Annotated in this window: 56 protein-coding genes and 2 pseudogenes (1 of these 58 only partly in view); 32 read left to right on the top strand and 26 right to left on the bottom strand. The window is 73.9% G+C overall.

What is annotated here, in order from left to right:
* On the top strand, positions 1–384 hold the 3' portion of the coding sequence (locus ABT238_RS05600; protein WP_350755619.1) for a transglycosylase family protein. 345 nt of this gene lie to the left of the window's left edge; the window shows 384 of its 729 coding nt (coding positions 346–729); the start codon falls outside the window, past its left edge; it ends in the stop codon at positions 382–384.
* A gap of 43 nt (positions 385–427) precedes the next feature.
* Here the strand turns inward: ABT238_RS05600 and ABT238_RS05595 are convergent, their stop codons facing one another.
* Positions 428–844 carry a cupin domain-containing protein gene (locus ABT238_RS05595; RefSeq protein ID WP_350571332.1) on the bottom strand — a complete coding sequence of 139 codons (417 nt, stop codon included), beginning with the start codon at positions 842–844 and terminating at the stop codon, positions 428–430.
* A complete protein-coding gene (locus ABT238_RS05590) occupies positions 837–1163 on the bottom strand; it encodes an SgcJ/EcaC family oxidoreductase (RefSeq protein WP_350755804.1) in 327 nt (108 codons plus the stop codon). Before ABT238_RS05590 ends, ABT238_RS05595 begins: the two co-directional genes overlap by 8 nt.
* Before the next feature lie 3 nt (positions 1164–1166).
* Between ABT238_RS05590 and ABT238_RS05585 the strand changes: the two genes are divergently transcribed.
* A complete protein-coding gene (locus ABT238_RS05585) occupies positions 1167–1430 on the top strand; it encodes a MarR family transcriptional regulator (protein WP_350755618.1) in 264 nt (87 codons plus the stop codon).
* Here the strand turns inward: ABT238_RS05585 and ABT238_RS05580 are convergent.
* The gene (locus tag ABT238_RS05580) at positions 1420–2460 is read right to left on the bottom strand and encodes an MBL fold metallo-hydrolase (RefSeq protein WP_350755617.1); all 1041 of its coding nucleotides are present in this window, start codon (positions 2458–2460) and stop codon (positions 1420–1422) included. The genes ABT238_RS05585 and ABT238_RS05580 overlap by 11 nt on opposite strands.
* A gap of 278 nt (positions 2461–2738) precedes the next feature.
* Between ABT238_RS05580 and ABT238_RS05575 the strand changes: the two genes are divergently transcribed.
* Genes ABT238_RS05575 through ABT238_RS05565 form a run of 3 tightly spaced genes read left to right on the top strand, consistent with a single transcriptional unit; the run spans position 2739 to position 5566 of the window.
* A complete protein-coding gene (locus tag ABT238_RS05575; protein WP_350755616.1) occupies positions 2739–3842 on the top strand; it encodes an ABC transporter substrate-binding protein in 1104 nt (367 codons plus the stop codon).
* Between the two features lie 20 nt (positions 3843–3862).
* Positions 3863–4708, top strand: coding sequence for a helix-turn-helix domain-containing protein (locus ABT238_RS05570; protein ID WP_350755615.1), 846 nt, complete (start codon positions 3863–3865; stop codon positions 4706–4708).
* Between the two features lie 9 nt (positions 4709–4717).
* Positions 4718–5566: a GNAT family N-acetyltransferase gene (locus ABT238_RS05565; protein ID WP_350571325.1), complete on the top strand. Its 849-nt coding sequence runs from the start codon at positions 4718–4720 to the stop codon at positions 5564–5566.
* A gap of 802 nt (positions 5567–6368) precedes the next feature.
* Here the strand turns inward: ABT238_RS05565 and ABT238_RS05560 are convergent.
* From ABT238_RS05560 to ABT238_RS05545, 4 genes are all read right to left on the bottom strand, one after another.
* Positions 6369–7712, bottom strand: a complete 1344-nt coding sequence (locus ABT238_RS05560) for a M64 family metallopeptidase (RefSeq protein ID WP_350755614.1) — start codon at positions 7710–7712, stop codon at positions 6369–6371.
* 75 nt (positions 7713–7787) lie between these two features.
* The gene (locus ABT238_RS05555; protein ID WP_350755802.1) at positions 7788–9689 is read right to left on the bottom strand and encodes an APC family permease; all 1902 of its coding nucleotides are present in this window, start codon (positions 9687–9689) and stop codon (positions 7788–7790) included.
* Between the two features lie 365 nt (positions 9690–10054).
* Positions 10055–12304 carry a heavy metal translocating P-type ATPase gene (locus tag ABT238_RS05550; RefSeq protein ID WP_350755613.1) on the bottom strand — a complete coding sequence of 750 codons (2250 nt, stop codon included), beginning with the start codon at positions 12302–12304 and terminating at the stop codon, positions 10055–10057.
* A gap of 131 nt (positions 12305–12435) precedes the next feature.
* A complete protein-coding gene (locus tag ABT238_RS05545) occupies positions 12436–12711 on the bottom strand; it encodes a heavy-metal-associated domain-containing protein (RefSeq protein WP_350572283.1) in 276 nt (91 codons plus the stop codon).
* Positions 12712–12912: 201 nt separating this feature from the next.
* On the opposite strand from ABT238_RS05545, the pseudogene ABT238_RS05540 reads away from it, so the two are divergent.
* Positions 12913–13188, top strand: a pseudogene (locus ABT238_RS05540) (metal-sensitive transcriptional regulator); the annotation flags it as partial.
* Positions 13189–13292: 104 nt separating this feature from the next.
* Positions 13293–14294: a DUF8832 domain-containing protein gene (locus tag ABT238_RS05535; RefSeq protein WP_350755612.1), complete on the top strand. Its 1002-nt coding sequence runs from the start codon at positions 13293–13295 to the stop codon at positions 14292–14294.
* 109 nt (positions 14295–14403) lie between these two features.
* Here the strand turns inward: ABT238_RS05535 and ABT238_RS05530 are convergent, their stop codons facing one another.
* A complete protein-coding gene (locus ABT238_RS05530; protein ID WP_350572281.1) occupies positions 14404–15198 on the bottom strand; it encodes a metal-dependent hydrolase in 795 nt (264 codons plus the stop codon).
* A gap of 378 nt (positions 15199–15576) precedes the next feature.
* Here ABT238_RS05530 and ABT238_RS05525 point away from each other — a divergent pair, with 378 nt between their 5' ends.
* On the top strand, positions 15577–16182 hold the full coding sequence (locus tag ABT238_RS05525; protein WP_350572280.1) for a mycothiol-dependent nitroreductase Rv2466c family protein: 606 nt from the start codon (positions 15577–15579) through the stop codon (positions 16180–16182).
* Here ABT238_RS05525 and ABT238_RS05520 read toward each other — a convergent pair.
* On the bottom strand, positions 16175–17491 hold the full coding sequence (locus ABT238_RS05520) for a DUF418 domain-containing protein (RefSeq protein ID WP_350755611.1): 1317 nt from the start codon (positions 17489–17491) through the stop codon (positions 16175–16177). The two genes, ABT238_RS05525 and ABT238_RS05520, sit on opposite strands and share 8 nt — an antisense overlap.
* Positions 17492–17596: 105 nt before the next feature.
* Between ABT238_RS05520 and ABT238_RS05515 the strand changes: the two genes are divergently transcribed.
* The 3 genes from ABT238_RS05515 to ABT238_RS05505 all read left to right on the top strand — a co-directional run bounded on the left by ABT238_RS05515 (position 17597) and on the right by ABT238_RS05505 (position 23478).
* Positions 17597–18220 carry a GNAT family N-acetyltransferase gene (locus ABT238_RS05515; RefSeq protein ID WP_350572278.1) on the top strand — a complete coding sequence of 208 codons (624 nt, stop codon included), beginning with the start codon at positions 17597–17599 and terminating at the stop codon, positions 18218–18220.
* Between the two features lie 219 nt (positions 18221–18439).
* Positions 18440–18970 (top strand): effector-associated constant component EACC1, encoded by a 531-nt coding sequence (locus ABT238_RS05510; RefSeq protein ID WP_350572277.1) that lies wholly within the window; start codon positions 18440–18442, stop codon positions 18968–18970.
* Entirely contained in the window at positions 18967–23478 is a 4512-nt protein-coding gene (locus tag ABT238_RS05505; RefSeq protein ID WP_350755610.1) for a caspase, EACC1-associated type, read from the top strand. Before ABT238_RS05510 ends, ABT238_RS05505 begins: the two co-directional genes overlap by 4 nt.
* A gap of 42 nt (positions 23479–23520) precedes the next feature.
* On the opposite strand, the gene ABT238_RS05500 is transcribed toward ABT238_RS05505, so the two are convergent.
* The 5 genes and pseudogenes from ABT238_RS05500 to ABT238_RS05480 form a co-directional block, all read right to left on the bottom strand.
* Positions 23521–23949, bottom strand: a complete 429-nt coding sequence (locus tag ABT238_RS05500; protein ID WP_350755609.1) for a PPOX class F420-dependent oxidoreductase — start codon at positions 23947–23949, stop codon at positions 23521–23523.
* Between the two features lie 101 nt (positions 23950–24050).
* Positions 24051–24239, bottom strand: a pseudogene (locus ABT238_RS38760) (NAD(P)-binding domain-containing protein); the annotation flags it as partial.
* 162 nt (positions 24240–24401) lie between these two features.
* A complete protein-coding gene (locus ABT238_RS05490) occupies positions 24402–25046 on the bottom strand; it encodes a response regulator transcription factor (RefSeq protein WP_350572285.1) in 645 nt (214 codons plus the stop codon).
* A complete protein-coding gene (locus ABT238_RS05485; RefSeq protein WP_350755607.1) occupies positions 24998–26368 on the bottom strand; it encodes a sensor histidine kinase in 1371 nt (456 codons plus the stop codon). Before ABT238_RS05485 ends, ABT238_RS05490 begins: the two co-directional genes overlap by 49 nt.
* A gap of 1 nt (position 26369) precedes the next feature.
* Complete coding sequence (locus ABT238_RS05480) at positions 26370–27209, bottom strand: CPBP family intramembrane glutamic endopeptidase (protein WP_350755606.1); 840 nt, start codon at positions 27207–27209, stop codon at positions 26370–26372.
* Positions 27210–27439: 230 nt separating this feature from the next.
* Here ABT238_RS05480 and ABT238_RS05475 point away from each other — a divergent pair, with 230 nt between their 5' ends.
* The gene (locus ABT238_RS05475) at positions 27440–28312 is read left to right on the top strand and encodes a GNAT family N-acetyltransferase (protein ID WP_350755605.1); all 873 of its coding nucleotides are present in this window, start codon (positions 27440–27442) and stop codon (positions 28310–28312) included.
* Positions 28313–28330: 18 nt separating this feature from the next.
* Here the strand turns inward: ABT238_RS05475 and ABT238_RS05470 are convergent, their stop codons facing one another.
* The 5 genes from ABT238_RS05470 to ABT238_RS05450 all read right to left on the bottom strand — a co-directional run bounded on the left by ABT238_RS05470 (position 28331) and on the right by ABT238_RS05450 (position 32502).
* The gene (locus ABT238_RS05470; RefSeq protein ID WP_350572027.1) at positions 28331–28633 is read right to left on the bottom strand and encodes a DUF1905 domain-containing protein; all 303 of its coding nucleotides are present in this window, start codon (positions 28631–28633) and stop codon (positions 28331–28333) included.
* A gap of 99 nt (positions 28634–28732) precedes the next feature.
* Complete coding sequence (locus tag ABT238_RS05465; RefSeq protein ID WP_350755604.1) at positions 28733–29251, bottom strand: GNAT family N-acetyltransferase; 519 nt, start codon at positions 29249–29251, stop codon at positions 28733–28735.
* Between the two features lie 82 nt (positions 29252–29333).
* Positions 29334–29906: a dihydrofolate reductase family protein gene (locus tag ABT238_RS05460; RefSeq protein ID WP_350572025.1), complete on the bottom strand. Its 573-nt coding sequence runs from the start codon at positions 29904–29906 to the stop codon at positions 29334–29336.
* 303 nt (positions 29907–30209) lie between these two features.
* Positions 30210–30422: a cold-shock protein gene (locus ABT238_RS05455; RefSeq protein ID WP_350572024.1), complete on the bottom strand. Its 213-nt coding sequence runs from the start codon at positions 30420–30422 to the stop codon at positions 30210–30212.
* 85 nt (positions 30423–30507) lie between these two features.
* The gene (locus tag ABT238_RS05450) at positions 30508–32502 is read right to left on the bottom strand and encodes a polymer-forming cytoskeletal protein (RefSeq protein WP_350755603.1); all 1995 of its coding nucleotides are present in this window, start codon (positions 32500–32502) and stop codon (positions 30508–30510) included.
* Positions 32503–32909: 407 nt separating this feature from the next.
* On the opposite strand from ABT238_RS05450, the gene ABT238_RS05445 reads away from it, so the two are divergent.
* Positions 32910–34448 carry a S8 family serine peptidase gene (locus ABT238_RS05445; protein ID WP_350572022.1) on the top strand — a complete coding sequence of 513 codons (1539 nt, stop codon included), beginning with the start codon at positions 32910–32912 and terminating at the stop codon, positions 34446–34448.
* Positions 34449–34658: 210 nt separating this feature from the next.
* Positions 34659–34994 carry a hypothetical protein gene (locus ABT238_RS05440; RefSeq protein WP_350755602.1) on the top strand — a complete coding sequence of 112 codons (336 nt, stop codon included), beginning with the start codon at positions 34659–34661 and terminating at the stop codon, positions 34992–34994.
* 3 nt (positions 34995–34997) lie between these two features.
* On the opposite strand, the gene ABT238_RS05435 is transcribed toward ABT238_RS05440, so the two are convergent.
* From ABT238_RS05435 to ABT238_RS38755, 3 genes are all read right to left on the bottom strand, one after another.
* Positions 34998–35315: a hypothetical protein gene (locus ABT238_RS05435; RefSeq protein WP_350572021.1), complete on the bottom strand. Its 318-nt coding sequence runs from the start codon at positions 35313–35315 to the stop codon at positions 34998–35000.
* Positions 35316–35419: 104 nt separating this feature from the next.
* On the bottom strand, positions 35420–35752 hold the full coding sequence (locus ABT238_RS05430; RefSeq protein ID WP_350572020.1) for a cupin domain-containing protein: 333 nt from the start codon (positions 35750–35752) through the stop codon (positions 35420–35422).
* Between the two features lie 63 nt (positions 35753–35815).
* The gene (locus ABT238_RS38755; protein ID WP_502891399.1) at positions 35816–36205 is read right to left on the bottom strand and encodes a hypothetical protein; all 390 of its coding nucleotides are present in this window, start codon (positions 36203–36205) and stop codon (positions 35816–35818) included.
* Here ABT238_RS38755 and ABT238_RS38750 point away from each other — a divergent pair.
* From ABT238_RS38750 to ABT238_RS05400, 6 genes are all read left to right on the top strand, one after another.
* Positions 36192–36569 carry a hypothetical protein gene (locus ABT238_RS38750; protein ID WP_502891398.1) on the top strand — a complete coding sequence of 126 codons (378 nt, stop codon included), beginning with the start codon at positions 36192–36194 and terminating at the stop codon, positions 36567–36569. The two genes, ABT238_RS38755 and ABT238_RS38750, sit on opposite strands and share 14 nt — an antisense overlap.
* A 194-nt stretch (positions 36570–36763) precedes the next feature.
* The gene (locus ABT238_RS05420) at positions 36764–37411 is read left to right on the top strand and encodes a GNAT family N-acetyltransferase (protein WP_350755600.1); all 648 of its coding nucleotides are present in this window, start codon (positions 36764–36766) and stop codon (positions 37409–37411) included.
* Between the two features lie 291 nt (positions 37412–37702).
* The gene (locus ABT238_RS05415; RefSeq protein ID WP_502891397.1) at positions 37703–37927 is read left to right on the top strand and encodes an e9imm peptide; all 225 of its coding nucleotides are present in this window, start codon (positions 37703–37705) and stop codon (positions 37925–37927) included.
* A gap of 93 nt (positions 37928–38020) precedes the next feature.
* The gene (locus tag ABT238_RS05410; RefSeq protein ID WP_350572015.1) at positions 38021–38545 is read left to right on the top strand and encodes a hypothetical protein; all 525 of its coding nucleotides are present in this window, start codon (positions 38021–38023) and stop codon (positions 38543–38545) included.
* Between the two features lie 149 nt (positions 38546–38694).
* A complete protein-coding gene (locus ABT238_RS05405; RefSeq protein ID WP_350755599.1) occupies positions 38695–39228 on the top strand; it encodes a GNAT family N-acetyltransferase in 534 nt (177 codons plus the stop codon).
* A gap of 282 nt (positions 39229–39510) precedes the next feature.
* Positions 39511–40842 (top strand): hypothetical protein, encoded by a 1332-nt coding sequence (locus ABT238_RS05400; protein ID WP_350755598.1) that lies wholly within the window; start codon positions 39511–39513, stop codon positions 40840–40842.
* Between the two features lie 94 nt (positions 40843–40936).
* Here the strand turns inward: ABT238_RS05400 and ABT238_RS05395 are convergent, their stop codons facing one another.
* Positions 40937–41392, bottom strand: a complete 456-nt coding sequence (locus ABT238_RS05395) for a DUF8189 domain-containing protein (RefSeq protein ID WP_350572012.1) — start codon at positions 41390–41392, stop codon at positions 40937–40939.
* Between the two features lie 921 nt (positions 41393–42313).
* Here ABT238_RS05395 and ABT238_RS05390 point away from each other — a divergent pair.
* A complete protein-coding gene (locus ABT238_RS05390) occupies positions 42314–42841 on the top strand; it encodes a hypothetical protein (protein ID WP_350755597.1) in 528 nt (175 codons plus the stop codon).
* Positions 42842–43498: 657 nt separating this feature from the next.
* Positions 43499–44038 carry a DUF6817 domain-containing protein gene (locus ABT238_RS05385; RefSeq protein ID WP_350755596.1) on the top strand — a complete coding sequence of 180 codons (540 nt, stop codon included), beginning with the start codon at positions 43499–43501 and terminating at the stop codon, positions 44036–44038.
* A 109-nt stretch (positions 44039–44147) separates the two neighbouring features.
* Here ABT238_RS05385 and ABT238_RS05380 read toward each other — a convergent pair whose 3' ends face one another.
* Both ABT238_RS05380 and ABT238_RS05375 read right to left on the bottom strand, forming a co-directional pair.
* Positions 44148–44354 (bottom strand): DUF397 domain-containing protein, encoded by a 207-nt coding sequence (locus ABT238_RS05380; protein ID WP_350755595.1) that lies wholly within the window; start codon positions 44352–44354, stop codon positions 44148–44150.
* Positions 44351–45181 carry a helix-turn-helix domain-containing protein gene (locus ABT238_RS05375; RefSeq protein ID WP_350572004.1) on the bottom strand — a complete coding sequence of 277 codons (831 nt, stop codon included), beginning with the start codon at positions 45179–45181 and terminating at the stop codon, positions 44351–44353. Before ABT238_RS05375 ends, ABT238_RS05380 begins: the two co-directional genes overlap by 4 nt.
* A 165-nt stretch (positions 45182–45346) precedes the next feature.
* On the opposite strand from ABT238_RS05375, the gene ABT238_RS05370 reads away from it, so the two are divergent.
* The 8 genes from ABT238_RS05370 to ABT238_RS05335 all read left to right on the top strand — a co-directional run bounded on the left by ABT238_RS05370 (position 45347) and on the right by ABT238_RS05335 (position 53211).
* Complete coding sequence (locus ABT238_RS05370; RefSeq protein ID WP_350755594.1) at positions 45347–45562, top strand: hypothetical protein; 216 nt, start codon at positions 45347–45349, stop codon at positions 45560–45562.
* Positions 45559–45765: a hypothetical protein gene (locus ABT238_RS05365; RefSeq protein WP_350755593.1), complete on the top strand. Its 207-nt coding sequence runs from the start codon at positions 45559–45561 to the stop codon at positions 45763–45765. Before ABT238_RS05370 ends, ABT238_RS05365 begins: the two co-directional genes overlap by 4 nt.
* A 22-nt stretch (positions 45766–45787) precedes the next feature.
* A complete protein-coding gene (locus ABT238_RS05360; RefSeq protein WP_350755592.1) occupies positions 45788–46276 on the top strand; it encodes an NUDIX domain-containing protein in 489 nt (162 codons plus the stop codon).
* A 171-nt stretch (positions 46277–46447) separates the two neighbouring features.
* Positions 46448–47683, top strand: coding sequence for a methyltransferase, FxLD system (fxlM, locus tag ABT238_RS05355; RefSeq protein ID WP_350755591.1), 1236 nt, complete (start codon positions 46448–46450; stop codon positions 47681–47683).
* 51 nt (positions 47684–47734) lie between these two features.
* Positions 47735–47914 carry an FxLD family lanthipeptide gene (locus ABT238_RS05350; protein ID WP_350755590.1) on the top strand — a complete coding sequence of 60 codons (180 nt, stop codon included), beginning with the start codon at positions 47735–47737 and terminating at the stop codon, positions 47912–47914.
* 112 nt (positions 47915–48026) lie between these two features.
* Positions 48027–51065, top strand: a complete 3039-nt coding sequence (locus ABT238_RS05345) for a lantibiotic dehydratase (protein WP_350755589.1) — start codon at positions 48027–48029, stop codon at positions 51063–51065.
* Positions 51062–52234: a lanthionine synthetase C family protein gene (locus ABT238_RS05340; RefSeq protein ID WP_350755588.1), complete on the top strand. Its 1173-nt coding sequence runs from the start codon at positions 51062–51064 to the stop codon at positions 52232–52234. Before ABT238_RS05345 ends, ABT238_RS05340 begins: the two co-directional genes overlap by 4 nt.
* Positions 52216–53211 (top strand): thiopeptide-type bacteriocin biosynthesis protein, encoded by a 996-nt coding sequence (locus tag ABT238_RS05335; RefSeq protein WP_350755587.1) that lies wholly within the window; start codon positions 52216–52218, stop codon positions 53209–53211. Before ABT238_RS05340 ends, ABT238_RS05335 begins: the two co-directional genes overlap by 19 nt.
* Positions 53212–53339: 128 nt before the next feature.
* Here the strand turns inward: ABT238_RS05335 and ABT238_RS05330 are convergent, their stop codons facing one another.
* The gene (locus tag ABT238_RS05330) at positions 53340–53675 is read right to left on the bottom strand and encodes a winged helix-turn-helix transcriptional regulator (protein WP_350755586.1); all 336 of its coding nucleotides are present in this window, start codon (positions 53673–53675) and stop codon (positions 53340–53342) included.
* Positions 53676–53739: 64 nt separating this feature from the next.
* Between ABT238_RS05330 and ABT238_RS05325 the strand changes: the two genes are divergently transcribed.
* Positions 53740–54582 carry an NmrA family NAD(P)-binding protein gene (locus ABT238_RS05325; RefSeq protein WP_350755585.1) on the top strand — a complete coding sequence of 281 codons (843 nt, stop codon included), beginning with the start codon at positions 53740–53742 and terminating at the stop codon, positions 54580–54582.
* Positions 54583–54773: 191 nt separating this feature from the next.
* Complete coding sequence (locus ABT238_RS05320; protein WP_350571998.1) at positions 54774–55286, top strand: DinB family protein; 513 nt, start codon at positions 54774–54776, stop codon at positions 55284–55286.
* Positions 55287–55347: the final 61 nt, after the last annotated feature.

Raw genomic sequence — 55347 nt, 5'->3', positions numbered from 1 at the left:
TGGCCGGTCTGCGGCTCCCGCGCCGCCCGCACCAGCGAGCGGCCGCCGGTCGGCAAGCGGCCGGTCGCCAAGGAGACCGGCAAGGAGACCGGCCGGGAGAACACCGACCGGGAGCAGCCGCCCGTCGACGAGGAGGAGGAGACCACCGGCGGGGCCCCGGCCGCCGCCCCGCCCCCGGCCGACACGACCGAAACAGGCACCGGTACGGAAACCGGAACCGGGAGCGGGATCTGGACGGTGCGCCCGGGCGACAGCCTGGACAGCATCGCCGAGCTGGCCCGGATCCCCGGCGGCTGGCCCGCGCTGTACGAGCGGAACCGCGCCGTGCTCGGCGAGGACCCCGACCTCATCCAGCCCGGTCAGGAGCTGGTCCTGCCGCTCTGACGCCCCCCGTGCAGCCCCCGCCCGCCCCGGGCGCGGTCACCGCTCAGCCCACCGTGGGCTGCCAGGGACCGCGCTCGGGGCGGGCCTCCGTGGTCGAGCCCTCCGGCCAGGGCGGCATGGTGACGGCGACGATCCGCAGCGGGCCGGGGCTGTCCTCGTCGGCGCGGAACTGGAAGGCCGTCCCCAGCGGCACCGAGACCGCCGTCCCCACCCGCAGCGCGTCCACGCTCTCCCGGCCGGCCTGCCGCCGCCAGATCCGCCCGCTGCCGCCCGTGACGTGCCAGAGCTCCTGCACGGTGGTGTGCGACACCGCGCGCGTGACGGCTCCGGGGGCGAGCTCGAAAACCGCCTGGCTGCCGAGGCCGTCCAGGGCCAGCAGCGGCCGGACGACGGCGCCGTCCGGTGCGAGGACGACCGGGGCGTCCCCGGCCTCCGTGGTACGGAACGGCTGCTCACCCATGCGAACCCGGCCCCTCTCGGCTCCGGCGGGCCCCCGCCCACCCTCGCCGCCGATGGGACCACACCCCCGGCCGGCCCGCCAGGCCGACCGTCGTCACCACGGCCGTGTCGGGGCCGGGGAAGCGGATGCCGGTGACCTCCAGGACCAGCCGGGCGTCCCACGGGAAGCTCGTGAAGAGCGCCTGGTGGGCCCGGCCGATCTCCGGCCCGCCTCGGTGGACGGTCCCGACGTGGGTGACGTCGGTCGCGTCGACCGTGAACAGTGCGCCGTACGCCGTTCCGTCCCCCCGGTCCCAGGCCTCGCAGGCGCTCGTCGGCAGGGCGTGGACGGCCTCGGTGTCGGCGCCACCGACCTCTGTGCGCTCCCGGCGAGCCGGGCTCCCGGACGGGCCTCACCACCGGCCCGACGGCCCGACGGCCCGACGGCCCGGCCGATCGACCGGCTGGAGCGGGCCGGCTACGTCCGCCGCCCGCCGCCCCCCGAGGACCGCCGCAAGGTGATCGTCGAACCGGTCGGGTGCCTCACCCGCGCCACGACCGCCTGCCGGCGGGCCGCCGAGAGCCTCCGGGGCGGCGTCAGCGGGTGAGTTCCGCCACCGACCAAGGCCCCACGAAGGGCCGGTTGAGGTGCGCGGTGGCGAGGACGGCGCCGGTGCGGCGGGCGTCGTCGAGCAGCTGCTCGCGGCTGCGGCGGGCCGTCGCGGGATCGGCCTCGTGGGCGTAGCGCACGGCGGGTGAGGCCAGTTGGACGGCGTGGACCAGCACGTCCCCGGTGACCAGCAGCCGCTCGCCGCCTCCCTCGACCAGCACCGACTGGTGGCCCGGCGTGTGCCCGGGGGTCGGCAGCAGGGTGACCGCGCCGCCGGGGCGGGCCCGGCCGGAGAGCACCGTCCGGCCGTCGGCCTCGTACAACCGCCCGGCGCGGAGCAGCGGTTCGACGACGTACGTGCGCGCCGTCCTGGTCGGCCCGAGCGCGGCGACCTCGGCGCGCTGCACCAGGTAGCGGGCGTTCGGGAACACCGGCACGCCCTCGGGGGTGACCGACCAGCCGTAGTGGTCCTCGTGCAGGTGGGTCAGGACCACCGCCTCGACGTCCCCCGGGGCGATCCCGGCCCGTGCGAGCACCGCGGGCAGCCGGCCGGGGACGGGCGCCCAGCCGGAGGCCGGGCTGCCGACCGGGCCGATGCCGGTGTCCACCAGGGTGACCCGGCCGCCGGGGCGGCGCACGGCGTAGCAGCGGAAGTCCAGTTCCCAGGTGTCGCCGGTGCCGAACGCCGCCGGGTCCAGGCGCCGGGCGCGCTCCCAGTCGGCGGCGGTGGCGTCGGGGAAGGCCGCCTGACGGGTCGCCGGGAAGGTGCCGTGCGCGTCGAGCAGGGCGAGCACCTCGTACCGGCCGAACCGCCGCACGGCGACGGCGGCCGGGGCGGACGGCGCCTCGCCGGTGGGCGTCCCGGCGGCGGGCGCGGCGGCGGCGGCGAGCGGCCGGAGCGCCACCGCGCCGGCGAGGGCGAGCGCCCCGCGCAGCACCCGGCGGCGGCCGGGCGCGGAAGAGCCGGCGGTGGCGGCGGTGCCGGCGGTGCCGGCGGGCATGGCGGCGGAAATGGTCGGATCGTTCACCGGGACTCCTCGGGCAGAACGCTGGACAGCACGGGGGCCGACGGACCGGGCCGGCGCCCCGACCCCCGTACGGGGCGCCGGCCACCTCCACCCTCCCGCCGTACCCGCCCCCGCGGCTTGTCGTTTCTTGCGCGATCCGCTCCCCTCCCGGCAAGCCGCCGATAATCGCTTGCCTTCCGGCGGCGGCCGTGGTTGCAATGTCCGGCATGATCACGGGCCTCGGCACCCTGCGGTCGGGGCCCGTCGCCACCGCTACGCCACCCGGGAGACGCCGACCCATGAGCACGCCATCATCGCGACCCGCCACAGCACCGAGCGCGGAACCGACCGCGGGACCGTCCGTCCGGATCGGCGCCCTCGTCCCGCTGACCCGCCCCGGCTGGGTCGAGGCCGGCCGGCACCTGCTCGCCGGACTCCGGCTCGCCGTCGACGAGGTGAACGCGGCCGGCGGAATCGCCGGACAACCGCTCGACCTGCTGGTGCGGGACACCGCGGCCGACCCCCAGCGGGCCGCGGCGGCCGTCGACGAACTGGCCGGCCTGGGCGTCGCCGCGCTGGCCGGGGAGTACCACAGCGTCGTCGCCCGCACCGCCGCCGCCCGGGCCGACGCCCTCGGCCTGCCGTTCCTCTGCTCCTCGGCCGTCCTCGACGCCCTCACCGACCAGCCGACGGAGCGGGTCGCGCGCCTGGCGCCCGCGCAGTCCCACGGCTGGCGGGTCTACGCGGACTTCCTGCTCGGCGCGGGCCACCGCCGGATCGCCGTGGCGGCCGAGCCCAGCGTCTACTGGGCGTCCGGGGCCCGCATCCTGCGCGAGCGGCTGGCCCCGCGCGGCGGCACCGTCGTCGAGCTGGACGCGCGGGCCCTGGCACCCGACGCGCTGTGCGAGGCACTCGTCGAGAGTCGTGCGACGGCCCTGCTCCTGCTGGTCGGCCACCCGGAGCCGGCCGTGCCGGTCGTCCGGGCGGTGCGCCGCGATCCCCGCCTCGCCGGTCTCCTGGTCGGCGCCCCGGCCGGGCAGCCCGAGTTCGCCGAGTGGCGGACGCTGCTGGGCGGCGACGGCGCCGCGGTCCCGTTCCTGCGCTACCTGCCCGAGCGGCTCGGACCGCTCGGCGCGCGCGTCGGGGCGGCGCTGCGGGAACGGCTGGCCGAGGCGCCGTCCTTCGTCGCCTTCGAGGGCTACGACACGGTCGCCGTGCTCGCCGAGGTGCTGCGCTCCCCGGGCACGGGCTGGGAGGACGTCGAGGTGGAGGGCACCCGGGGGCGGATCCGGTTCTCCCGGGTGCCGGGCATCGGCGTCCGGCAGTGGGCCTGGCCGCCGGTTCAGGTCGTCGACCGGGATCCGGACCGCCTCGACAACTTCCGTGTGCTGCATACCGGTTGAGGGGCCGGTAGGGTTCGGCCATGGGGGTGGAGCGCACGAGCCTGCTGAACGGGGACGACCTGTACGTCGCCGACGTGTCCTGCCAGGACCCGCCGCGCGGCTGGACGGAACTGCGGCCGGCGCCGGTGTTCGGACTGGTGCTGGTGCGGAGCGGGATGTTCCGGGGGCGGGCCGACGGGGTCGATCAGGTACTGGACCCGGCCTGCGTCTACGTCGAACGGGTCGGCTGCGAGCAGCAGTTCGCCCATCCGTGCGGCGGTGACCGCTACACCGAGCTGGTGCTCTCCGAGCCCCGGGTGGCCGAACTGCTGGGCGGCGACCCGGAGGTGCCGCCGGGGCTGGTGTTCACCGCACCCCGGACGGCGGTGGCACACCGGCTGCTGATCGCCCGGGCGCGCGCCGGCGCGGACTCCTTCGAACTCGCCGAGCAGGCCCTGGCGTTGGCGGGCGAGGTGCTGTCCTCCTTGGCCCCGGCCCGGGTCCGCAGCGGCCGGCCGGCCCGGGACGCCGAGCGCCGGCGGCTGGTGGACGCCGCCCGGGCGGCCCTGGCGGCCGACCTCGGACTCGGCCTGGACCAGCTCGGGCGGTCGGTCGGCTGCTCGCCGCACCACCTGAGCCGGATCTTCCGGGCCGCGACCGGCGAGGGCATCGCCCGCTACCGCAACCGGCTGCGGGTCGCCCTCGCCCTGGAGCGGCTGACCGAGGGCGAGACACGGCTCGCCCTCCTGGCCCACGAGTTGGGGTTCAGCGACCAGGCGCATCTGACCCGGGTGGTGCACCGGACCGCCGGCCTGCCACCCGGCCGCCTGCGCGCGCTCCTCGGCCCGGGCGGCCCGGGCGGCCGGGGGCCCGGCGGGCGGGCGTAGGCTCGGCGGGTGCCCTCGACCTCCGCGCCCGTTGTCCCTTCCGCACCCTCCTCCGTCCCTTCCGTCCCGCTGACCAGCCTGCACGACCGGGCGGAGCTCGCCGGCCGCTTCGGCCGCGACCCGGAGCTGCACCTCTTCGAACTCGGCGACCTCGACGAGCCGTTCTGGTCGCACACCGCCTGGTACACCACCTCGTCGGACGGCCCGGTGGCACTGCTGTACACGGTCGGGGAGGTGCCCACCCTGCTCGGCCTGGCCCGGCCCGAACGCACCGGCGAGCTGGCCGGGTTGCTGCGGGCGATGCGGCCGGTCCTGCCCCGCCGCCTGCTCGCCCACCTCACCGACGGCGGGCTGGACGCCCTCGCACCGGACTTCCGCGCCGAGCACCGGACGGCGATGCTGCGGATGGCGCTCACCGACCGCACCGCCCTCGCGCCCCACCTCGGGCGCGGCACCGGCCCGGTCACCCCCCTCGGAGCGGCGGACCTGCCGGACCTGCTCGCCCTCTTCGCCGCCGGGTACCCGGGCAACTGGTTCGACGAGCGGATGCTGACCACCGGCCCCTACGTCGGAGTCCGCGACGACGCGGGCCGGCTGATCGCCACGGCCGGCGTGCACGTGTCCTCCCCCGAACGGCGGGTGGCGGTGATCGGCAACATCACCACCCACCCGGAAGCCCGCCGCCGCGGCCTCGCCGCCGCCTGCACGGCCCACCTCTGCCACCTCCTCACCCAGCGCGGCACCGCCCACATCGGCCTGAACGTCCGCGCCGACCACCCCACCGCCCTCCCCCTCTACCGCCGCCTCGGCTTCACCACCGTCGCCCCGTACGACGAAGTCGCACTCACGGCCCCCTGACCCGGAAGTTCGGCCCCGGGTAGCGGCAGCCATGCGAGCGCAGGAAGTCGGCCCCACCGACTTCCTGCGCCGAGGCAGGTCAGCACGTAACGGCCGGACGGGGGAGAGACGAGGCCAACAACCAAAAGCCGCCACTGCAGGCCGCAACACCCCGGCGGACACGGAAAGTCGAACCCGCCGACTTCCTGTGCCTCCCACGCCGGGCACCGGGGCCGATGCAGCGGCCGGTCACCACATGGCAAGCCAGGAACCGGCGGCGAGGACGGCAAGTGGGGCAACAACCACGGCCGCCAGAAAGGACAGCAACACCCCGGCGGGCATGGGAAGTCGGGCCCGCCGACTTCCCACTCCGACAACCGGCGCCTCCCACACAGGCGCCGGGGCCGGAGCGCTGGCGAGCCAGGCAGGACGGGGGGTGAGGCCCACGACTGCGGCTGTCGAGGCCAGCGGGATTGGCCTGGCCTGCCTAGGACGCCGAAACCGCCGACTTCCCACACCGGCAGACCAGCAGGCAGCAGCCCGGCAGGGACGAAGGGTGAAGCCATCGACCATGGACGTCGAGACGAGCGGGGATGCTCGGGCCGACGTTGGGAGTCGAAGACCGCCGACCTCCCATGCCGGAGTGATGCCAGGTCAGCACGTTGGGCGGGAAGTGACGGCAACGACCGTGGTGGGCGGGCCGGCACGGGAAGCCGGAAGCACCGACTTCCCGTGCCGGAGCAGTGGCGGGCCAGGCCAGGGTGGGGGAGTGGCACCGGTGGTGGGAGAGGTCGGAGGCGTCGGCTTTCGCCTGCCGGGTGGGTCAGCGGGTGGTGGGCCAGGAGAGGGTGGCGGTGAGGTGGGGGCGGAGGGTGGGGTCGAGGACGGCGGGGGTGGGGTCGGTGGCGGTGGCGGTGAGGGTGTGCACGCGGCCGGGCGGGCCGGGCAGCGGGACGGTGGCCAGGTTGACCACCGTACGGCCGCGCAGCTGCGGGAGTTCGCGGCCGTCCACCGACCAGGTGAGCACGGTGCCGGCGACCGGGAGGTCCACGGTGAGCCGGTCGGCGCGGGTGAGCGGGGTACCGGCCGGCGTGGGGCTGGTGAGCGGGACGGCGTGCCGGTAGAACCCGGCGATCATCGCCTCCCGCCCGGGCAGGTTGAACGCACGCCCCAGCGAGCGCATGATCGAGTTCTCGGTGGGCCGGTACAGCCCCTTCGGGTAGTAGCCGCCGCCCTCGTAGCTGCCGACCACTCCCCCGTCGGGCGAGGTCAGGCCGAGCCAGCGGTACCACTTGGCGTGGTCGCGGGCCAGCCGGTCGGCGGTGGACATGCTGATGTTGGACTCGTCCGGCTCGCCCAGCTCGGCCGGGTAGACGTCCTCGCCCTCGTAGAAGTACTCGTCGGCGAGCTTGCCGAGCGAGTGGCCGGTCTCGTGCACGGCGATCTGCCCGGCCCGCGGGTTGCCGCCCGCCACGGTGGCGATGCCGTCGTAGCCGAGCGGGGAGGCGACGTTGTAGCCGGCGCCGCCGTACTTGGCGGTGTTGGCGACGACCAGGACCAGGTCCGCCTGCGGGGCCCTGGCCGCGTACGTCCCGACGGCGTCGGTGTCGACGCAGAGCAGTCGCTCGATGTCCTCGCACCAGAAGTAGGAGCCGAGGGCGGTGTTGCGGACGGTGGAGCGGTCCGGGTCGCCGGTGATGCCGGACTCGGCGGAGACGGTGGCGACCGCCCAGACGTTGAACAGCCCGCGGTAGGCGGCGTAGGGCTCGACGGCGCTCAGCTCCTGCCACTTGGCGGCGGCGTCGGTGCGGAACTTCTCCTGCTCGGCGGCGGTGTAGCCGTCCCCGATGACGACCACGTCGACCTTGCCGGCCGGCTCGCCGCTGCGCAGGAGCGACGTGACCTCGCCGTCCCCGGCGGCGGGTGCGAGTGCGGGCCGGCCGGCCAGGTACGGGGAGGCGGCGGGCGCGTCGGCCCGGCCGATCGAGCCGTCCTCCCCGAACACCTCGACGTGGTGCCGCGCACCGGTCGACGGCGCGACGACAGCGGTAGCGACAGGGGCAGCGGCAGGGGCAGCGGCAAGAGCGGAGGCGGCCGGGGCGCCGCCGAGGGCGGCGAGCGCGAGGGCACCGGCCAGGGCGATCGAACCCAAGCTGCGATGGCGCACGGATGTTGCTCCTCTGCGGGGCGGGGCCGATGGGTCCGCCATGTTAGGCACCTGACGACCCGTCGGCACAACCCCTCAGCCGACGTGCACCCGGGGCCTCCGGGCCGGGTCCGGTTCGGCCTCCCGCAGCACCTCGCGGGTGACCGGAGCGACCTCGCCCTGGCCGAACAGGAGGAACCGCAGGAACTGGGCGAACGGGTTGCCCTCGGTCCACTCGAAGTAGATGTGCGGCTGCTGCCCGGTGCGGTCGCGGACGGTGAGCAGCAGCGCGGCGAGGGCGTTGGGCACGCTGGAGCTCTCCAGGCTGAGCACCCGGTAGCGGTCGTGCATCACCTCGCCGTGCACGGTGAGCACCGCCTCGAACTCCGACGGGTCACGGACCGTCACCTCGACGAAGACCAGGTCGTCCTCGGCGGGGATGTCGTTGTGGGCGCGGATCTGGTGCTTCTTCTCCTGGTACTCGGCGAGGTCGCGGCCCTTCGGCTCGTTGGCGATCAGCCGCAGCGGCCGGTGGGTGTAGTCGCGCACGAAGCGCTCGGCGGCCTGGTCGAGGACGATGTCGGTGACCCGCAGTTCGAAGGCGCGCTTGAGCCGGGAGAGGAAGGAGACGAGCATGATGGCCGCGATGAAGCAGGCGCCGATCTTCACGCCGTCCGGGCGTTCGGCGATGTTGAGGGCGGTGGTGTAGAGGAAGACGGCCGCGATGACCGCGAAGCCGATCGTCCAGCCGTGCTGGCGGGCGGCGCGGGCCGCGATGGTGACGGCGATGGCGGCGGAGCTGATCAGCACCAGGACGCCGGTGGCGTAGGCGCCGCCCTGGGCGTCCACGCTGGCGTCGAAGATCCAGGTGACCAGGAAGGCGATCAGGGTGAGCACGATGACCATCGGCCGCACCGCCTTCGCCCAGTGCGGGGCCATGCCGTAGCGGGGCAGGTAGCGCGGCAGCAGGTTGAGCATGCCGGCCATCGCGGAGGCGCCGGCGAACCAGAGGATGGCGATGGTGGAGAGGTCGTAGACGCTGCCGAAGGTGTTGCCGAGGTACTCGTGGGCCAGGTAGGCGAGCGCCCGGCCGTTGGCCTCGCCGCCCTTCTCGAAGGCCGCCTCGGGGATCAGCAGGGTGGTGATCAGGCTGGTGGTGATCAGGAAGACGCTCATGATCAGGGCGGCGGTGGTGAGCAGCTTGCGGGCGCCGCGGATCCGGCCGGTCGGCTTCTCCTCGGTGTCGTCCGGGTCGCCCTCGATGTGCGGCATGACGGCGACGCCGGTCTCGAAGCCGGACAGGCCGAGCGCCAGTTTGGGGAAGGTCACCAGGGCGACGCCGACCATCGCGACGACGTTGCCGTGCTCGGCGGTGAGGGCGTCGGCCCAGTCGGTGACCACGTGCGGGGACTCCAGGACGTGGTAGAAGCCGGTGACGACGACCACCACGTTGAGCGAGAGGTAGATCGCGACCAGGACGACCGCCAGTCCGATCGCCTCGCTGAAGCCCTTGAGGAAGACGCCGCCGAGCAGGGCGATCAGCACCAGTGTGATCAGCACCTGTTTGCCCGTCAGGGCGTCGTGCAGATGGGGGTTCTCGACCAGGTGGGCGGTGGCGTCCGCGGCGGACAGGGTGATGGTGATCATGAAGTCGGTGGCGGCGAAGCCGAGCAGGGCGAGGACGAAGAGCTTGCCCTGCCAGAACGACAGCAGGCGTTCCAGCATCGCGATCGAGCCCTCGCCGTGCGGGCTCTCCTTCGCCACCCGGCGGTAGACGGGCAGGGCGCCGCAGAGGGTGACGACGACGAGCACGACGGTGGCCACCGGGGAGAGCAGGCCGGCCGCGAGGGCGGCGATGCCGGGCTGGTAGCCGAGGGTGGAGAAGTAGTCGAGGCCGGTCAGGCACATCACCCGCCACCAGGGGCGGCTCTGTTCGGCGGGGGCCTGGGCGTGCGGGCCCGGGTGCTGCTTGGCCCGGTCGGAGAGGCCCTCCAGCAGCCAGGCGCGGAACCGGCCGCGGCCCGGGGCGCTGCGGCCGACCGATCCGGGGACCGGCGTCCCACGGCCCGGGCCGTGGGAGCCATGGGAGCGGTGGGAGCCGTGGGAGCCGTGGGAGCCGTGGGAGCCGTCCGCGCCGTCCGTACCCGAGGAAGCCACCCTGCACCCCTTGTCCACGGCCCCGAAGCCGTCCGGCGTCAGGCCGACGGCAGGGCGACAGGCTATGCGACCGGGCCGCCGACCTGCGGGAACGCCTCGGTGGTGTCCCCTCATCGGGCCAGTGCGGACGGTGGCGGGAGCGTCCGGACGCGCGGGAGCACCCGGAACCGGGTGGTTCCGGGTGCTCCCCCGCCTCTGGTGCGGGGTCAGCGGAAGGTGCGCAGCCGCAGGCTGTTGCCGACCACGAAGACCGAGGAGAAGGCCATCGCCGCTCCGGCGATCATCGGGTTGAGCAGTCCGGCGGCGGCCAGCGGCAGGGCGGCGACGTTGTAGCCGAAGGCCCAGAACAGGTTGCTCTTGATGGTGCCGAGGGTCCGGCGGGAGAGCCGGATGGCGTCGGCGGCCGAGCGCAGGTCGCCGCGGACGAGGGTGAGGTCGGCGGCCTCGATGGCGGCGTCGGTGCCGGTGCCCATGGCGAGGCCGAGGTCGGCCTGGGCGAGCGCGGCGGCGTCGTTGACGCCGTCGCCGACCATCGCGACGACCTTGCCCTCGCCCTGCAGCCGCTGGACGACCGCGACCTTGTCCTGCGGCAGCACCTCGGCGATCACGTCCTCGGCCGGGATGCCGACCTCGGCGGCGACGGCCTCGGCGACCAGCCGGTTGTCCCCGGTGAGCAGCACCGGCCGCAGGCCGAGTCCGCGCAGTTCGGCGATCGCCTCGGCGCTGGTGGGCTTGACGGCGTCGGCGACCTCCAGCACGGCCCGGGCCTCGCCGTCCCAGCCGACCGCGACGGCGGTGCGTCCGGCGGCCTCCGCGGCGCGCTTGGCCCCGGCGAGGACGGCCGGCAGGTGCTGCGACCACTCGGCGAGCAGGGCCTCGCGGCCGGCGACCACCGCGTGGCCGTCCACCACGCCCTGGACGCCGAGGCCGGGGACGTTCTCGAAGCCCTCGACGGCGGGCAGGGTGCCGAGCCTCTCGGCGGCGGCGGTCGCGACGGCGGCGGCGATCGGGTGTTCGGAGGCGTGCTCGACGGCGCCGGCCAGGCGCAGCGCCTCCTCCTCGGTGACGCCCTCGGCGGTGCGCACGGCGAGCAGGGTCATCCGGCCGGTGGTGACGGTGCCGGTCTTGTCGAGGACGACGGTGTCCACCCGGCGGGTGTTCTCCAGGACCTCGGGACCCTTGATCAGGACGCCGAGCTGGGCGCCGCGGCCGGTGCCGACGAGCAGGGCGGTGGGGGTGGCCAGGCCCAGGGCGCAGGGGCAGGCGATGATCAGCACGGCGACGGCGGCGGTGAAGGCGGCGGTCCAGCCCTCGCCGGTGCCGAGCCAGTAGCCGAGGGTGGCCAGGGCCAGGGTGATGACGACCGGCACGAAGACGGCGGAGATCCGGTCGGCGAGCCGCTGGGCGGCGGCCTTGCCGCTCTGGGCGTCCTCGACCAGCTTGGCCATCCGGGCGAGCTGGGTGTCGGCGCCGACCCGGGCGGCGCGGACGACCAGGCGGCCGCCGGCGTTGACGGTGGCGCCCGTGACGGTGTCGCCGACGGCGACCTCGACGGGCACGGACTCGCCGGTGAGCATCGAGGCGTCGACGGCGGAGGCGCCCTCGACGACCACGCCGTCGGTGGCGATCTTCTCGCCGGGGCGCACCACGAACAGCTCGCCGACGGTCAGCTCGGCGACCGGGACGCGGACCTCGGTGCCGCCGCGCAGCACGGTGACGTCCTTGGCGCCGAGTTGCAGCAGCGCCTTCAGCGCGGCGCCGGCGGTGCGCTTGGAGCGGGCCTCGAAGTAGCGGCCGGCCAGGATGAAGGCGGTGACGCCGGCGGCGGCCTCCAGGTAGATGTTGGAGGAGCCGTCGGAGCGGGCGATGGTGAACTCGAAGCCGTGCCGCATGCCGGGCATCCCGGCGTGGCCGAAGAACAGCGCCCACAGCGACCAGAGGAACGCGGCGCCGGTGCCGAGCGAGACCAGGGTGTCCATGGTCGCCGCGCCGTGCCGGGCGTTGGTCCAGGCGGCCCGGTGGAACGGCCAGGCGGCGTAGGTGACGACGGGGGCGGCGAGGGTGAGCGAGAGCCACTGCCAGTTGTCGAACTGGAGGGCGGGGACCATCGCCATCGCGATGACGGGGACGGCCAGGGCGAGCGCGGTGATCAGCCTCTGGCGCAGCGGGGCGAGTTCGTCGGCGGGCTCGTCGTGGCCGTCCGGCTCGGCGGGCCCGGGGGCGGCGGGGCGGGGCACGGCGGCGGTGTAGCCGGTGGCCTCGACGGTGGCGATCAGCTCGGCGACCTCGACGGCGCCGGAGACGTTCACCTTGGCCTTCTCGGTGGCGTAGTTGACGGTGGCGGTGACCCCGTCCATGCGGTTGAGCTTCTTCTCGATCCGGGCGGCGCACGAGGCGCAGGTCATGCCGCCGATCTGGAGTTCCACCTCGGTGGAGGCGGGTGCCTGGGTGGTCATCTGGGCTCCTCGTGGGTCGTCGGTGGGGCGGTTCGGGCGGGTCGGTCCCGGGGCCCGGTACCCCCGGGGGGTTCCGGGCGGGCGGGGTGCCTGCGGCGCCGGGGGCGCCGGGCCCCGGGCCCGCCGGGCGGTCAGGCCCGGCCGGTGAGCTCGTAGCCGGCGTCGTCGACGGCGGCGCGCAGGGCCGCCTCGTCCAGCTCCGCCCCGGCGGAGACGGTGACCAGGCCGGCCGGGACGTCGACGCGCACGGCGGTGACGCCGGGGAGGGCGGAGACCGCCTTGCCGACGGCCTGCTCGCAGTGGCCGCAGGTCATCCCGGCGACGGCGTAGACGGTGGTGACGGCCGCGGGGTCGACGGTGACGGTGGTGCCGGTGGAGCAGGTGCCGTCGCTGGAGCAGCAGGACATGGGGTTCCTCCGTGGAGTCGGTAGCATCTCGTCGATACCCAGTGGGGGTATCGGTGGGCGGTGACTCCTTTATACCCCTGGGGGGTATGTCCCGCAACCCCCGGACCGCCGCGATCGCTCCTTGACTGCATACCCCCCAGGGGTATCTAATCGAGGACGTCGGAGGACCAGCTCGACGATCCCGGGAGATCCGCCATGACCGGCTACCACCACGAAAAGGACCAGGTGCAGCGCAGACTGCGCCGGGTCGAGGGCCAGATCCGCGGACTGCAGCGGATGATCGACACGGACAGCTACTGCATCGAGGTGCTCACCCAGATCTCGGCCGTCACGAAGGCACTCCAGTCGGTCGCACTGCAACTGCTCGACGACCACCTCGGCCACTGCGTCCAGGACGCCATCGCCCGCGGCGGCACCGACGCGGACGCCAAGGTCGCCGAGGCCTCGCAGGCGATCGCCCGCCTGATGCGGGCCTGAGCCGCCCTGACCGCCGCCCCGATCACCGCCCCGATCACCGCTCCGCCCGCCGCGCACCCCCGCTCCCCCACCCACCGCACCGCCCGAGCCGCAAGGAGTCCGCCATGAACACCGCCCTGAAGATCGCCGCCTTCGCCACCGGGGTGACCACCGCCTTCGGCGCCGCGTACGGCGTCGGCCACCTCACCGGCGGCAGCTCGCCCGCCCCGCGCCCCGCGAACGCCGCGCACGCCGGGCACACGCCGGCCCCCGCCGCCACGGGCGCCGCGGCCGGTCAGGAGCAACTGCCGGGCGGACTGCGGATCTCCGAACGCGGCTACACGCTCGCCCTGGAGAACGCCTTCGTCACCGCCGGCGCCCCGACCGAGCTGAGGTTCCGCATCCTCGGCGCCGACGGCCGCCCGGTCACCGACTACCGCCCGGCGCACGAGAAGGAGCTGCACCTGATCGTCGCCCCGCGCGGCCTCGCCACCTTCCAGCACCTGCACCCCGTCCGCGCCGCCGACGGCACCTGGAGCGCGCCGGTCGCCCTGCCGGCCGCCGGGGAGTACCGGGTGTTCGCCGACTTCACCCCGGCCGGTGCCGAAGAGGGCCTGACCCTGGGCGCCGACCTGCACGCCGCCGGCGAGCTGCGCCCGGCCCCGCTGCCGGCGACCGGACGGACCGTCACCGTCGACGGCTACACGGTGACCCTGGACGGCGAGCTCACCCCGGGCCGGGCCGGGCAGCTGACGCTGAGCGTCGGGCGCGACGGCCGGCCGGTCACCGACCTCCAGCCGTACCTCGGCGCGGCCGGTCACCTGGTCGCCCTGCGCGCCGGCGACCTCGCCTACCTGCACGTCCACCCCGACGGCCACCTGCCCGAGGGCGCCGCCACGGCCGGCGGCCCGGCGGTCACCTTCACCACCACGGCGCCCAGCGGCGGCGAGTACCGGCTCTTCCTGGATTTCCAGCACCAGGGCACCGTGCACACGGCGGCGTTCACCCTCCCCGTGGGCGGTGCCCCGGCGCCCGCCGCCGAGCAGACCCCGGCGCCGACCACCACCCCGACCACCGCACCGGCCGCCGGGGCGAGCGGGCACGGCGGGGCGGGGCACCAGCACTGACACCACGCCCCCGGGCCCACGGAACGGGCGCGCGAGAACGGGCCCCGCACCGGAGGAATCCCTCCCGTGCGGGGCCCGTCGACGGTCCGCCGGACGGCGGCACGGCCGCTCAGTCGAAGTAGCCGAGCGCCCCGACCGCGCACAGGCCGCCGGCGCCCATGAAGACCGGCATCAGCACCTTCAGCTCCACCCAGCTGCCGGCCCGGAACCGCATCCCCTTCGGCGGACCCAGCGGGTACCAGCGCTTGCGGCCGATCGGGAGCGGCCACAGCACCGGGCAGCCCGAGACGGTCAGCGCGTCGCCCAGGCAGTGCACCAGCGCGCCGAGGGTGATCGGCAGGCCGATCCACAGGTACTCCTGCCCCGGCTGGTCGAACAGCCAGAGCGCGCCGTTGCCGGGCTTGTCCAGCACACCGGTGATGAGCCAGGTCCCGGCCGCGCCGAGCAGCCAGACCAGGACGTCGCTGGAGACCCGGGCCTGCCGCCACAGCAGCCCCTCGATCGCCAGCACCATGTGCACGAAGAGCACCAGCAGCACGCCCCACCGTCCGCCGTACACGGTGACGGCCGAGGCGCCCGCGCCGCAGAGCACCGCCCAGAGCCAGGTGTGGGTCAGCGTGCGGTGGCCGCCGGAGCGGCGCGGGTCGTGCTTGCTGCGGGTGGCCTTGTAGACGGCGTAGGAGAGGTTGTCGATCACCTCGCAGAGGATCCGCGACACCGGGCCGAACGCCCGGGATATGGTCGCCGCCTTGTGGTCGAGGTCCGGCGCCAGCGCGGCGCCCGCGCAGATCAGCGCTCCCGTCAGCAGCACCGGCCAGGGCATCGGTTCACCCATGGCCTCCGCGATCGCCCCCACGCCCAGCCACGCTGCCGCGCCGGACAGCGAATGCGCCGGTCCCATCATCTTGTCGGCTCCCGCCCTCGTCCCGGACCGCCCATCGCGAGGGCTTCGCGAGGGCCTGACGGGGCCGCAGCATAGTCGCCCATGATCGAAAACATCGGAAGGTCCGAATTCACCCGAATGGAGGAAGGGTTTCCTGCGGACAGGGGAGGCCGCCGAGCAGGGATGCTGACGCCACATCACCCCTGAGAGTGGATTCGCAGCCCGGGCGCGTCGCGGGCGCCCCCGAAGTACGCCCAGCGAGTGCGCCCAGCGAGTACGCCCAGCGTGCGGCCGACGCGCGCCCGCCGGCGCCCGGCGGCCGAGCCCGGCAAGTGGCCCAGGAAATCCGCGCGGGACCGGCCCTTCCTGGCGGTCCGACAGGCCCCTACGCTCGGCCGGGTGACCAACACCGTGGACTTCTACTTCGATCCCGTCTGCCCGTTCGCCTGGATCACCTCCCGCTGGATCCTGGAGGTCGAGAAGCACCGGGAACTCGACCTCACCTTCCGGGTGATGAGCCTGTCCGTGCTCAACGAGGGCCGCGAGGGCCTGCCCGAGCGCTACCGGCGACTGCTCGCCACCGGCTGGGGCCCGGTCCGGGTCTGCACCGCCGCCGCCGAGCAGCACGGCGTCGAGGTGCTGCGCGACCTCTACACCGCGCTCGGCACCCGGCTGCACCTGGAGGACCGTGAGGCCGACGACAAGCTCGTCCGGGAGGCGCTGGCCGAGGCTGGCCTCCCGGAGGAGCTGGCCGAGGCCGCGCACACCACCGACTGGGACGAGGCGCTGCGCCGCAGCCACCACGCGGGCATGGACCCGGTCGGCGAGGACGTCGGCACCCCGACCATCCACGTCGACGGCACCGCGTTCTTCGGGCCGGTGCTCAACGCGGTGCCGCGCGGGGAGGAGGCCGTCCGGGTCTTCGACGGCGTCCGGCTGCTGGCCGGGCACCCGGCGTTCTTCGAGCTCAAGCGCACCCGGACGGGATCGCTGGACTTCAGCTGAGCGGCCGCCGGGGGTCGGGCACCGCCGCGTCCCCGGACCCCGCGCCGCCGGCCGCCGGGCCGGGCACCGCCGCGCCGCGCCAACGCGGCCGCGACAGCGTGGTGAATGCCCGCAGCAGCCACTCCACCGGCCCGTACGGGTGCCGGGCCAGCCACCAGCGGCAGCCCACCGCCTGCGCCGCGAACAGCGCGACGCCGATCGCCGCCACCCCGGCCGGCGAAACCCGCCCGACCAGCCCGGCCCCCACCCCGGTGAAGACCAGCACGCAGACCAGCGACTGCGTCAGGTAGTCGGTCAGCGTCATCCGCCCGGGCGGCGCCAGCACCGCCACCAGCCGCCGCCCGTACCGCCCGCGGGCGAGGCGCAGCACGGTGGCCGCGTACGCCGCGGCCAGCACCGGCGCGGTCACCACGTCCACCCCGAGCGCGAACACCTGGGCCGAGGCGCCCGGGTGGGCGAGCGCCGACCAGGTGTAGACGCCCGCGCCGAGCAGCCCGAGCGGGAAGCCCAGCAGCTGGAGGCGGCGCAGCGTGCGCTCGTGCCGGGCGAGGTCGGCCAGCGCCCGGTGCCGGCCGGCCGCCAGGCCGAGCAGGAAGGCCGCGAGGGCCGCCGGGGCCTGGAAGAACGCCAGCAGGAACAGCACGTCCGGCAGCTGGTCGAGGTGGGCGCCGACCACCGATCCGAACCCGCCGCGCAGGGCCTCGGTGGCCCGCTGCGCGTCGGCCGCGGCAACGGCCGGGTCCCCGCCGTCGGCGCCGCGCAGGGCCAGGGCGAGCAGCAGGTAGGCGGCGGAGGTGACGGCGAACAGCACCACGGCGGTGCGCACCGCGGTGCGCGGCCGGATCCGGTGCAGGACGAGCAGGACCAGCCCGAGCACCGCGTAGGTGGTGAGGATGTCGCCGGGGAAGAGCAGCACGGCGTGCAGCCCGCCGAGCACGAACAGGCCGGCCAGGCGCCGCAGGAAGCGCGGGGTGAAGCGGGCGCCGTGCCGGGCGGCGGAGTCGAGCTGCAGGGTGAAGCTGTAGCCGAAGAGGAACGAGAACAGCAGGAAGAACTTCGCCTCGAACAGCAGCGCCACCACGGCCCGCACGGCGGTGTCGAGCGGTGAGCCGAAGCCGGGCTCGTCGACGCCGGTGCCGTGGTAGGCGGAGGCGAGGTAGGTGATGTTGACGGTCAGGATGCCGAACAGCGCGAATCCGCGCAGCGCGTCGACGTCCGCGAGGCGCGCCGGACCGGCCCGGCCCCCGTCCGGGGCGGCGGTCGCGGTGGTGGTCGTGGTGGTGGTCGTCCCGGCTCGGTCCCGCGTCATGGAATCCCCTCCGAAAACTATCGCTTCGAAAACGCTCGTTTCGAGGATGAACGTTATATGCTCGATCGCGCAAGTCGAGGCCGGCAACGAGAGGGGCGCGCCACCATGGGGACCGAGGACGGGAACGGCGGTCCGACGCTGCTGCGCGCGGTGCCGGCCGGCGCCGAGGCGCGGGTCGCCGCGCTGTACTGGGAGGCCTTCGGCCGCAAGCTCGGCGCGGCGCTCGACCCGCCCGAGGCCGGGCGGGCGTTCATCGCCGCGCACCTCCACCACGACCGCGGCGTCGTCGCCGTGCACGGCGGGGAGGTCGTCGGCGTGGCGGGCTACCGGCTCGGCGGGCGCGGTCTGACCGGCGGCAGCCCCGGCGACGTGCTCGCCGCCTACGGCCTGTTCCGCGGCCTGCCCCGGCTGGCCGTCCTCGCCCTCTTCGAGCGCACCCCCGAACCGGGCGAGCTGGTCATGGACGGCATCGCCGTGGACGCCGGCCGGCGCGGCCTGGGCACGGGCGGCCGGCTGCTCACCGAGGTCGCGGCCGTCGCCGCCGAGCACGGCTGCCACCGGGTGCGGCTCGACGTCATCGACGTCAACCCGCGCGCCCGCGCGCTCTACGAGCGGCACGGCTTCACGGCCACCCGCACCGAACGGACCCCGTACCTGCGCGGCCTGCTGGGCTTCGGCGCCGTCACCACCATGCACCGCCCGGTCTCCCCGGCCGACGCCCGCACCTGACCGCCCGCACCCGACCGCCGGGCCCCGATCGGCGGCGGACGGCGGGCGCCCGGTCGCACGGTGGTGCCCTCGGAGGTGCGGGTGTGCCGCCGTGCGCCCCGCCGTGTGCCGCCGTGCTCCCTTCCGGCCCCGGGCGGCGACCGTCAAGATGGTCCGCGCCCTGCTGGGCCGGAAGCGGGGCGGACCGGTCCGGACGAGCCGACGGGGGTCACGGGGACAATGGCACAGGTCATCATCACCATCGGAAGCGGCGCCCCCGGGGACGGCACGCACGCGGACGGCACGGCGGCCGGGGACGCCGCCGTCCACGAACTCGCCGCCTGGCTGGCCGGCGAGCCCGCCCTGCGCGGCCGGATCCGGCCGGGCCGCAGCGCTCCTCCCGCCGCCGGCGCGATGGGCCCGGTGAGCGACCTGCTGATCGCGGTGCTGGAGCCGGGCGGGGCGGCCACCGTGCTCGTCGGCGGCGTCGTCGCCTGGATCCGCGGCCGCCGCGAGCGGCGGACCGTCACCTTCCACCGGGCCGACGGCACCGAGGTGACCGTCTCCACCGACCAGGTCCACCGGCTCGACGCCGAGGAACTGGCCGCCCTGGTCCGCGCCGTCACCGAGGCGATCGAGCCGCCCGGCGCCCGCACCGCCGAGGCCTCGGCCGGGCCGGCCGGCGCCGACGGACCGTCGTCCGGACCGGCCCCCGAGGACACCGCCGAGCCCGGTCGGCTGCCGCCCCGCGACCGGGCGGAGGAGCCGTGAGCGGCGGCGCCCAGCCCGGGCTGGGCGCGCTGCCCGGCGCGCACGCGATCCTCGTCGGCACCGGCCGCCACCGGCCCGGATCCACCCTGGAACCGCTCCTGGCGGTCGACGCCACGCTCGCCGACCTGAAGACCGCGCTCCAGGAGGTCTGCGGCCTGCCCGCCGAGCGGATCCACTCGGTGCCGGCCGAGGCCGACCAGACCGAGGTGCTCGCCACCGTCGAACGGGTGGTCGCCGAGGCCTCCGGCGCGGTCGCCCTCTACTACGTCGGCCACGGCCTGCTCGGCCCCAACGACGAGCTCTACCTCGCCACCTGGCACGTGCGGACGGAGCACGAGATCGCCCACGCCGTCGCCTACCGCACCGTGCGCGACCTGCTCGGCCGGGCCCGCGGCGGCAGCATCGTGGTCCTGGACTGCTGCTACTCCGGGCGGGCCGCGGCCCCCTTCGGCGGACCCGACCGCGACCCCTTCGCCCGGCTCTGGCCGGTCGGCAGCTTCCTGCTCACCTCCGCGCACAACTTCACGCAGTCCTTCGCGCCGCCCGGCGCCAAGCACACCCGGTTCAGCGGACGGCTGCTCAAGGTCCTCACCGAGGGCGACCCGGAGGGCCTGCCGGAACTGACCATGGACGGCCTGCACGCGGTGCTCGCCCGGCAGGCCGAGCACGAGCCGGTCCGCCCCCGCGCGCACAGCGAGGGGGACATGGGCACCCTCGCCATCGCCCCCAACCGCGCCTACCGGCCGGCCCCCGGCGACCGGCGCGAACCGCCGGGCAACGTGCCCTGCCCCTACCCGGGCATGCGGCCCTTCCGGCCGAAGGAGAGCCGCTGGTTCGCCGGCCGCGCCGACCTCGTCGAGCACCTGCTCGACGCCGTCTGCGACCGGCGGACGCCCGGGCCGACCGTCCTGGTCGGCGCCTCCGGGGCCGGCAAGTCCTCACTGCTGCGCGCCGGCCTGCTGGCCGGGCTGGCCGACCGCCACGGCCGCGGCGCGGCGGACGTGCCCTGGCCGGCCCTGGAGGTCCCCTCCCCCGGCCCCGCGCCGATGGCCGCCCTCACCCGGCAGTGGGCCGGGCTCACCGGCCGCACCGCGGAGGACGTCCAGGAGGCGTTCGCCCAGGGCCGCTTCCCCGCCCCGCTGCCCGGGCACGCCCCCTGCGGGCTGCTGGTGGTCGACCAGTTCGAGGAGGTGTTCACCCGCTGCGAGGACGAGCGGCAGCGGGACCGCTTCATCGACCTGCTCTGCCGCCCCGACGTCCCCGGCCGCCCCGAGACCGTCCTCGCCCTGCGGGCCGACGCCTACGGCCACGCGCTCGCCCACCCCGACCTCGCGGCCGCCCTGGAACGCAACCAGCTGGCGGTCGAGCCGCTGAAGGGCACCGCGCTGCGCGAGGCGGTCGAACAGCCCGCCCTGGAGGCCGGGCTGACCCTGGAGAACGGCCTGGTCGACCGGCTGCTGCACGACCTGCGCCAGGGCGGCGGCAGCCACGAACCGGTCGAGGGCCTGCCCTTCCTCGCCCACGCGCTGCACGAGACCTGGCAGCGCCGCGCCGGCGCGGTCCTCACCCTGGCCGGCTACCAGGACACCCGGGGCATCTGGCACGCGGTGGCCAACACCGGCGACCAGCTGTACGAGCGCCTCGACGCCCCCGGGCGGGCCGCGCTGCGCGACGTGCTGCTGCGCCTGGTCCACCTGGACGCCGACGGCGGGGCACGGCGCCGCGGCGCGGACCTGCCCGCGCTGCTGGAGGGACGGCCGCCGGAGGAACGGCGGGCCCTGCAGGACGTGATCGAGGCGCTGGACCGGTCCCGGCTGATCACCCGCTCCGAGCACGGCGCGCAGATCTCCCACGAGGCGCTGCTGCGCGGCTGGCCGCTGCTGGGCCGCTGGATCCGCGAGTCCCGGGCCGACCTGCTGCGCCACCAGGAGATCGCCGAGAGCGCCGCCGCCTGGGTGGCGGACGGGCGCCGCGCGGAGAGCCTGCTCACCGGCAAGCGGCTGGAACGCCTGCTGGACCTCCTGGAGCAGCCCGCCGAGGGGCCGGGCCTCCCGCTGGCCCCGGTGGAACGCGAGTTCCTGGACGCCGGCCGGGCCGCCGAGCGCCGAAGACGCCGACGGCACCGGCGCCGGCGCGCCCTGGCCGTCACGCTCGCGCTGGCCGTCACGGCGGCCGGGACGGTGGCCGTGGTGAGCGCCGCGCGGGCGCGCGGCGAGCGGGACCGCCGACGGGCCGCCGTCGTCGCCTCGCAGCGGCTCGCCGACCAGGCCGAGGCGCTGCGCTCGGAGAACCCGGGCGAGGCCCTGGACCTGAGCCTGGCCGCCTACCGCGCCGCCCCGACCGCCGAGGCCCGCGGCGCGCTGCTGGCCTCCGCCCTCCAGCCGGTGCAGGCCCACCTCACCGGTCACTCCGCCTTCGTCACCGGCCTCGCCTTCAACCGCAGCGGCCGCACCCTCGCCAGCGCCGCCGCCGACGGCAGCGTGCGGATCTGGAACACCGCCGACCGCTACCACCCGTCCGCCGGGGAGGTCCTGGAGGCCCGGGGCAACGCGGCGCTCGCCTGGCACCCGGACGGCAACCACCTGCTCGTGCACACCCCCACCGACCTGTCGGTCTGGGACCTGGAGGACCCCTCCCGCCCACGCCTGGTCTCCCGGACCGCCGCCGACGCGGGCCCGGTCACCTCCCTGTCGCCGAGTGCCGACGGGACCGTCCTCGCGGCGTCCACCAGCGGCGGGAAGCTGTGGCTCTGGGACCTGCGCGACCTGTCCCGCCCCGGCGCCGTCTCCCCCGCCCTCGCCCCCGGCGGCCCCGAGCCTGGCTCCGAGCCCGCCCGGGTCTACTCCGTCTCCTTCCACCCCGACGGCCGCACGCTCGCCCTGGCGGTGGCCGGCGGCCGGGTGCGGATCCTGGACGTCTCGGACCGGGGCCTGCCGCACACCGTCACCGAGCTCGGCACCGGCGCGTCGGTGTCGGTGGCCTTCAGCCCGGACGGCCGGAGGCTGGTCGGCGCCGCGGCGGGCGGCGGACTGCACCTGTGGGACACCTCGGACCCGGCCAGGCCGGCCGCGCTGCCCGATCCGGCCGCCGGTCAGGAGGCCTCGGCCTCGCTCTCCTTCCCCGCGCAGGAGCCGCTGCTGGCCACCGTCGATCAGAAGGGGCGGCTGGCGCTCACCCGGATCGACGAACCGCTCGCCGCCCGGCGGGAGGTCCCCGGCGGCGCCGGGCTGCGGGCCGCCGCCTACGCGCCGGACGGGCGCACGGTCGCTGCCGGGGACGAGAGCGGCACCGTCACGCTCTGGAACCCCCCGGTGCAGAGCCTTCCCGAGCTCCTCACCGGCTCGCTGGACCAGGGGGAACCGGTGCTCTCGGCCGACGGCCGCTACGGGGTGGGCCGCTCCGGGACCATCTGGCGCCTCGGCCCGCAGGGCCCGCCGGCCCCCGTCGGCACCGTCCCCGGGGCCACCGGGGAAGTCCGCTTCCTGCAGGGCCGCGACGTGCTGATCGGCATGGCCGGGCCCGGGTTGCTGCGGCTCTGGTCCTTCAGCGACGGCACGGCGCGCCCGGCGGGCGAGATCCCGGTCCCCGGACCGCTCGCGGGCCGCCCGGTCGTCGGAGCGAGCCCGGGGAGCACGGTGATAGCCGTCTACAACGGCACCCCGCCGGCCGTGCACCTGTGGGACATCCAGCAGGTCCACCACCCGGTGCAGCTGGGCACCGTCGCCGACCAGTACCCCAACGCCGACACCCGGCTCACGCTCTTCGGCGCCAACGGCCACCGGCTCGCCGTCCGCCACTTCACCCAGTTCAGGATCCTGGACATCACCGAACCGGCCAAGGCGCGGCAGCTGGCACTGGTCCGGGGGCAGCCGCAGAGCCTGAGCACCAGCGGCGACGACTGGCTGATCGTCAGCCGCGAGGTGATCGCGGACGAGGCGCCCCACCAGCCGAACACCGCCTGGGTGCCGGGCCCGGACGGTGAGGCCACCCGGCTGGCCACCGGTCCCCGGCTCGGCGACACGGCCCACTACGTCCGCGCCGGGACCGTCGCCGCCCTCTCCGACCTCGGGCAGCCGTTCCTCGCCGACCTGGGCAGCCCCGGCAAGCGGTACGCCCTGCCCGGCGGGCTGAGCAGGGTGACCTCGCTGGCGGTCGGCCCGGCCTCGGGCCTGCTGGCCGCCTGGGGGTCGACGGAGCCGGCCGGGGCGCCGCTCGCGCTCTGGCGGCTGCCGGCCGCCGGCGCCCCGACCGGCGGTGCCGAGCTGCTCGCGCAGACCCGCCTCGACCGCTCGGGCCTCACCGTCCAGGGGTTCCGGCCCGGCGACGGCGCGCTGCTGCTCGGGCTGTCGCGCAGCCCGCTGGCGCTGCTGGGCGCCGAGAGCGTCCTGGTCCCGGCCGACTTCGACCGGCTGCACCGGGAGCTCTGCGGTGTCCGGACGGTCCGCTACGCCCGGGCGGAGTGGGAGAACACGTTCTCCGACCTGCCCTACGCCGACCCCTGCGGCTGACCGGCGGACACCGCAGGGGCCGGGTCCTGTGAGGGCCCGGGATCAGCCCAGCCGGTCGCCGTAGACGTGGTCGACGGCGAGGATCATCAGGACGCGCCGGTCGGCGACCATGGCCGCCCGGTACTCGTCCCAGTCCGGGTGTTCCCCGGCGGCGCGCCGGTAGTAGTCGACCAGGGCCTCGATCTCCGGGCCCGCGGGGTCGGCCGACGGGCCGATCAGGGTGACGGTGCCCTCGGCGGTGGCCCAGGCCCGCCCGTCGGCGCGGGTGACCTCCAGGGCGGCGCGCGGGTCGCGGCGCAGGTTGGCGGTCTTGGCGCGGCCCGCCGTCATCGACACGTAGAGCCTCTCGGCGGACCGGTCGTAGAACGGCATCACCGGCGAGAGCTGGGGCCGGCCGTCGGACTTGATGGTGGCGAGCACCCCGAGGCGGCTCTCGGCGAGCAGGGCGCGGGGGTCGAAGGTCGTCGTCATGACGGTCATTCTCCTTCGGCCGGCCCGGCGGACGGCCCCGGCACCCCGGGCCGGCGGAACTGTTCGACCAGCGCGGCGTAGCTCGCGCCGCCCTGCCCGGCCGCCAGCGCACGCCCCGCCAGCGCCCTGACCAGGGCGGGGAGTTCGGTGCTCACGCCGAGGGCGGCGCTCTCCTCGGCGAGTTCGGCGGCCTTGCCGGGGGTGCGGTTCCACACCGTGGTGGGGTGGCCCGCGCGCAGGAACGCCCCGGCCAGGGCCCGCCCCATCAGCCCGAGGCCGAGGACGGCCACCGGGACGTCCTTCGCAGATCCGTGCTCAGGTCCGTGCTCAGGTCCATGGTGAGGTCCGCGCTGGGATCCGTGCGGGGACCCGTTCCGTTCGTCGGTCATGGCGCCATCCTGGACCTTCACACCGGTGTGAAAGTCAAGCCGCAAGCGGACTTTGATGGGCCATCAGCGCTTCAGATAGGCGAGGACGGCGAGGACGCGGCGGTTGTCGTCGGCGGAGGCCTCGATCCGGAGCTTGGCGAAGATGCTCGCGGTGTGCTTGGCGACGGCGCTCTCGCCGATGTGCAGGGTGTGCATGATCGCGGCGTTGGAGCGGCCCTCGGCCATCAGCCGCAGCACCTCGTGCTCGCGCGGGGTCAGCTCGGCGGTGGTGCCCCGGGCGTCGCTGCGGGCCAGCAGCTTGGCGATGACCTGCGGGTCCATCACCGTGCCGCCGCCCGCGACGGTGCGCACCGCGTCCACGAACTGGGCGGTGTGGGTGACCCGGTCCTTGAGCAGGTAGCCGATCGCCCCCTGGCCACTGGCCAGCAGCTCCTGCGCGTAGAGCTGGTCGACGTACTGGGAGAGGATCAGCACCGGCAGACCGGGCCGCGCGCGGCGCGCCTCCAGGGCGGCGCGCAGGCCCTCGTCGGTGAAGCCCGGCGGCAGCCGGATGTCGACCACGGCGACGTCCGGCCGCCGCTCGCGCAGCGCGCGCAGCAGGGCCGGCCCGTTGTCGACGGCCTCGACCACCTCGCAGCCGTGCTCCTGGAGCGTGCGGATCAGTCCGTCCCGCAGGAGGAAGAGGTCCTCGGCGAGGACGACGCGCAGGGCGTCCCGCCGGGGCTCTCGCACAGGATCTCGCACGGTATCTCCAGGGTCACGGTGGTCGGGCCGCCCGGCGGGCTGTGCAGGGCGAGGGTTCCGTCGACGGTACTCAGCCTGCGCACCACGCCATGCAGGCCGGTGCCCCCGTCCGGGCGGGCGCCGCCGTGGCCGTCGTCGGTGACCACGGCGCGCAGGGCGCCGTCCGCGTGGTCCAGCCGGACCGTCACCTCGCGGCCGCCCGAGTGCTTGGCCGCGTTGGCGAGCAGCTCGGCGACGGCGAAGTAGGCGGCGGTCTCGACCGGCGCCGGCAGGCGCCCCGGCAGGCCGGCCGTGACGTGCACGTCGAGGAAGCTGTCCAGGGCGAGGGAGCGGACGGCGTCGCCGAGGCCCCGGTCGGTGAGGATCGGCGGGTGGATGCCGTGGACGAGGTCGCGGAGGTCCTGGAGCGCCCGCGCCGAGCCGGCCCGCACCTCCCGCAGCAGGGCCCGGGCGCCGCCGGGGTCGGTGTCCAGCAGCCGGGTCGCCTCGTCCAGGGCCATGCCGACGGCGACCAACCGGGCCTGCGCGCCGTCGTGCAGGTCCCGTTCGATGCGCCGCAGTTCGTCCGCGCGGGCGTCCAGCGCCTCGGCGCGGGTGTCGGTCAGGTGCTCGATCCGCCGCTCCAGCTCGGTGGTGTACGGCGCGGCGAGGGCCCGGCGGCTCCAGCGGGCGTGCAGCTCCAGCGCGGTGGGCGCCAGCCGCAGGCCCGCCGCGACGAACAGCAGGCCGAGCACGGCGGCGGCGAGCATCGAGCCGGTGGAGTCGACGAGCACGAAGGCGTACCAGTTGCCCGGGCCGAGCCACGGCCAGACGAAGGGCTGGACGGCGGCACCGAACAGCCCGAACACGGCGAGTGTGAGCGGCACCGCGACCAGCAGCCCGCCGGTCCACGGCTCCAGCCACGACCACCTGAGGTCCCGCCAGAAGCCGTCGTCGCCGAGGATGCGCACGGCCCGCCGGCTCCGCGGGCCGTCCGCGGGCGGCAGGGGTTCGGGCGGGCTGATCGTGGTCCCCGTCCAGAGCTCCGTCCAGGAGCGGTAGCGGTCGGACAGCCGGCGCAGCGCCTGCGCCGCGCCCGGCAGCAAGGGCCGGCCCACCCCGACCGGGAGCAGCATCAGCGCCCCGACCACCAGCGCGCCGGCCGCGCTCACCGCGATGGAGTACAGCGAGAGCCGCTGACAGCGGGCCAGCGCCAGCAGCTGGGCGCGCGCCGTGGGCACCGCCCCCGCGCCGGCCCCCGCCGTCCCGTCCCGCCCCGCCGCCATGCCCGCCCGTCGCTCCGTCACCTCAGCGCGCCCCGTGCCGCGCCGCCGGGATCCTATCCGGCGCGGCCGGCAGCGGGTGGTCGTGGTGCCACCGGCCGTGGGTGCCGCGGGCCCGCAGCACCCACGGCACCGCCGCCAGCAGGCAGGCGCCGCCGAACAGCAGCATGGGCGCCACCGTGCCGCCCTCCTCGTCCATCGTCAGCAGCATCCCGAGGTTGACCAGGGTGTGGAAGCCGCCGGCGAGCAGCAGCCGGTTCGCCCGTACGCCCTCCAGCGCCAGCCCGAGGACGACCGACATCGCCACCGTGGCCAGCAGGAACCCGGCCGTGTACCCGGGCCGCCGCGCGAACACCTGCACATGCCACCCGCCCCAGAGCAGGCCCACCAGCGCCGAGGCGGCGAGCGGCCCGAAGCGGGTGCGCAGCAGCGGCTGGAGGAAGCACCGCCAGCCGATCTCCTCGCCGCACGCCCCGACCAGCTGTGCCAGCACGATCAGCGTGAACGGGTGGGCGAGGGAGCGCGGGTCGGTCAGCCGGGCGTCACCGTCGAGCAGCGCGTAGGCCCCGGCGGCCGTCACGATGACGAGCAGCGCGGTGAGCAGCAGCCACCACCCCGCGCGGCCCGGTCCCGCCCAGGCGGTGTCCGCGCGGGTCGCCCGGGCACCGGTGCCCAGCCCGGCCAGCCGCCCGCGGATCCGCTCCGGCCACACCAGCGCCGCCACCAGCACCCCGGCGGCCGGGCCGAACTGGGTGAGCTGGACCACCTCCTCCGGGATCCCGGTGGCCGGCTGGAGCGCCGCCAGCGCCCCGGCCGCGGGGAAGGCGACGGCGAGGAACACCACCGCCTCCGCCTTCCACGCCACCCGCTGTCCCCGTGCTCCCCGTCCCCGCATGTCGTCCGCCTCCCGGTCCGCCCGATCACGTCCTTGCGACGTCGACTCTTCCGTCCCGGCCGAGCCCTGCCATTGCAGCCAGCTGCCCGAGGGGGGTACAGCTACCTGCACCCCCGGCCACCGGTTTCCGACCGGTCGGCGGCGGGTAAGGTGCCCCGGTTCGTCGTTCGGCGGACCTTCGGTGCTGACCTGGAGAGAGCTTGTCGATACGCATCACCGCTCTGGCCGATCCCGAGCGTGGCCCGTACAGCCGGCGGCTCGTCTGGCTCGCGGCGGACGGGGAGGGGAACCCGGTCGGAACGGCGTCGCTGCGCCTGCTCACCGATCCGGGGCAGGCGCACCTGGCGGAACTGGCGGTCCGGGTGCATCCGGTGGAGCGGCGCGGCGGTGTCGGGTCGCGGCTGGTGGAGGCCGCGCTGGCCACGGCGCGTTCGGAGGGGCGGCGGGCCGTGGTGGCGCCGGCGGAGGGCGGGACGGCGGGCGAGGCGTTCCTGCTGGCGCGCGGGTTCCGCAAGGCGCTGACGCTGCGGCACGCACGGCTGGACCTGGCGACGGCGGGCGGGGGCGGGGCGGCCGAGGAGGCGGGCGGGGGCTACCGCCTGGTGGCCTGGGACGGCACCGTCCCCGACGGGTTCGCGGCGTCGTACGCCGCCGCGCGCCGGGCGATGGACGACATGCCGATGGGTGAGGTCGACCACGGCACGGTGACCTGGGACGTCGAGCGGCTGCGGGCGGTGGCCCGGGCCGTCGCGGAGCGCGGCGAGCACCTGCTCACGGTGGCGGCGCTCGCCGTGGCCGACGGCACGATCGCCGGCTTCAGCGAGCTGGTCGTCCCGGCGGACGGGCTCGGCGACGGTCTGCACTACGGCACCGCCGTCCTGCCCGAGCACCGCGGCCACGGGCTCGCCCGCCGGATGAAGGCCGAGGCGATCCGCCGGACGCGCGGCCGTCACCCGGAGCTGGCCGGTCTGGTGACCGACACGGCCGAGGAGAACGCCGCCATGCGGAGCGTCAATCAGGCCCTGGGCTACCGGCCGACCCACGTGACCTTCCAGTACCAGCGGATGCTGTGACGGGCCGGGGCCGGTGGTTCAGAGGTCGAGGAGTTCGACGGTGACGGCGGCGGTGTCGCCCGGTTCGAGGTCCTCGGCGGTGCGGACGGCGCGCTTGACCGGCAGGACGTAGCAGCCTCGGCTGCTGTCCGGGAAGATCGACGTCTGCCAGTTGCTGCTGCCGAGGGTGACCCGCACGCGCAGCGAGCCGAAGCCGCGGCGCGGCCCGGCGGCCACGTCGCGGATCTCCTCGGAGGCCTCGACGGGCAGGCTGACGAAGGTCCAGCTGTCGGCGCGCCGGGCGTCCCAGATCCAGAGCTCGGCCTCAAAATCGAACACCACCGGCCAAGCATCGCACGCGCCACTGACAACCCGGCCCCGCACGCGCCCCCGTGGCGTGCCGTCACATCGGCGGCCCGCGCTCGCGTCGGCGGCCGTCCCTCACATCGGCAGGGAGTGCAGCCGCACGGCGCCCTCGGGCCACTGAGCGCCCTCGCGCAGCGGGAACCACATGGTGCGCAGCGGCATCACCGTCGGGCCGGCCGGCTGCTCGACCTCGACGGGGACCTCCAGCGGGTGCCAGCCGAGGCGGGCGTAGAGGCCGGCCACGTCGGGCCGGCAGAAGAGGATCGCCAGGTGCGGGCCGAGGCCGCGGGCGCGGGCCAGCGCCCCGTCCACCACGGCGCGGGCGAGTCCGGTCCCGCGCCGGTCGGCGGCGACGGCCACGCCGCCCAGCCCGACGACGTCGGTGCGCAGGCCGCCCACCGACAGCGGCAGCACGACCAGCCCGGCGTGCGCGACGAGCCGGCCGTCCGGTTCGTCGCGGATGCCGACGTGGTGCTCCTTGGGCCGCCAGGTGAACCCCAGCGCGGCGACCCCGAAAGCGTCCTGGGTGTCCCCGAAGATCTCGGCCAGGTCGTAGCTCTCCAGCGGGACGACGGTGTTCTGATGGTCGGTCATCCCCGCATCGTGCCATCCCCGACCGTCCGGGCCTCCGGCGGTGCCGGGGAAGGCCCGGTCGGCGGCGGGGTCGGCGGCGGCGTCAGCGGACGACGTCGAGGATCTGCTTCTGCAGGCCGTTGGAGTAGACCTCGTGCTCGACGAGCTTCAGCTTCTGGGCGTCCTTGTCCGTGCTGCTGAACAGGCGCTTGCCGGCGCCGAGCAGCAGCGGGTAGACGAGCAGGTGGTAGCGGTCGACGAGGCCGGCGTCGGAGAGGGCCCGGTTGAGGGAGGCGCTGCCGTGGACGATGATCGGGCCGCCCTCGGTCTCCTTCAGGGCGGCGACCTCGTCGAGCGAGCGCAGGATGGTGGTCTCGCCCCAGTTCTCCACCAGGTCGTCCTCGGCGAGGGTGGTGGAGACGACGTACTTGGGCAGTTCCTTGTAGCGGGCGAACTCCGCCATGTCCGGCCAGACCTGGCTGAACGCCTCATAGCTGACCCGGCCCAGGAGCATCGCGGTGGCCTCCTCCTGCTCCCGCCCCTTGATCTCGTAGGCCTCGGGGACGAACTCGACGTCCTTGAAGGTCCAGCCGGAGTTGCGGTAGCCGGGTTCGCCGCCGGGGGCCTCGACGACGCCGTCGAGGGAGATGAAGGCGGTGCTGATCAGGGTGCGCATGGTGATTCCTCGGTGAGTGTGGGACTGCGGTTCGGGAAGGACCAGGGATCAGGCGTCGGGGAAAGGGGTCAGGGGTCGGGGGTCGGGGGCCGGGGGCCGGGGGTCGGGGGTCGGGGGTCGGGCGAGGACGCCGGTGAGCCGGTGCTGCCAGGCGGGCTCGGCCCCTTCGGGGCCGGGGCCGAAGAGGTGGTGGGACGTCAGGACCACGCCGCCGCCGTGGCGGAAAGTGTAGAGGCCGCCGGGCACGGGAACGCCGAACGGGGCCCGCGCGCATCGCGCGGGCCCCGTTCGGAAGCGCCTCCGTCAGGCCACGACCTGGACCTTGTCGGCCTGCATGCCCTTCTGGCCCTGGACCGCCTCGAACGTCACCTTCTGGCCCTCGACGAGGGACTTGAAGCCGCTCCCCTCGATCGCCCTGAAGTGCACGAACAGGTCAGGACCGGACTCCGGGGTGATGAAGCCGTAGCCCTTCTCGTCGTTGAACCACTTCACGGTGCCGTTCTCGCGCTCGGCCATGTCTTCTCCTTGCATGCGGATCACGCTGACCACGCCAGTCTCTCACGCAGTGGCGTCGAGCCCGTACGAAACGTGACGAGTGCCGTCAGCTGTCCGCGCGGAAGGCCCCGTGCACCCGCAGGTCGGCCTGGATCGCCACCTTGTCGTCATTGGTGTGCAGGATCCAGCCGGCGCTCTTGCTGCGGACCGAGAGGTGGTCGTTGGCGTTGACCTTCCCGTGGAAGAGCGACTGCCCGCTGACCCAGAAGTCGCCCTGGATCGCCAGCTTCTCGTCGTTGACGTGCAGGATCCACCCGCTCTCGCCGCGCACGGACAGGTGCCGGTTGGCGTTGACCTTCCCCTCGAAGACCGAGTCGCCGTGGACGGTGAGGGCGTAGTCGCCGCTGGTCGTCAGCTTGCCCCCGACGGTCAGGTCGCCCGCGCTGACGGTGCCGCCGACCTCCAGGTTCCGCAGCGGCCGGACGTCCCCGTGCACGGTGAGGCTGCCGTCGACCACCAGGTCCCGGCCGGCGTGCACCTCGTCCTGCGCCTCCAGCCGGCCGTGCACGACCAGCCGGGCCGGGCCCTCCTGCGTCTCCAGCACGTCACCGACCGTCAGCCCGCCCTGGATGGTCAGGCGCTCCTTCACCACGGCCCGGGCGGTGAGCAGGTCGTCGAGGTCCGCCTTGCCGGCCGCGACGGTGCCCCACTGCCGGCTGCCCTCGCCCTTGAAGACGTTCAGCCCGGCGGGCGGGAACTCGATCCACCCGGCGCTGCCGTCCGGGCCCTGCACCCACGCGCTGTGGACCCCGTGGGCGGTGACGGTGCCCAGGTCCCGCTGCGAGCCGTGGAACACGTTGATCCCGGCGTCCGGGAAGTCGATCCACCCGGCGCTGTCGTCACGCCCCTGCACCCACCTGGTCTTCACGCCGTCCACGTCGGCCAGGTGGGCGGTGACGTTGCCCGCCTCCCGCTGCGGACCGCGGAACACGTTGATGCCGCTCCGCGGGAAGTCGATCCCGCCGTCGGCCTCCTCGCGGCCGTGCACCAGCCTCGTCCGCACGGTGTCGGCGTCGACCGTGCCCAGGTCCCGCTGGAGGCCGTGGAAGACGTCGATGCCGGTCTCGGGGAAGTCGATCCACCCGTCGGCGTCCCCGCGGCCCCGCACCAGCACCGTCTTCACGCTCTGCACGTCGGCGCTGTCGGCCGCCACCCGGCCGGGCGCGTGGGCGTCGGTCCGGATCTCCACGCCGTCCGCGACGAAGCCGACGCGGCCCCTGGCCGCCGTGCCCTCGATCCACAGCGCGCGCGTGCCGCTCTCGAACTCGGGGATGCGGGCGTGGACGGTGGTGGTGAGGAAGAAGCCGGCCTGCGTGCGGTCGGCGCCGGCCGCCGCGGCCACCAGGGTGTAGGTGGTGCCCCGCTTCGGCGTGTCGACGACCACCGAGTAGCCGTCCTGGACGACCGGGCCCTGCAGGGACGCCACGATGTGCTCGATCGGGGCGCCCTCCGCGTCGAGGACCCAGTAGTCGAGGTTGCTGGGGCCGTCCCACTCCAGGACGAGGGTCTCCCCCGCGTCCACGTTCAGCAGGGACTTCTCCGCCCGGAAGTTGCGCGGCGCCTTCGAGGTCTGCTTGGCCACGCCCAGCACGGTGGTGTAGTGGCCCGACCGTTCGGCCACGACGTTGTCGCCGCCCTCGGCCTTCTCGTGGATGGTCAGCAGGACCAGGCCCTCCACCCCGGAGACGGGGATGTTCTCCAGCTTCAGGACCAGGGCCTCGTGGCCGCGCAGCGTCACCTTGTCCTCGCCGGGGTCCTTCGCCCGGAACCGGTCCTGGCCGTCCCACACGACGGTCGGCGTCACCCGCCACTTGCGGTTCCCCGTCTTGCTGACGGTCGCGCGGATCGCCGCCGGGTTGTCCGTCAGGTGTTCGGCGTCCTTGCCGACCGGGACCTCGATGTCGATGTACTCCCAGTCCACGGCGGCCTGGTGGGTGTTGGAGGCGATCACGTACACCGTCCCGACCGACGGCACCCCGTCGGTGGACACCTGGAGCGATGTCGGATCCGTGACGATCTCGTACTTCAGCAGAGCGGGCACGATGAAGGACTCCCTACCTCGGCGATTCACACGATGCGGGCGGACGACGCGCTGTGGAGGACCGGTACGGGGCATGCGCTGAGAACGGTGCCGACGCGCCCTTCGACGGTACGTGCCGACCCGCGGCCCACGAACCGCGATCCGGCGCGGCTGGCCCGAACCCGCCCCCGGCTGTCCGGAACCACGGGATCGGCGGCGGCCGGCGAGCGCGGCCTCCAGGTGGGGCCGATCGCCGGCGACCGTGAGGATCGGCGCACCCGTTGTCAGTCGCCGCCGACTCATTGCCGGTTGGCGAGGGGGCGGGATAGCTTCACTCGGGCACCACCCGTCATACCAGTCATTCGCCTGCCCGACCGACGCTCCGTCCTCGGGCGGGTCCCCCACCCGGATGATGATGTGGAGACCAGATGGCAAGACGACGTTCCTTACTCCCGCTCGGCCTGGCCGTACCGATCGTGCTGTCACTGGCCGCCTCGCTCGGATCCCTCCCCACGCCGGCCTCGGCGACGCCACGAGCACAGTCGGCCGCGCAGGCCGGGGACGCCCAATCCCTGTCGTACGTCGTCAACACCGAGACCGACGGCCGCACGACCGCCGCGGTGCGGCGGGCCGTCACCGCGGCCGGCGGCACCGTCGTCGCCACGTACGACGGGATCGGCGTCATCGTCGCCCACTCGGCGAACCCCGACTTCGGCAAGCGACTGCGCGCGGTGCGCGGAGTGCGGTCGGCGGGCGCCACGCGGACCGCTCCGCTGGGCACAGCGGCGACGGCCGACGAGGGCCCGGTGCGGTACCTCTCCGAGGCGGAGGTCGCGGCCGCGGCCGCGACGAGCGGGAAGGTGTCCGGCGACGGCACCGAACCCCTCGAAGCGGAGCAGTGGGACCTGCGGGCGATCGGCGCGGACAAGGCGGCGAAGATCAACCCGGGCAGCGGGAACGTCACGGTCGCCGTGATAGACACCGGCGTCGACGACACCCACCCGGACCTGACCGCGAACTTCTCCCCGTCGCAGTCCGCGAACTGCGTCAGCGGCAAGGCCGACACCGCCTACGGCTCCTGGCGGCCGGTGACCGCGGACCACTTCCACGGCACGCACGTGGCGGGCACGATAGCCGCGGCCCGCAACGGCACCGGCGTCGCGGGCGTGGCGCCCGGCGTGAAGGTCGCCGGCATCACCGTCTCCCAGCCCACCCCGCGCCAGCTGATCTACGCCGAGAGCGTCGTCTGCGCCTTCGTGTTCGCCGCCGACCACGGTGTGCAGATCACCAACAACAGCTACTACGTGGACCCGTGGCAGTACAACTGCCTGGACGACCCCGACCAGAAGGCCATCGTCGACGCGGTCAACCGCGCCCAGCTCTACGCGCAGCGCAAGGGCACCCTCAACCTCGCCGGGGCCGGCAACTCCAACCACGACCTGGCCGCCAGGGCCTTCACCAGCGGTGGCGGCCCCAACGACTCCACCCCCGGGAACCGGACGATCGACCCACGCAGGTGCCCGCAGTTGCCCGCGCAGTTGCCGGGCGTCGTCACGGTCGGCGCGACCGGCCCAGCGAGCGCGAAGTCGTACTACTCCAGCTACGGCCTCGGCGTGATCGACGTCGCGGCGCCAGGCGGCGACCGGTACGTGGCCTCGGACACGCCGTCCGGGGAAGGCGGCATCCTGTCGACGCTGCCGAACAACCAGTACGGCTACCACCAGGGCACGTCCATGGCCGTGCCCCACGTCGCCGGGGTGGCGGCGTTGCTGAAGTCGGCCCATCCGCAGGCGACACCGGCCCAGTTGCAGGCTCTGCTCAAGGCCCATGCGGACAACCCGGGTTGCCCTGCCGACCCGTACGACGGGGACGGCGACGGCGTCGTGGACGCCACCTGTGCGGGCGGCAGGCGCCACAACGGCTTCTACGGCTTCGGCATCGTCGACGCACTGCGCGCGGTCGAGTAGCCGGCGCCGCCACCAGCCCGCTCCTCCTGCCCGCGCGACACGCCCCCGTCCGAATTGGTCAGGGGCGTGTCGCGCAGGAGCGGGGCGAGGGCGAGCACGGTCGAACCCAGTGCGGGAGGTCGACGGAGCCGCGCGTTCCACACCACCGGACCGCTACGCCGCCACGCACGGCAGGGTCGGCGCGAAACCGTGCGTCGGGAGGGATGTGCCGTGGAATCGGTCGAGAGAGCGCTTCGGAACCCCGCCGAGAGGCGGACCCTGTCCCTGGAGCGGATCGCGGCCGTCACCTGGGACCGGGAGCCCGGCGAGGTCGCCACGCACGGCGTGCTCATCGGCACCCGGCTGTGGCCGATGCGGCACCTCATCGGCGCCGCCCTCGGCGTCGGCGCCGAGCGGGTCGGCAACGTGGCCGGCCTCAAGGCTCTCGACCGGCTCGGCCTGCGGACGTTCAGCCTCGTCCCCTACGAACCCGGTCCGGTCCGAGCGCGCCGTTCGGCAGGCCGACATCTCGCGCCGCGCCGCCGTCAGGAGTTGAGCTCCCCGTAGGGCCTACTGGGTCGCGTCGCAGGTCTGGCAGCGGCTCACCGCGGTGCGCTTGGTGTTGCCCTCGGTGGCCTGGAGCGGGCTGGAGTCGGAGAGCCGGCGCCACGTCCCCGGCGAGGGGGCGAGCACCCAGCCGTAGACGGGCGGTCGGACGTCGGCCGGGACGATGTGGCCGCAGCCGGGCAGATGGGCGATCCGACTGGCGTGGATGATGATCGCGGACGCCGGCCAGCCCTCCCACTCCGCGCCGGGCGCGCCCCTCCCGGGCCGCGTGCGCGGGGCGCACTCGGCGCAGTTGCTCAGCTCGTGGCGGCAGTAGTCCATCGGCCCTCGTCCCGTTCGGCCCTTGTCCCGTTCGGCTCGCGGCCGAGTCTACGGCCCGTCAGCCCGCGCCGGGCCGAGGCCGCCGAGGCGGGCGTCCGCCGCCGTCAGGAGTCCTGCGGCACGCCGCTGTAGGCCGGGGCGAAGAAGACGAGGACCACGAGGTCCTGCGTGACGTCGTGGAAGCGGTGCTCCTCCCGGGCGGGCACGAAGAGGGCGGTACCGGGGCCGACCTCGACCGTGGAGCCGCCGGCGGTGAAGGAGCCCCGCCCCTGGGTCACGACGTAGATCTCGTCCTCGTTGTGCGGCGACTGCCCGTCCACGGCGCCCGCCGGAACGGAGTAGGTGCCGAAGCTCAGTGCGGGAACCGTCAGGTGCTCCGCGTAGTCGGCGGAACCGTCGTTGCCGGGCCTGAAGTGCCCGCTGTCGATGATCTGCATGGCGGACGATCCTGCCACGCCGGGCCGGGCCCGGGTCACGGTTCCGGTGGCACGGGGCGCCGCTCAGAGGTGGGCGCTGATCTCGCCCCCGGCGGAGAGCACCATGTAGACGCCGTTGGCGACGCCTCCGGCGTCGTGCTGGTCGGCCTCCAGCGTGCCGTGCACGGCGCCGTCGGGGCCGAGGATCTGTGCGCGGTAGTGGAGTTCACCGACCTCGGTGACCTTGGCCGTCCAGCCGCCCGCGAGCTTGAACGTCCCCGGTCCCTGGTGACCGCCGCCCATCCAGGAGTGGACCTGGCCGTCCAGCGAGAGCACGACGAACATGCCGTTGGCGTTCAGCCCGGCGTCGGTGTCCTTCGTCCCGAAGGTGGCGAGGACCGTGCCCTTGTTGACGATCCTGGCGGTGTAGTTCTGCGGCCCGCTCTGCTGGACCTCGGCCGTGCTGCCGTCCACCAGGGGGAAGCCGTGGACCGAGGGCTTCGGCTTGGCGGGTGTGGCCGACGGGGCCGACGGCGTGGCCGGCGTGGTGGGCCTGGGCGAGGCGGGCGGGGTCGGCGTCTGCGTCTGCGTCTGCGTCGCCGGGGCAGTGGGCCTGGTCGGCGCGGCCGGCGTGGCCGGCGTGGTCGGCGCCGTGGTGACCGCCGTCACGGGCCCGGTGCCCTCGGCGGTGGCGGGCGCGGCGGCCGTGGAGCTGCAGGCCGTCGCAGCGGGGACGATCAGCGCGGCGGCCAGGACGGTGCCGGCCAGCGTACGGACGGCGGTCGCACGGCGGGTCGTCGAGCGGGACATGCGGTACTCCTGGGCGCAGTACGGGTGAGGGCGCGCACGGCGGCCCGTCCCCCCGTGTGCGGGGACTTCGGGGGCCGCGTGGCGGCGTGCACGATCGAAACTAGTGCGAAAAGTCGACGGAACCGCGCGTTCCATGTCACCGGGCCGCAACCGAACGCGGCGGCGGGCGGCCCGGCGATATCCGGTGGTCGCACCGGGAGGAGACCGGAAGAATCCTTCGGCATGAGCCTGCTGACGCACTGGCCGCTCACCGGACTGCGGCTGACCACCCCCCGTCTCGAACTGCGGCTGCCCGGCCCGGAGGAACTCGCCGCGCTGGCCTCGCTCGCCGCCGAGGGCGTGCACGACCCGGCCGTGCAGCCGTTCACGGTCGCCTGGACGGACGTGGCGCCCGAGCCGCGGGCGCGGAGCGTCCTGCAGTACCACTGGCGCTGCTGGGGCGAGTGGCAGCCGGAGAACTGGGAGCTCAACCTCGTCGTGCTGCAGGACGGCGTCGTCGTGGGCACCCAGGGCATCGGCGCCCGGGACTTCGCGGTCCGTCGTGAGGTCCACACCGGCTCCTGGCTCGGCCGGACGCACCACGGCCGGGGCCTGGGCACCGAGATGCGCGCCGCGGTGCTCGACCTGGCCTTCGCCGGGCTCGACGCGCGGCACGCCACCTCCGGCGCCTATGCGGACAACACCGCGTCGCTGGGGGTGTCGGGCAAGCTGGGGTACCGCGAGGACGGCGTCGAGCACCACGTCGTCCGCGGGCGGGCCGCCGTCCTGCGCCGGCTCCGGCTCACCTCCGACCAGTGGCGGGAACACCGGCGGGTCCCCGTGACGATCGAGGGACTGCGGGAGTGCCTGCCCTGGTTCGGCCTGGGGTGACCCCCCGGACCGGCGGAGGCCCTCAAGAACGGGACGTCCGGGGTCACCGGACGGCTCGTCGACGGCCTGCTGCACGAGTTCCCGCCTGACGTTCGTTCCTGCCTTCTCGGTCTGCGGCCGCGGGCCTCGTGGGCGCCGCTCACCCCGGAGTCGGTACCGGCGGTGGGATCTCGACATCCCGGGCGCGGCGAATCGCGTCGGGCCCGGCGAACGGCTCCGGGCCCGGCAGCGCCGGCGCGTCGGTGCAGGTGGGAGGATCGTGCCCAGGCGTCAAGCTCAGGAAGGGTGGCCGTGACGGCGCTGGACCGTGCGAGCGCGATCGCGCTGGTGCAGGGAATCATGGACGGCCGGTACACCGACGAGGCCGGGACGGACGCGGTGCTGGAGGCACTCGACCGAGGCCTCGCCTGCCCGCGCGGCCACGTCGCCGGGCTGATCTTCTGGCCCGGGGCACCGGACCCCACGGCGGCCGAGGTGGTCGACCAGGCGCTCGGCTACCGCCCCTTCGCCCTGTAGCAAGGGGCCGCTTCCCGCCTCGCTCGGCGGGCTTTCGTCGTAGGCCAACAGGATATGGTCCGCTCATCACACCCCTGCGTTCCGAGGAAGACCATGCGCACCCGTACCACCGGCCTCGCCGTCACGGCGGCCGCCCTGCTTGCCGCCGGGCTGACCGCCTGCTCCAGCACGGCGGCGAGCACCGACGCGAAGAGCACCGCCGCGTCGACCACCGCGGCGGCGGCGCAGCCGACCTCGGCGCCGCCCGCCCCGGCCGCCCCGGAGGCCGCGCCGAGCACCCAGGCACCGGCGCCCGCCGGCACCACCCCGGCCGCGCCCGCGCCCGCGTCGGCCGCGCCCGGCGGACTGCCCCCGAAGCCGGATGCGGCCACGACGGCGAAGTACATCGCGGCCCTGACCGCCATCGACCCGGAGATCGTCGGGGACAAGCCGGACCGGGCGGTCAGCCGCGGCCGGGACCAGTGCAGCTCGGTCGCCCAGCACTCCAAGGACGAGGCGAAGCTCGTGGAGCTGACGGCCCAGCGCTTCACCTCGCCGCAGCACCCCCAGGGCTTCGGCCCGGAGAAGAGCGCCAAGATCCTCGCGGCGGTGCGCACGCACATCTGCCCGACGTTCTGAGCCCGGGCAGCACGAAGTGCCCCCGCAGGCCCGCGTCGTAGCCGGCGACGCGGGCCCGGATCCGGCGCGGCCGCCGGCGAGGACACCCACGGCTCCAACGTGCCGGGGGCGGATGGCGGAGAGCCCGGGTGCGACCCCAGAATGGTCGGATGGTCATCCTTCAGACTCCCCGTTTGATCCTGCGGCGCTGGCGCGAGGAGGACGTCGCTCCCATGGCCGCCGTCAACGCCGATCCCGAGGTCATGCGGTGGATCCGGGACGGCAGCGTCCGTGACGAGCAGCAGACCCGCGACGGGATCCGGGCGTGGGAGAGCGAGTGGGAGTCCCAGGGCTTCGGCCTGTTCGCCGTGGAGATCCGGTCCACCGGCGAACTGGCCGGGTTCACCGGCCTCTCGGTGCCGCACTTCCTGCCGGAGGTGCTGCCGGCGGTCGAGGTCGGCTGGCGGCTGGGGCGTTCGCACTGGGGGCGGGGCCTGGCCACCGAGGCGGCCGCGGCCGCCGTCCGGTTCGCGTTCGAGGAGCGCGGGCTGGAGCGGATCGTCAGCATCGCTCAGATCGGCAACGACGCCTCCGAACGGATCATGGTCAAGCTGGGGATGCGCCCGGTCCGGGAGACCGTGAATCCCACCTGCGGCCGACGGGTTCGGGTGTTCGAGCTGTCGTCGGACCAGTACGTCGCCTGACCGGGATTCCCGGACGGGGAACACGAACTGAGCTCGCGTCAGGCGGGTCCCGAACTCGCCTCTCCCGCACCACCGGCACCGGGCGCGCCCCCGGTGCCGTCGCACTGTCACAGGACCGTCCCCGCTCGGTGAACGGGACCCGATCGCCGTTCCCAACCACCCTTCGCAGCGGCACTCTTGGGCTGGCGTCCGGACGTCACGACCCGTCCGGACGAAGGCGGAACGCCGGCCCCGGGCCCGTGGGACGGGGCCGCCGTCCAGGCGCGAGCGTAGGGGGGACGGGTGAGAGCGCTCACGGTCATCGGCGCCGCCACGGTGCCGGAGGAATCCCGACCCGCGTGGATGGGGGCGGTGATCCGGGGCGGGCAGCACGTCGCCGACGCGCTCGGCATCCCCGCCCATCTGACCACCATGGACCCGGACGCCGCCTTCGGCGCGATCGCCATACCGGTCCTGCTGGCGCTCATCCTCCTGGGCGTCCAGGCCGGGCCCATCGCCCGCGCCGTCGCCTCCCGGGACTTCTGGGACGACACCGGCCGCCTGCTCGGCGTGGCGCAGTTGCTGCTGCTCCTGCTGGCCTACGCGTTCGGGACGGGCGGGCAGTCCCGCTCGTTCGGCGCCGCCGTCGGGGACATCCTCTCCGGACAGCTGCCGGACCTGCTGCCGATGGCCGTCGCGACCCAGTGGCTACTGCTCTCCGCGCTCTGGCTGGTGGTGGGCGCGTCCGCCGGAGTCGGCCGCTCGGATCTGACCGCCCCGTTCGACGCCGTCCGCGGCATGGCCCTGCTCGCGGTCTTCGTCGTGGCGTTCACCGCCGCCTGGATGGCGCCGCCCAGCGGCGAGGGACCCGCCGGCCGGCTGCCGGCGGTGGGCGCGGTCGGCGCCGTCCTCCTCGTGTTCGGCTACCTCGGCGCCGTCAGCCGCGGACACGAGCAGCGGCCGCATGCCGTGCGCCGGCGCCGCGAGGCACTGGAGCACAGCTTCCGCAGGCGCGGCGAGGGACCGCGGAACGACGGGGAGAACCGGCCCGAGGACGCGCTGATCGCCGCGCTGCTCACCCGGGGGCGGGACCGGACCGTGCCACCGGCGGGCAGCATCTGGCGACCCGCTCCGGCCCTGGTCCTGCGGATGTGCCTGCTCTGGGCCGTGCTGTTCGGTGTGCCCGCCGCAGCCGTCACCTGGATCTTCAGCACCGGGCGCTTTCCCCCGCCCGACCTCCCGGGCGTCCTGCGCGTCGAACTGGCCGTCCTGTCCGTCATGGTGCTGCTGATGGTGTTCTCGTTCCGGCGCAAGCTCGACGGCCGGGTCCGGGTGTCCCCGGCGGTACCCCGGCTGATCGATCTCAGCCTGCTGCTCTCGGTCGGCTGGCTGGGCCTGTCCGGTGCCTTGAGCTCCCCGGTGACCCTCGGTCCGCTGCCGGCCTGGGTGGTGGCGCTGGGGCCGCCCCTGGTGATCGCCTCGCTGGTGCTCCTCCTCGGCGTCCTCCCGCACCGGCGGGAGACTCCGCGGCTGGCCCTCGCCCTGACCGTGGCCGTGGTCGCGGGACCACTCGTGCTGCCCCTGCGGGCGGCTGTCCACCACCTGCTGGGCGGGATCGTGCACGTGCTCGGGTAGAGCCTGCGGAGAGAAGAAGAGACACCCACCGGGACGGTTCCGGAGAACGCCGGAACCGTCCCGGGGTTCGGGCCTGCTGCCCGGAGGCCCGAGGTCAGCAGAGGTGCCAGGGGCCCCAGCCGTCGTTCATGGTGCGGCACCAGAACTGGTAGTCGCCGCTCCAGGCGCCGACGCTGGACGGATTGGGCCAGGCCACTCCGTACTTCAGATCGAGCCCGCTGCCGCCCAGGCTCACCCAGGAGGCCCAGGATCCCCCGGCCGTGGTCTGCGCCGAGGTCCAGACGGCGTGGTCGGTGCCCAGTCCGGTGACTTCCTTGCGGCCGTCCGCCCAGGTCACGATCGTGGTCTGGCTCCCGCACAGGAGCACGCGGGAGGGCGCCCCGTAGGAGAACGTCGCGGTACAGCCGCTGACGCCGTCGTAGTAGCCCGGAGCGGCGCCCACCTCGATGTCGACGTAGTTGTTGGCCGTGGCGTGCGCAGGCGCGGCAAGGCCGAACAGCCCGCCGACGACAGCGAAGAGGAGCGCGATCAGACGTACCTTCGTCTTCAAGGTCCCACCTGTCCCATTCATCCCGGGGAATCTCCGCCGGGAAGCTGGGAGTGTGTCAGAGATCCTTCACCGCCCCGTACCCCCAGGGAGGTAATCTCCCCAGGGACTTTCCGACCCCTCGGATCACGGACGGCAGCAGCGGCGCCGACCGCCGAAGGCCCCCGGCACTCCTCTTCCGCCGAGCCGCGGATTCCCGCTCTCGGTGGAGGCGGGAAATCCAGTTCCCGAGCCGCCGTCGGAGAATTCCGCCAAACCGGGAGATTTCCGGTGATTCGGCCCATGGACGACAGGGCACCCGAGAGGCCGAATTCCCGCAGCTGGTACGACAAGCGCCCAGATGTGATCGAAATACGAGTCCTTCGAACGCAGCACGAGATCCGGAGACAGCACGATGATCCACTCCCGCTTGGCCAAAGCGCTCACAGCGGTCCTCTGCTTCACCGTCCTGGTGGTACTCAGCCTCTACTCGGTCGGCATGCTGTCCACTGATTCCCTCGTGGGAACTTCGGTTCGGGCCGGCGCCGGAGGGATCCTCGCCGCGGCCACCCTGGGCCTCGTCCACTACCTGGCATCCCTCGTCCGCACGGGAGGGGACGGCAGCGAGGAACCCTGAGGCTCCGAGCACACGGCCCGCAACCTGACCCCGCGCGGTCTGACACCTGTCCGGAGTCCCGGGCGCCACTGAGGAAGCAGTCCATGGGGAAGCCGGATCGGCGGAACCTCGGATCCGAGCACATGCCGGTGAGTCGGCCGGGCGGAGCACCTACTCCACCCGGCCGATCCGCAGCATGATCCGAGGAAGCAGTTCGGGTGGATGGAGTTCGCCTTCTGAAGGCCGGGGATCCGGCGGCCGGGTGGAGGCATCCGTGAGTGGACGCCTCCACCCGGCATCAGTATCGGAAGCGAGCATGGGGAGCAGGAGTGGAACTGAAGGTCCTGGCACCCGGGCGACACTGGATGGCTCGGACGAAGGAACGAAGGAAGCTGGCGGAGATCACCTCTCCGCTCGGAATGATCGATGTCATTCGGGGGCCGATGAGCGCATCAGCCCACCCTCGGGAGTTCTTGGAGAGGTGGGAGTTCGTTTTGGACGGAGCTGATTTGCTGCTGGTGGACGACATGCGAGTGCCTGGCTACGGGGCACGCAAGCGGGTGGCTGCTGAATCGACCGTCCTCCTCCAAGGCGTTCCGGGTCACCTCTCCGGCGCTCGCACGCTACGGCCGTCCAAGCGCTTTGTGGCGTTGACCTGGGGTGGCAACCGGATCACGGCCAAGGTGGGGCGGCCGCGCTACTCCATCAGGGACGCCACGGGGGCCGAATGTGCGGCTTTTATCGGGAAATCGTGGACATTCCATCGCGCTGATCCGGCCGTCGTCGCCTTCGCGGCATTCTTCGTATCGGCCAGTATCGAGCCGATGCTCATGTCCCCATTGCTGGAGTTGGCATGACCTTCGACGTCCCCGGCGTCGACGAAGACCTCGTCGACGCCGCCCGGGAACCCGATCGGGGCCGATCACCCCTCTGCCGGCGTGCGCCGTTGTCCCTGCCAACCGGGCGGGAGAGTTCGACGTTGTCCGACGTAGGATCACTGCAGGCAGGACCACAACCCCGACCGGCCCGCCGCATCGTGATCGCCAGCACTCTCGCCGCCGCGCCCAGGACGACCGGGTCGCCGCCGGCCTGGGCGGCGGCAAGGGCGCGGTCGACCGTGGCCCACGCGACATCAGCGTGCGACCTCACCGCGAGTTCGGTGGCCAGCACCCAGGCCCGCGCGACCTGGCCGCGCTGAAGCGCCGCCAGCACGGAGGGCCGGCATTCAGGCAGAAGCATCAGTCGGCACTGAGCGGGCTCTCAGCTCAGTGCCGACTGATGGTCTCTCAGCACCATGCCTCAAACAGCGCACCCCGACCGGCAATCCGGTCGGGGTCCGCACAGTTGATCTCGGGTCCCGCCACCTGGTTCCGCTCCTTCGAGCCGGAGCATGCTTCGAACGCGGCCTGTTGGTCGAGCGCGGCGAGGCGACCGCAGCGTGATCGGCATCTTTCTGTTCTACGATCATCGGCGCTTCGGATCAGACAACGATCGTTCGAACGGGTGGTGTTGAGATGACCGCAGAGGCACTGGCGATCTTGAAGGCGGTGGGAGCCGAGGGGATCGAACACCCCGGCGGAACACTGCTGGCGCACCTGCGGCGAGTCAGCGCCCTTCTCGCCTCGTGGGGTGCTCGCCCGGCGCTGGTGTCGGCCGGGCTCTGTCACGCGTTCTACGGGACCGACGGGTTCCCGGTCGCGCTGTTGGATGTCGAGCGCCGGGCCGAACTGGTCGAGGCGATCGGCGCCGAGGCCGAAGCACTCGTCCACTTCTACGCCTCCTGCGACCGCAAGTCCTCCTACCAGGGGCTGACTGATGACCGGGGCACGTTCGTCGACCGGTTCACCGGCGCACCGCTGGATCCAGGCCTCGAAGCGCGTCGAGACTTCGCCGAAATCACCGCCGCCAACGAGTTGGACATCGCCGCGGTCAGCCCGGAGGCCCGCCTCCGCCACGGCGCGGACCTGCTCGACCTGTTCACCCGATGGCAGCCCCTGCTGTCCGAGTCGGCCTGGGCTCACTGCCGCAGTGTGCTGGACCAGGCCGACCACTGACTGCACAGGAGTGGCGGCGTTGGACTTCATGCCCAACGCGGCAGAGCGGCGCCTCAAACAGCGGACCCCGACCGGGAATCCCGGTCGGGGTCCGCACGATGAGCTTGCGTCAAACGGTGCCGAACTCGCCCGCCTGCACACCGGCGACGAAAGAGCGCCAGGCGGAGGCCGGGAAGACGAGGGCCGGGCCCTCGGGGTTCTTCGAGTCACGGACGGGAACAGCGCCCGGGAAGCTCGCGGAGACCTCCACGCACTGACCGCCGTTCGTGGAGTACGACGACTTAACCCAGGATGCGCCAGACAGGTCGAGGTTCATGGGGCTAGCTCCTTTCGAGCCTTGTGGATCAGCGCCAGGGAGGCCGCCTTGGGCAATGCCTCCACCACCAACTGATCGTACTGCCTCTCCCACGCCTTGACCGATTCACGGACCCGCTCAAGGTAGCCACGAGCATGCGATTCGGCATAGCCGACGACCGATCCATCCGGCAGGTCAAGCAAGGTCACCGGCAGCGCGAATGGCAGGTGCTCACCCAGGGAGAACGGGGCCACCTGGACCGTGATGTTCGGACGGGAAGCGAGCTCGGCAATGCGATCGAACTGCTTCACCATCACGGGCCGCCCCCCGATCGACCGGACCAGGCATGTCTCGTCCATCACCATGTGGATCAGCGGCGGGCTCTTCCTGTCAAACAGGCGCTGCCGGGCCAACACGAACTCGACGCGCTGCTCAGCCTCGGACTGGGTGATCGCCCCTCGCTGGACCGCCGCATACGCCAGCGCCTCGGCGTACTCCGGCACCTGGAACAACCCGGTGACGATCATCATCGAGAACTCGCGGAGACGACGGCACTTCGCCTCGCCGTCGGCGAACTCCGGGAAGCCCTCCAGCAGGCTGGCCTTCGCGTGCCTGCGCCAGAGTTCGTAGAACGTGCCTCCGGTTTCGAATACCTGGTCGGCTTTAACAGCGAAGTTCCTTGTTGGAGGACGCTTCGCTCGTTCGACGTACGAGACCAGGGTGTTGGAGTACCCCATGCGCTTCGCCAGGCCGACCTGCGACCACCCTCGCGCCCGTCGCAGCCTGGCAAGTTCCAGACCGAAGCGAACGGCAGGAGATGACACCGCGTCAACAACGAGCTCGTCCATGAACGCTGGCACCTTTCACGCGCCCAATTGGTCAACGTTCAGACCCTGGCCATCGTAAACCGGAACGGGTCACTATGGCTACACCCCGTGAGATATCCGGGACCCTGCGCAACCAATGGAGCCAACATGCCCAGCCGCCCCCGCATTCCTGCCTATTCCCCCACCGTGGGGGAGGTCGTTCTCGACCTCGGGCACCGTGACTTCTCCGGCCGGCCCGTCGAGGCCGTCTACATGGACACCCTCGCCGGGCTCGCCTACCTCCGGCCCGAGGGCGGCGGCTGCGAGTGGACCACCGAACCCGACCACATCCAGGCCCTCACCGAACCCCGCTTCACCACCGTCCAGCACCCCAGCCGGCCCCGCACCGCCGACGTGGCGTGAACCGCCCCCTCAAACTGGCGGCCGCCCTCCTCGGCGTCCCCACCCTCAGCGCCCTCGCCGCCACCCTCGTCTGCTGGCCCATCCGCAACGGACCACCAGGCCCCCAACTCCTCATCTTCGGGCTCATCCTGGCCGCCGGCGTCTGCGCCGGCCTGCCCGCCTGCTTCACCTGGCTCTCCTCCGACGACCCGGACGAGAACTGACCCCACCCCTCAGGAGCACCACATGCCACACACCCTCCCCGCCCTCCTCACCCACCCGCCCCGCCGCCGCCTCGGCCAGCAGACCCTCATCCTCAACCGCGACGGCGCCGTCCTCCTCGTCGCCACCACCTACAAGACCGGCCTCATCCTCCCCGGCGGCAGCGCCGAGGCCAACGAACTCCCCCACCTCGCCGCCCGCCGCCACACCGAGACCGAAACCGGCCTCGCCCTCCCCCTGCGCCACATCCTCGCCACCGACTACGTCGACGCCCGAAACCTCCCCGAGGGCATCAACTTCGTCTACTGGGGCGGTCGTTTGACCAGTTCCCAGGAGGACATCGTCGCCCGCCACCAGCCCCCCGCCACCATCACCGCCCTCCACTGGCTCCACCCCCACCAGCTCCCCGACGCCATGGCCCCCGACCAGCACCGCCGCACCACCCACGCCCTCACCGCCCTCACCCGCGGCATCCACCTCCCCTTCCTCCTCCGCGGCACCCCCGCCGAATAAGCAGAGGCGGGTGCTCCGGGGCCCGGAACCGTTCGGTTCCGGTCCCCGGAGGGACGGCCTGCGGATCAGGTCGAGCAGGGAACCATGAGCGGAGCCCGTAGGCTTGCGCGCACCAACTCGGCTATACAGCACGCGAGTTGAAGTGATCATCGCACGAGAGAGAAGCCCGCAATGACGAACACCGCGGAGGCGGCCATCAACCCCGAGACCTCCCCCGAACGCCTGCGCGAGCAGATGATCACCGAGTTGGAGCAATCCGGGGACCTCACTTCGCCCCTGGTGAAGGCGGCACTGCGCAAGGTGCCCCGCCACGAGTTCACCCCGGAAGCGCCGCTGGAGAAGGCCTACGCCGCCTTCGACGCGGTGGTGACGAAGGTCAGCGACCACGGCGTGGCGATGAGTTCGGTCTCCGCTCCGCAGATCCAGGCCTTCATGCTGGAGCAGGCCGCCATCGGCCCCGGCATGAACGTGCTGGAGATCGGCTCGGGCGGCTACAACGCCGCGCTCATCGCGGAACTGGTCGGCGACGACGGCCAGGTCACCACGATGGACATCGACCCGGACGTCACCGAGCGGGCCGGGCGGCTCCTCAACCAGCATGGCTACGGCGCCGCCCGGGTGGTGACCGGGGACGCCGCGGTGGGCGTCCCGGAGCGTGCTCCGTTCGACGCCATCGTGGTGACGGCCGGAGCGTGGGACATCGCCCCGGCCTGGCTCGACCAGCTCGCCGAAGGCGGCCGACTCGTGGTACCCCTGCGCGTACGCGGCCTGACTCGCTCGATCGCCTTCGTCCGCCACGGTGACCGGCTGGAGAGCGAATCGGTCCGGGTGTGCGGCTTCGTGCCCATGCAGGGCACGGACGAGCACCACACCCAGGTCCTGCTGGTGACCGGCACCGAGGAGATCGCCCTCAAGTTCGACGACGAGGTCATGGGCGACCCCGGTGACCTGAACAACGCCGTGAGGACGCCCAGGTCCGAGACGTGGACCGGGGTGACGATGGGGATGCGGGAGCCCTTCGACTCCCTGCAGATGTGGCTCGCCACGCAGCTGGACGGGTTCTGCATCATGACCGTCCGCGAGGACCTGGACACCGGCCTCGTCGCCCCGGCGAACAAGTGGTTCTCCATGGCCGCCGTCGATCGCGGCTCCTTCGGTTACGTCACCTGGCGGCGCATCGACGCGGGAAGCCGGCTGGAGTTCGGCGTCCACGCGCTGGGGCCGCAGGCCACCGAGCTGGCCGAGACGATCGCCGGCCACATCCGGGAGTGGGACCGGGCGCAACGCGCCGGTACCGGCCCCGTCTTCGCAGTCCACCCGGTCGGCACTCCCGACGACCAGCTGACCCGCGAGCGGGTCGTCAACAAGCGCAACAGCCGGATCACGATCTCCTGGCCCGCGCCGTAATCGCAGGCCAGGCGTCCTGTACCACCCCAACCATCAAGGAGAGTGACCACCATGACGGCTCTGCTGGCCGGGTGCACGGCCGTCGAGGACGACCTGTTCGACCTCGACATCAAGGTCATCGTCGCCGCGCACCCGAGCGGGAAGCTGATGTGCGCCACCAACGACGGCTGCGGCAGCACCTGCGCGACGGGTTCCAGCGCGTGCGGCTCGTCCATCCAGGACCCCTCCTGACCGGCGGCTGAGGCGCGGTGCGGGTGGGTCGAAGGCATGCTTCGGCCCACCCGCACCACCGGAAGGGCCATCATCCGCACCGGCAGGGGGAAACGTGAACGAGGCGACACCGGTGTACCGATTCAGCGGCGCGGCCATGCTCCGCGCCAGCACCTTCCCGGACGGCCTGGAGCTACCGGCCGGCCCCGACCCGGGTGGCGAGGATGCCACCGCACAGGCCCGGAAGTGGCTGGCCGAGGTGTGGAACCACCCGCTGATCCGCGAGACCGTGCTGCTGGCCAGTCCTGTGCTCGGACCGGAGATCCAGCGCGCGATCGGGGGCGCGGGCAGCCCTCGGCGCGTGCGCCGCCTGGTGCTGTCGCTCACCGCCTACCTGACGCGCTGGCAGCGGCGGGCAACGCCGTTCGGCGGCTTCGCGGGTGTGACCGGCGTGGAGGTCGGAGGCACGGCCGCCACCGCGTGGGGCGCCCGGCACGATCGGATACTGCGCGCGGACGGGGCCTGGCTCGCGGGTGTCATCGCCCGCCTTGAGAACGTACCCCAACTGCTGGAGCGGTTGCCGTTGCTGGCCAACACCACCGTAACGGTGCGTGGGGACCGCGTCGTGCTACCCGGTGTCCCGGCGGGCGGCGACACTCCGGAGATGCCGCCTGTCGAGGTGTCCGCACGCGCTACCGCCCCGGTCCTGTTCGCGTTGGAGCTCGCCGCCGAGCCGGTGCCCTACTGCGCGGTTCGGGAGGCGCTGGCCGAACGCTACCCGACGGTGCACCGGGCGCGGTTGGACGGCCTGCTGACCGGCCTGGTGGAGCAGCAGTTCCTGGTGACGGCCCTGTGGCCGCCGATGACCGTGCCGGACGCGCTCGGACATGTGTGCGCCGTCCTGAACGACGCCCGTGCCGGTGACCTTCCGGAAACCGCCGACCTGACTGCCGACCTGGAACACATCAGGGCCGCGCTCGGGCGCCCCGACACCGAGGCCACGACGGTGATGCAGCAGATGCGGGCGGTGCACCACGGTGACACCGTCCCCGTGATGGCCGACGTCCGGCTGGACGCCCAGGTGCGGCTTCCCAACTCGGTGGTCCGCGAGGCCGAGGCCGCCGCTGCCACCCTGGTCGCGGTCTCCGCGCACCCCTACGGTTCCGCACGGTGGCGTGACTACTTCGCCCGGTTCCGGGCCCGGTACGGCGTCGGCGCACTCGTCCAGGTGTTGGAGCTGGTCGCCGACAGCGGACTCGGCTGGCCGGCCGACTTCCTCGGCTCGGCCCGGCGGACCGCTCCGCGTCCGGCCACCGGCCGCGACACGGCGCTGCTGACGCTGATCCAACAGGCACTGGTGGACGGCAGCGACGAGATCGTGCTGACGGACACCGTGATCGGCGACCTCGCCGACTGGCAGGACGATCCCGTGTGGGCGGACCGCATCGAGGTGTGCTTCGAGGTCCACGCTCCAGCCCTCGAAGACCTGGCCCGGGGCCGGTTCGAACTCGCCGTCACCGGCGCGCCCCGCCCCGCCAGCAGCATGGCCGGGCGCTTCACCCACCTGCTCGACGACCACGAGCGCCGGCAGTGGGCGGACAGCTTCCGGACGGGCACCGACACCACCGCGGTCCAGTTGTCCTTCGCACCGCGGCGACGCCGCGACGACATGCTCGTCCGCTGCCCCCAGCTGCTGCCGGACATCATCCCCCTCGGCGACTATCACGGAAGCGGCCCCGGTGTGATCGCCGTGGCGGACCTCGGCGTCACGATCGACACCCACCGCTTCCACCTGGTCGATCTGGCCTCCGGCCAGCCAGTCGAGCCGCGCGTCCTGCACGCCCTGGAGGCCGGCAGGCACACTCCTCCGCTCGCGCGGTTCCTCGCCGAACTGACCTCGGCCCGCTGCCCGGTCTACACCGCCTTCGACTTCGGCGCCGCCGCGAACCTGCCCTACCTGCCCGGCGTCCGCTACCGGCGCACACTCCTCGCCCAACCCCGTTGGCTCCTACCGGCATCAGCACTGCCCGGCCGGACAGCCGTGGCCCCGGAGTGGGACGAGGCCCTGGACACCTGGCGGGCACGCTGGCGGATGCCCGACCATGTCGCGATCGCCGAAGGCGAACAGCGCCTTCCGCTCGACCTGACCCGCCCCGTCGACCGGCAGCTCCTTCGCTCACGCCTCGCCCGCTCCACCGGACCCGTGGAGTTGCGGCGCGTCCCCGCCCCGAACGCGTGCGGCTGGCTCGGCCGCCCCCACGAAGTCCTCCTCGCGCTCCACCACCAGCCCACCACGCCACCGGCAGGCGGCCGAACCGCAGGAAGCCGACCACTCGCCGCCCCCGCCCCCACCCTGCCGCCGCAGGACATCAAGGTGCTCCACGCACAGTTGCTCGGCCATCCGGACCGCTGGGACGAGATCCTGACTCAGCACCTGCCCGCCCTCCTCGAAGGCCTCGCGTCCGAAACCGTGTGGTTCCAACGGTTCAAGGACACCGCGCGCCCCGACGCCGACCAGCGCCTCGACCTGTTCTGGCGAGCACCGTACGAGCACGGCGACGAAGTACTGCACGGGATCGAAGCGTGGGCGGTTCGGCTGCGCGGCCGTCGTCTCCTCGCTCAGCTGTCCCTGACCGGCTACCAGCCCCAGGCCGGCCGGTACGGAGACGGTCCCGCTCTGGAAGCCGCCCATGCCGTGTTCGCCGCAGACAGTGCCGCCGCCATCGCCCAGATCCGCACGGCTCAAGCCTCCGGTGTCCCCGCGCAGGCACTCGCCGCGGCCAGCATGGTCGATCTCACCGCCGCGCTCGCGCCCGACCCGGCCCACGCCCCGCGTCTGCTGTGCGCGGTGCTGCCCCAGCGCACCGGACCCGCCGACCCGGAGCTGCGGAGGACCACCGGACCACTGGCCGGCTGGAACGGGCCGTCACCGGCCCTGTGCGAACTGCCCGGTGGTGACGTGATCGCCGACACCTGGCGGCGGCGCGCCGCCGCCCTGGCCGCCTACGGGGCCCAGCTCGACCAGCAGGGCCGCGCCCCGGTGACGGTGCTGCGGTCCCTGCTGCACGGGCACCACCTACGTGCGGTTGCCGCCGACCCCTCCCGTGAGCGCGTCACCGAGCGGCTGGCGCGGTCCTGCGCGCTGTCCGAGGCCGCCCGGAGGCCGTCATGACAACACCCCGTTCCGCTGCCGAGGACGAACAGGCATGGGCGGCGCAGAGCCTCGACAGCGGGGCGGCCGGGACGGCGCTGCTGCACGTCGAACGCGCCCGCACCGGCGGCGGTGACTGGCGGGCGGCACACGCCTGGATCTCCCGAGCGACCGCCCATGAGCTGAACGGCAGCCCGAGCGCGGGGCTCTTCCTCGGTGTCCCGGCAGTCGCGTTCGTCCTGCACGCCGCCGCCGACCCGCCCGAGCGCTACCAGGCAGCCCGCACCGCGCTGGACAAACACGTACGGAACATCGCCCACCAGCGAGCCTGTGACGGCCTCGCGCGCATCACCTCCGGCCGTCCCACACGCTTCAACGAGTACGACCTGCTGTACGGGCTCACCGGGATCGGCGCGCTCCTGCTGCGCACCCAACCCGGCAGCACGGCCCTCGAACACATCCTGACCTACCTGGTCGCGCTGACCCGTCCACTGGAGCACCACGAGCAGCGGATTCCGGGCTGGTGGGTCGGCCACGGCCCACGTTTGCGCGGCGGCACGCACGACGGCCCGCCACACCTCAACCTCGGAGCGGCCCACGGCGTCACCGGACCGCTGTTGCTGCTCGCCCAGGCCGCCCGCCAAGGGCTGACCGTTGTCGGCCACCTCGACGCCATCCGCACCGTCCACGCCTGGCTCCGATCGTGGCGGCAACACGGCCCGGCAGGGGTCTGGTGGCCCGAGACCATCACCGCGACGGAGATCACCGCCGGGCGTCCCATCCAGTCGCACCCCGGCCGCCCGAGCTGGTGCTACGGCACCCCTGGTATCGCTCGCGCCGGACAGCTCGCCGCGCTCGCACTCGGCGAGGAGCAGCAGCAACACGTCTGGGAACAGGCCCTAGCCGACTGCGCGGCCGACCCCGCCCAGCTCCGTCAGGTCACCGACCCCGGCCTGTGCCACGGCTGGGCAGGGCTCTACCAGACCCTCTGGCGCGCCGCCCAGGACGCCACCACCAGTGACCTGCACCGGGCCCTCCCTGCCCTGGGAGAGCGGCTGCGCCGGCACTCCGCCGACAACCATGGCGATGGCTTCCTGAACGGCCGCGCCGGAACCGCACTCGCCGAGGCCACCCACGCCACGAACCAACCACCCGCCACCGGATGGGACGCATGCCTGCTGATCGACTGACCGCCACCCACGCAGACCCCGTCACGCTGCGGCCCGACCCCGGCCGCGTCGAAGCCGCGGTCCTGCACGTCCTCGCCGGAACACCTGTCACCGACGCGGCTGCCCTCACCGGACTCGATCCGCACCAGTTGACCGCCGCTGTCGAGGTCTACCGGCAGGCCGGCCGGGATGCCCTCCACCAGCAGACCGTCGCTACCTGCTGGCAGGCGTACATCCAGTTCACCGACTGGCCCACCGCCGAGACTGTCGCCGCCCGGCAGCTCGCACCCGCTCTCCATGCCGCTGAAGCCACGGGTGCGACCTGGTGGTTCATCCGCAAGCACCCCTGTTGGCGGCTCCGCCTCCACCACGACCCCCGCCGGGGCGACGGCCCCGCCGCCGTGGCCGACGTCCTGGACGCCCTCGCCGCCGACGGAGCGGTCCGCTGGTGGACGGGCCGGTACGAGCCGGAGACCCTCGCGTTCGGCGGCGAGGACGCGATGATCGTCGCGGGCGGCCTGTTCCACGCCGACAGCCACGCCATCCTCCAGCACTCCGAGAGCGAGCCATGGCCGCTCGGCCGCCGCGAACTGTCCGTGCTGCTGTGCACCACGATGTTCCACGCCGCCGGGCTGGAGTGGTACGAAATGGGCGATGTCTGGCAGCGCGTCGGCCAGGAACGCCCCCTGCCGGACCGGGTTTCGCTCGACCGACTACCCCGGCTGACGAACCAGATCAGGCAGTTGCTCCTCGCTGACACCGAACCGGCCGGTGCCTTGTTCCACGACGGAGGCCCTGCCGCGTTCGCCGCCCACTGGGCGGGCGCTTTCCGCAAGGCCGGGACAGCCCTCGGTGCCGCCGCACGGGCAGGCACGCTCGAACGCGGCCTGCGGCGCGTCCTCGCCTACCACGTGATCTTCCACTGGAACCGGCTCGGCATCCCGCACACGGCGCAGGGGGTACTGGCCCGCGCCGCCAGAGATGCCGTCTTCACTTGAGAGCCGCGGCCGTCGCACCCGGCCATCCTTCCTTCTGTGCGGCATCCCGCCGCACAGCCGAACCGAGGCACGCCCGGGGCCCGGAACCAGCTGGTTCCGGGCCCCGGGAACGCCTGAGGACCAGTGGATCAGCCGGTGGCGTCGGCCGCGGGGTCCGGCACCGCCGTGGCCCAGGTGCCCATGGCTTCGAGGACGTCGCGCAGCCCTTCGCCGAGCGGGGTGAGCGCGTACTCGACGCGAGGGGGGATCTCCGCGTAGGTCGTGCGGGTGACGATGCCGTGTCGCTCGAACTGGCGCAGCCGGCTGGTCAGGGTGTGCGGGCTGATCCCGGGCAGGGCCTCGCGCAGCTGGTTGAAGCGGTGGGGGCCGTGCAGCAGTTCCCGCACGATCAGGGTGGCCCACGGACCGTTGAGCAGGACGAGGAAGCGGGCGACACCGCACTCGGGCAGACGGGATTCGGTCACGTTGTCGACCGTAACCCATTAGTGCAGTTGATGTAACTGGTGCACTGCATGCACTAATGGCGCCATGACCTACGTGATTCACGGCGCCACCGGCGCCCAGGGTGCCCCCGTCGTCGCCGCTCTCGCCGCCGCGGGCAAGTCCGTGACCGCTCCGACCCGCCACGCCGACGCCGTCGTGGACGGCGCGCGCGTGGTGGTGGCCGGATACGACTCCGTCGCGGAGCTGACCCGCGCCTACCGCGGCGCCGAGGGCGTGTTCGTCCACCTGCCGATGGCTTCCGAAGAGGACCGCCGGACGTATGCGCGCAACATCCTCGCCGCCCTGCGCGAGGCCCGCCCGGCCCGCGTGGTGTTCTCCACCAGCGGTGCCCCGACCGACCCGGGCACCGGTGGCGCGGCCTCGGAGCTGGTCCGCGGCCTGGCGGACAGCGGGGTGTCGCACGCGGTGATCGAGCCCACGCTGTACCTGGAGAACCTGCTCCTGCCGTTCGTCATCGGCACGGTGCACGAGCGGGGCGCGCTGCCCTACCCGATCCGCGCCGACTTCCCCGTCTCCTGGGCGTCGCACCTGGACATCGCCGACGCCGTCGTCGCCCTGTTCGACCGCCCGGACGTCACCGGCGGCGTCTCCATAGGCCAGTACCCGGCGCCCACCGGACCGGACCTCGCCGCGGCGTTCGGCACCCATTTCGGCAAGGACGTGGTCTTCGAGCCGATCACCCCCGAGCAGTTCCGCGCCTCGGTCGCCCCCTTCATCGGCGAAGGCCCCGCCGCCGGCGTCGCCGCCGTCTACGAGGCGCTGAGCGCGCTCGCCGACCTCTCGATCACGCCCGAGAACTCCGCCCGGAAGCTGCTCGGTCTCACCACCCGTACCACCGGTCAGTGGCTGACGGACATCGGCCTCTGACCGGCCGACCCCGGCACGCTCGAACGGCCCCGCGCCGTACGGACGGCGCGGGGCACGTGTTCGCCCGGTGGGGGCCTGGCGGCGCTCGGGGTGCAGCCGGCGCGGGAGGACACCAGTGCCGCATCAGGAAACGTTCGCCCCGTCGTCGGCCCTGCCTGCCGATGGCTTCGACCGCTGGCGATAATCGACCAATGAGCACCGTCGAACGCCTTATGCCACCGCTGAACGCCGACGAGCGCACCACGCTGGAGAGCTGGCTCGGCTTCCACCGCACCACTCTGGCCATGAAGTGCGAGGGCCTGGACGACGAGCAGGCGGCCGTCGCGTCCGTGCCGCCGTCCGGCTTCACGTTGACCGGCCTCGTACAGCACATGGCAGAGGTGGAACGGAACTGGTTCCGCCGAGTGTTCGCCGGAGAACAGGCCCCGCCCATCTTCGACCCGCAGGCCGACCCGTCCGCCCCCGACGGCGGCTTCGAACTGGCCGAGGGCGCCACCTTGGGCGACGCCCTCGCCATCTGGCAGACGGAGATCGCCCGCGCCCGCGAGCTCTGCGCCGACCGTGCGCTGACCGACACTGGTCGCTTCATGGAGCAGGACGTCAACCTCCGCTGGATCTACGTCCACATGATCGAGGAGTACGCCCGCCACAACGGCCACGCCGATCTGGTGCGGGAACGCATCGACGGCGCCACCGGCGTGTAGCGCGGACCGGGCAGCGTCGGGCCCTGCCGACGACCGGCGCGTACGCGCCGGTCGTCGGCAG

The organism is Kitasatospora sp. NPDC001527, assembly GCF_040298605.1.
Taxonomy (GTDB): domain Bacteria; phylum Actinomycetota; class Actinomycetes; order Streptomycetales; family Streptomycetaceae; genus Kitasatospora.
Note: the sequence above shows the minus strand (reverse complement) of the source record. Positions and strands in the feature narration are given on the sequence as shown.

What these genes read in the sequence shown, in the direction of transcription:
- ABT238_RS05595 (WP_350571332.1), bottom strand. Translation starts at nt 844, where the DNA reads ATGGGTGAGCAGCCGTTCCGTACCACGGAGGCCGGGGACGCCCCGGTC.
- ABT238_RS05575 (WP_350755616.1), top strand. Translation starts at nt 2,739, where the DNA reads ATGAGCACGCCATCATCGCGACCCGCCACAGCACCGAGCGCGGAACCG.
- ABT238_RS05570 (WP_350755615.1), top strand. Translation starts at nt 3,863, where the DNA reads ATGGGGGTGGAGCGCACGAGCCTGCTGAACGGGGACGACCTGTACGTC.
- ABT238_RS05550 (WP_350755613.1), bottom strand. Translation starts at nt 12,304, where the DNA reads ATGACCACCCAGGCACCCGCCTCCACCGAGGTGGAACTCCAGATCGGC.
- ABT238_RS05545 (WP_350572283.1), bottom strand. Translation starts at nt 12,711, where the DNA reads ATGTCCTGCTGCTCCAGCGACGGCACCTGCTCCACCGGCACCACCGTC.
- ABT238_RS05535 (WP_350755612.1), top strand. Translation starts at nt 13,293, where the DNA reads ATGAACACCGCCCTGAAGATCGCCGCCTTCGCCACCGGGGTGACCACC.
- ABT238_RS05530 (WP_350572281.1), bottom strand. Translation starts at nt 15,198, where the DNA reads ATGATGGGACCGGCGCATTCGCTGTCCGGCGCGGCAGCGTGGCTGGGC.
- ABT238_RS05520 (WP_350755611.1), bottom strand. Translation starts at nt 17,491, where the DNA reads ATGACGCGGGACCGAGCCGGGACGACCACCACCACGACCACCACCGCG.
- ABT238_RS05515 (WP_350572278.1), top strand. Translation starts at nt 17,597, where the DNA reads ATGGGGACCGAGGACGGGAACGGCGGTCCGACGCTGCTGCGCGCGGTG.
- ABT238_RS05510 (WP_350572277.1), top strand. Translation starts at nt 18,440, where the DNA reads ATGGCACAGGTCATCATCACCATCGGAAGCGGCGCCCCCGGGGACGGC.
- ABT238_RS05500 (WP_350755609.1), bottom strand. Translation starts at nt 23,949, where the DNA reads ATGACGACGACCTTCGACCCCCGCGCCCTGCTCGCCGAGAGCCGCCTC.
- ABT238_RS05465 (WP_350755604.1), bottom strand. Translation starts at nt 29,251, where the DNA reads ATGACCGACCATCAGAACACCGTCGTCCCGCTGGAGAGCTACGACCTG.
- ABT238_RS05460 (WP_350572025.1), bottom strand. Translation starts at nt 29,906, where the DNA reads ATGCGCACCCTGATCAGCACCGCCTTCATCTCCCTCGACGGCGTCGTC.
- ABT238_RS05455 (WP_350572024.1), bottom strand. Translation starts at nt 30,422, where the DNA reads ATGGCCGAGCGCGAGAACGGCACCGTGAAGTGGTTCAACGACGAGAAG.
- ABT238_RS05445 (WP_350572022.1), top strand. Translation starts at nt 32,910, where the DNA reads ATGGCAAGACGACGTTCCTTACTCCCGCTCGGCCTGGCCGTACCGATC.
- ABT238_RS05435 (WP_350572021.1), bottom strand. Translation starts at nt 35,315, where the DNA reads ATGGACTACTGCCGCCACGAGCTGAGCAACTGCGCCGAGTGCGCCCCG.
- ABT238_RS05430 (WP_350572020.1), bottom strand. Translation starts at nt 35,752, where the DNA reads ATGCAGATCATCGACAGCGGGCACTTCAGGCCCGGCAACGACGGTTCC.
- ABT238_RS05420 (WP_350755600.1), top strand. Translation starts at nt 36,764, where the DNA reads ATGAGCCTGCTGACGCACTGGCCGCTCACCGGACTGCGGCTGACCACC.
- ABT238_RS05410 (WP_350572015.1), top strand. Translation starts at nt 38,021, where the DNA reads ATGCGCACCCGTACCACCGGCCTCGCCGTCACGGCGGCCGCCCTGCTT.
- ABT238_RS05405 (WP_350755599.1), top strand. Translation starts at nt 38,695, where the DNA reads ATGGTCATCCTTCAGACTCCCCGTTTGATCCTGCGGCGCTGGCGCGAG.
- ABT238_RS05385 (WP_350755596.1), top strand. Translation starts at nt 43,499, where the DNA reads ATGACCGCAGAGGCACTGGCGATCTTGAAGGCGGTGGGAGCCGAGGGG.
- ABT238_RS05380 (WP_350755595.1), bottom strand. Translation starts at nt 44,354, where the DNA reads ATGAACCTCGACCTGTCTGGCGCATCCTGGGTTAAGTCGTCGTACTCC.
- ABT238_RS05375 (WP_350572004.1), bottom strand. Translation starts at nt 45,181, where the DNA reads ATGGACGAGCTCGTTGTTGACGCGGTGTCATCTCCTGCCGTTCGCTTC.
- ABT238_RS05360 (WP_350755592.1), top strand. Translation starts at nt 45,788, where the DNA reads ATGCCACACACCCTCCCCGCCCTCCTCACCCACCCGCCCCGCCGCCGC.
- fxlM (WP_350755591.1), top strand. Translation starts at nt 46,448, where the DNA reads ATGACGAACACCGCGGAGGCGGCCATCAACCCCGAGACCTCCCCCGAA.
- ABT238_RS05350 (WP_350755590.1), top strand. Translation starts at nt 47,735, where the DNA reads ATGACGGCTCTGCTGGCCGGGTGCACGGCCGTCGAGGACGACCTGTTC.
- ABT238_RS05340 (WP_350755588.1), top strand. Translation starts at nt 51,062, where the DNA reads ATGACAACACCCCGTTCCGCTGCCGAGGACGAACAGGCATGGGCGGCG.
- ABT238_RS05335 (WP_350755587.1), top strand. Translation starts at nt 52,216, where the DNA reads ATGCCTGCTGATCGACTGACCGCCACCCACGCAGACCCCGTCACGCTG.
- ABT238_RS05325 (WP_350755585.1), top strand. Translation starts at nt 53,740, where the DNA reads ATGACCTACGTGATTCACGGCGCCACCGGCGCCCAGGGTGCCCCCGTC.
- ABT238_RS05320 (WP_350571998.1), top strand. Translation starts at nt 54,774, where the DNA reads ATGAGCACCGTCGAACGCCTTATGCCACCGCTGAACGCCGACGAGCGC.